General features: G+C 63.6%; 43 protein-coding genes. 17 read left to right on the top strand and 26 right to left on the bottom strand.

The features are described 5' to 3' along the window. Nucleotides 1-125 precede the first annotated feature (125 nt). On the bottom strand, nt 126-1,523 hold the full coding sequence (locus ACO550_RS35150) for a hypothetical protein (protein ID WP_315597725.1): 1,398 nt from the start codon (nt 1,521-1,523) through the stop codon (nt 126-128). Between the two features lie 294 nt (nt 1,524-1,817). On the opposite strand from ACO550_RS35150, the gene ACO550_RS35145 reads away from it, so the two are divergent. The 4 genes from ACO550_RS35145 (at nt 1,818) to ACO550_RS35130 (ending at nt 6,232) form a co-directional block, all read left to right on the top strand. Further along, nucleotides 1,818-3,080, top strand: a complete 1,263-nt coding sequence (locus tag ACO550_RS35145) for a WcaI family glycosyltransferase (RefSeq protein ID WP_315597726.1) — start codon at nt 1,818-1,820, stop codon at nt 3,078-3,080. Nucleotides 3,081-3,221: 141 nt separating this feature from the next. Then, nucleotides 3,222-3,845, top strand: a complete 624-nt coding sequence (locus ACO550_RS35140) for a WcaF family extracellular polysaccharide biosynthesis acetyltransferase (protein WP_315597727.1) — start codon at nt 3,222-3,224, stop codon at nt 3,843-3,845. 36 nt (nt 3,846-3,881) lie between these two features. Then, nucleotides 3,882-5,027: a glycosyltransferase gene (locus ACO550_RS35135; protein WP_315597728.1), complete on the top strand. Its 1,146-nt coding sequence runs from the start codon at nt 3,882-3,884 to the stop codon at nt 5,025-5,027. Beyond that, nucleotides 5,024-6,232, top strand: coding sequence for a glycosyltransferase (locus ACO550_RS35130; protein ID WP_315597729.1), 1,209 nt, complete (start codon nt 5,024-5,026; stop codon nt 6,230-6,232). The genes ACO550_RS35135 and ACO550_RS35130 overlap by 4 nt, the downstream gene beginning before the upstream one ends. A 60-nt stretch (nt 6,233-6,292) precedes the next feature. Here the strand turns inward: ACO550_RS35130 and ACO550_RS35125 are convergent, their stop codons facing one another. Then, nucleotides 6,293-7,054 carry a ChbG/HpnK family deacetylase gene (locus ACO550_RS35125; RefSeq protein ID WP_315597730.1) on the bottom strand — a complete coding sequence of 254 codons (762 nt, stop codon included), beginning with the start codon at nt 7,052-7,054 and terminating at the stop codon, nt 6,293-6,295. A 237-nt stretch (nt 7,055-7,291) separates the two neighbouring features. Here ACO550_RS35125 and ACO550_RS35120 point away from each other — a divergent pair, with 237 nt between their 5' ends. From ACO550_RS35120 to ACO550_RS35110, 3 genes are read left to right on the top strand one after another with little or no spacing between them, the layout of a single operon-like run. After that, on the top strand, nt 7,292-8,455 hold the full coding sequence (locus tag ACO550_RS35120; protein ID WP_485995112.1) for a polysaccharide biosynthesis/export family protein: 1,164 nt from the start codon (nt 7,292-7,294) through the stop codon (nt 8,453-8,455). A gap of 33 nt (nt 8,456-8,488) precedes the next feature. Beyond that, nucleotides 8,489-8,950, top strand: a complete 462-nt coding sequence (locus ACO550_RS35115) for an arsenate reductase/protein-tyrosine-phosphatase family protein (RefSeq protein ID WP_315597731.1) — start codon at nt 8,489-8,491, stop codon at nt 8,948-8,950. Then, the gene (locus ACO550_RS35110) at nt 8,950-11,196 is read left to right on the top strand and encodes a polysaccharide biosynthesis tyrosine autokinase (RefSeq protein WP_315597750.1); all 2,247 of its coding nucleotides are present in this window, start codon (nt 8,950-8,952) and stop codon (nt 11,194-11,196) included. The genes ACO550_RS35115 and ACO550_RS35110 overlap by 1 nt, the downstream gene beginning before the upstream one ends. Nucleotides 11,197-11,339: 143 nt before the next feature. On the opposite strand, the gene ACO550_RS35105 is transcribed toward ACO550_RS35110, so the two are convergent. The 4 genes from ACO550_RS35105 to ACO550_RS35090 are packed head-to-tail and all read right to left on the bottom strand — an operon-like array spanning nt 11,340 to nt 16,006. Further along, complete coding sequence (locus tag ACO550_RS35105; RefSeq protein ID WP_315597732.1) at nt 11,340-12,956, bottom strand: hypothetical protein; 1,617 nt, start codon at nt 12,954-12,956, stop codon at nt 11,340-11,342. A 52-nt stretch (nt 12,957-13,008) separates the two neighbouring features. After that, entirely contained in the window at nt 13,009-13,437 is a 429-nt protein-coding gene (locus ACO550_RS35100) for a hypothetical protein (RefSeq protein WP_315597733.1), read from the bottom strand. Then, nucleotides 13,437-15,380: an RICIN domain-containing protein gene (locus ACO550_RS35095; RefSeq protein ID WP_315597734.1), complete on the bottom strand. Its 1,944-nt coding sequence runs from the start codon at nt 15,378-15,380 to the stop codon at nt 13,437-13,439. Before ACO550_RS35095 ends, ACO550_RS35100 begins: the two co-directional genes overlap by 1 nt. A gap of 35 nt (nt 15,381-15,415) precedes the next feature. Continuing rightward, the gene (locus ACO550_RS35090; RefSeq protein WP_315597735.1) at nt 15,416-16,006 is read right to left on the bottom strand and encodes an SCO family protein; all 591 of its coding nucleotides are present in this window, start codon (nt 16,004-16,006) and stop codon (nt 15,416-15,418) included. A gap of 256 nt (nt 16,007-16,262) precedes the next feature. On the opposite strand from ACO550_RS35090, the gene ACO550_RS35085 reads away from it, so the two are divergent. Next, nucleotides 16,263-17,171, top strand: coding sequence for a glycosyltransferase family 2 protein (locus tag ACO550_RS35085; protein WP_315597736.1), 909 nt, complete (start codon nt 16,263-16,265; stop codon nt 17,169-17,171). A 21-nt stretch (nt 17,172-17,192) separates the two neighbouring features. Here the strand turns inward: ACO550_RS35085 and ACO550_RS35080 are convergent, their stop codons facing one another. The 3 genes from ACO550_RS35080 to ACO550_RS35070 form a co-directional block, all read right to left on the bottom strand. Beyond that, nucleotides 17,193-19,028, bottom strand: coding sequence for a serine aminopeptidase domain-containing protein (locus ACO550_RS35080; protein WP_315597737.1), 1,836 nt, complete (start codon nt 19,026-19,028; stop codon nt 17,193-17,195). Between the two features lie 183 nt (nt 19,029-19,211). Further along, nucleotides 19,212-21,581 (bottom strand): polysaccharide biosynthesis tyrosine autokinase, encoded by a 2,370-nt coding sequence (locus ACO550_RS35075; protein WP_315597751.1) that lies wholly within the window; start codon nt 21,579-21,581, stop codon nt 19,212-19,214. Between the two features lie 84 nt (nt 21,582-21,665). Continuing rightward, nucleotides 21,666-23,141, bottom strand: coding sequence for a mannose-1-phosphate guanylyltransferase/mannose-6-phosphate isomerase (locus ACO550_RS35070; RefSeq protein ID WP_315597752.1), 1,476 nt, complete (start codon nt 23,139-23,141; stop codon nt 21,666-21,668). Between the two features lie 398 nt (nt 23,142-23,539). On the opposite strand from ACO550_RS35070, the gene ACO550_RS35065 reads away from it, so the two are divergent. After that, entirely contained in the window at nt 23,540-24,580 is a 1,041-nt protein-coding gene (locus ACO550_RS35065) for a DUF1839 family protein (RefSeq protein WP_315597738.1), read from the top strand. Between the two features lie 48 nt (nt 24,581-24,628). Here ACO550_RS35065 and ACO550_RS35060 read toward each other — a convergent pair whose 3' ends face one another. The 11 genes from ACO550_RS35060 to ACO550_RS35010 all read right to left on the bottom strand — a co-directional run bounded on the left by ACO550_RS35060 (nt 24,629) and on the right by ACO550_RS35010 (nt 36,446). Continuing rightward, the gene (locus ACO550_RS35060; RefSeq protein ID WP_315597739.1) at nt 24,629-25,357 is read right to left on the bottom strand and encodes a helix-turn-helix domain-containing protein; all 729 of its coding nucleotides are present in this window, start codon (nt 25,355-25,357) and stop codon (nt 24,629-24,631) included. Nucleotides 25,358-25,746: 389 nt separating this feature from the next. After that, nucleotides 25,747-28,335, bottom strand: coding sequence for a glycoside hydrolase family 2 protein (locus tag ACO550_RS35055; protein WP_315597740.1), 2,589 nt, complete (start codon nt 28,333-28,335; stop codon nt 25,747-25,749). Continuing rightward, nucleotides 28,332-29,318, bottom strand: coding sequence for a DUF1839 family protein (locus tag ACO550_RS35050; RefSeq protein ID WP_315597741.1), 987 nt, complete (start codon nt 29,316-29,318; stop codon nt 28,332-28,334). Before ACO550_RS35050 ends, ACO550_RS35055 begins: the two co-directional genes overlap by 4 nt. Then, complete coding sequence (locus ACO550_RS35045; protein WP_315597742.1) at nt 29,319-30,299, bottom strand: amino acid--[acyl-carrier-protein] ligase; 981 nt, start codon at nt 30,297-30,299, stop codon at nt 29,319-29,321. Nucleotides 30,300-30,309: 10 nt separating this feature from the next. Next, complete coding sequence (locus ACO550_RS35040; protein WP_485995111.1) at nt 30,310-31,506, bottom strand: acyl-CoA dehydrogenase family protein; 1,197 nt, start codon at nt 31,504-31,506, stop codon at nt 30,310-30,312. Beyond that, nucleotides 31,503-31,754 (bottom strand): acyl carrier protein, encoded by a 252-nt coding sequence (locus ACO550_RS35035; RefSeq protein ID WP_315597743.1) that lies wholly within the window; start codon nt 31,752-31,754, stop codon nt 31,503-31,505. The genes ACO550_RS35040 and ACO550_RS35035 overlap by 4 nt, the downstream gene beginning before the upstream one ends. A 118-nt stretch (nt 31,755-31,872) precedes the next feature. Then, nucleotides 31,873-33,276: an undecaprenyl-phosphate glucose phosphotransferase gene (locus ACO550_RS35030; RefSeq protein WP_315597754.1), complete on the bottom strand. Its 1,404-nt coding sequence runs from the start codon at nt 33,274-33,276 to the stop codon at nt 31,873-31,875. A gap of 104 nt (nt 33,277-33,380) precedes the next feature. Further along, a complete protein-coding gene (locus ACO550_RS35025) occupies nt 33,381-34,040 on the bottom strand; it encodes a phosphatase PAP2 family protein (protein WP_315597744.1) in 660 nt (219 codons plus the stop codon). A 395-nt stretch (nt 34,041-34,435) separates the two neighbouring features. Further along, nucleotides 34,436-34,696 carry a hypothetical protein gene (locus tag ACO550_RS35020; protein ID WP_315597745.1) on the bottom strand — a complete coding sequence of 87 codons (261 nt, stop codon included), beginning with the start codon at nt 34,694-34,696 and terminating at the stop codon, nt 34,436-34,438. Nucleotides 34,697-34,792: 96 nt separating this feature from the next. After that, entirely contained in the window at nt 34,793-35,335 is a 543-nt protein-coding gene (locus tag ACO550_RS35015; protein WP_315597746.1) for a DNA-binding response regulator, read from the bottom strand. Between the two features lie 265 nt (nt 35,336-35,600). Beyond that, nucleotides 35,601-36,446 (bottom strand): LuxR C-terminal-related transcriptional regulator, encoded by an 846-nt coding sequence (locus tag ACO550_RS35010; protein WP_315597747.1) that lies wholly within the window; start codon nt 36,444-36,446, stop codon nt 35,601-35,603. Between the two features lie 501 nt (nt 36,447-36,947). On the opposite strand from ACO550_RS35010, the gene ACO550_RS35005 reads away from it, so the two are divergent. The 3 genes from ACO550_RS35005 (at nt 36,948) to ACO550_RS34995 (ending at nt 42,396) form a co-directional block, all read left to right on the top strand. Continuing rightward, complete coding sequence (locus ACO550_RS35005; RefSeq protein WP_315597748.1) at nt 36,948-38,747, top strand: methyl-accepting chemotaxis protein; 1,800 nt, start codon at nt 36,948-36,950, stop codon at nt 38,745-38,747. 357 nt (nt 38,748-39,104) lie between these two features. Continuing rightward, nucleotides 39,105-39,803: a hydrolase gene (locus tag ACO550_RS35000; RefSeq protein WP_485995110.1), complete on the top strand. Its 699-nt coding sequence runs from the start codon at nt 39,105-39,107 to the stop codon at nt 39,801-39,803. 994 nt (nt 39,804-40,797) lie between these two features. After that, nucleotides 40,798-42,396: a phage integrase family protein gene (locus ACO550_RS34995; protein ID WP_315598378.1), complete on the top strand. Its 1,599-nt coding sequence runs from the start codon at nt 40,798-40,800 to the stop codon at nt 42,394-42,396. Between the two features lie 13 nt (nt 42,397-42,409). Here ACO550_RS34995 and ACO550_RS34990 read toward each other — a convergent pair whose 3' ends face one another. After that, complete coding sequence (locus ACO550_RS34990) at nt 42,410-43,438, bottom strand: ParB/RepB/Spo0J family partition protein (protein ID WP_485995109.1); 1,029 nt, start codon at nt 43,436-43,438, stop codon at nt 42,410-42,412. 4 nt (nt 43,439-43,442) lie between these two features. Then, entirely contained in the window at nt 43,443-44,099 is a 657-nt protein-coding gene (locus tag ACO550_RS34985; protein ID WP_315598376.1) for an AAA family ATPase, read from the bottom strand. 412 nt (nt 44,100-44,511) lie between these two features. On the opposite strand from ACO550_RS34985, the gene ACO550_RS34980 reads away from it, so the two are divergent. Continuing rightward, nucleotides 44,512-44,715, top strand: a complete 204-nt coding sequence (locus ACO550_RS34980) for a cold-shock protein (protein ID WP_042880443.1) — start codon at nt 44,512-44,514, stop codon at nt 44,713-44,715. Nucleotides 44,716-44,827: 112 nt separating this feature from the next. On the opposite strand, the gene ACO550_RS34975 is transcribed toward ACO550_RS34980, so the two are convergent. Then, nucleotides 44,828-45,922 carry a replication protein RepA gene (locus ACO550_RS34975; RefSeq protein WP_315598375.1) on the bottom strand — a complete coding sequence of 365 codons (1,095 nt, stop codon included), beginning with the start codon at nt 45,920-45,922 and terminating at the stop codon, nt 44,828-44,830. A 1,618-nt stretch (nt 45,923-47,540) separates the two neighbouring features. Next, nucleotides 47,541-47,744: a cold-shock protein gene (locus ACO550_RS34970; protein WP_315598374.1), complete on the bottom strand. Its 204-nt coding sequence runs from the start codon at nt 47,742-47,744 to the stop codon at nt 47,541-47,543. A gap of 318 nt (nt 47,745-48,062) precedes the next feature. Between ACO550_RS34970 and ACO550_RS34965 the strand changes: the two genes are divergently transcribed. The 3 genes from ACO550_RS34965 to ACO550_RS34955 all read left to right on the top strand — a co-directional run bounded on the left by ACO550_RS34965 (nt 48,063) and on the right by ACO550_RS34955 (nt 52,035). Further along, complete coding sequence (locus ACO550_RS34965) at nt 48,063-49,436, top strand: solute carrier family 23 protein (protein WP_315598373.1); 1,374 nt, start codon at nt 48,063-48,065, stop codon at nt 49,434-49,436. 623 nt (nt 49,437-50,059) lie between these two features. Next, complete coding sequence (locus ACO550_RS34960) at nt 50,060-50,533, top strand: hypothetical protein (RefSeq protein ID WP_315598372.1); 474 nt, start codon at nt 50,060-50,062, stop codon at nt 50,531-50,533. Nucleotides 50,534-50,661: 128 nt separating this feature from the next. After that, nucleotides 50,662-52,035, top strand: a complete 1,374-nt coding sequence (locus tag ACO550_RS34955; protein WP_315598379.1) for a sigma-54 dependent transcriptional regulator — start codon at nt 50,662-50,664, stop codon at nt 52,033-52,035. Nucleotides 52,036-52,223: 188 nt separating this feature from the next. Here the strand turns inward: ACO550_RS34955 and ACO550_RS34950 are convergent, their stop codons facing one another. Together ACO550_RS34950 and ACO550_RS34945 are read right to left on the bottom strand one after the other, a co-directional pair. Next, on the bottom strand, nt 52,224-52,550 hold the full coding sequence (locus ACO550_RS34950) for a hypothetical protein (RefSeq protein WP_315598371.1): 327 nt from the start codon (nt 52,548-52,550) through the stop codon (nt 52,224-52,226). An 822-nt stretch (nt 52,551-53,372) separates the two neighbouring features. Further along, nucleotides 53,373-53,567 carry a hypothetical protein gene (locus ACO550_RS34945; protein WP_315598370.1) on the bottom strand — a complete coding sequence of 65 codons (195 nt, stop codon included), beginning with the start codon at nt 53,565-53,567 and terminating at the stop codon, nt 53,373-53,375. Between the two features lie 176 nt (nt 53,568-53,743). Here ACO550_RS34945 and ACO550_RS34940 point away from each other — a divergent pair, with 176 nt between their 5' ends. Further along, complete coding sequence (locus ACO550_RS34940) at nt 53,744-54,739, top strand: YhjD/YihY/BrkB family envelope integrity protein (RefSeq protein WP_315598369.1); 996 nt, start codon at nt 53,744-53,746, stop codon at nt 54,737-54,739. Nucleotides 54,740-54,789: the final 50 nt, after the last annotated feature.

The following is a 54,789-nucleotide window of genomic DNA, read 5'->3' as shown; positions in this document are numbered from 1 at the left end:
CAACCTTAGTACCTGTCTGAAAAAACTTGACCACCACACTCCCCTCTCCCGCATGCGGGAGAGGGGCCGGGGGTGAGGGCCGGCGGCTCAAGCTGAGACAGGTCGCAGTTTGAACCTCAACGCCTTCAATGCGCAGCGCCTGCCAGCTTTCCCTTACGTACCAGTCCAATCGCACGTGCCGGCATCATCCAGAGCGCCGTGATGGCGTTGGCCGCGATCAGCGCGATGACGATGTTGGGAAAGCTCACCGCGCCGGCAACATACAGCACGACACACAACACAGCGGCCGCCGCGAATTCCAGCGCGCCGATGTTGCCCAGGCTCGCGAATGCCTGGCCGCCCATCAAAACCGGCGTGCTTGCCGCCGAGGTGACCATCACGGCGAAATAGACTGCGCACAATGTCGCCAGTTGATTGGAGATCGGATATTCACCGGCCGTCCATAGCGAGACCGCCGCACCGCCAAACAGCGCCGCGCCAGCAATGGCCAGCAGGCCATAGCTCACATAGCACGTGGCAAGCCTGCGATAGGTGCGCGATACCCACGGCCAGTCTCCTGCCAGCATATTGCGATGGATGATGGGCCAGAGGGGCTGGTTGATCATGAATACGAAACTGTGCAGCAGCATGTTGGCGCGAAACAGCAGCGCCAGCAGCGCCGCATCGCGCGGCATGCCCATTTCGTAGCACAGCAGTACCGTGCCCTGCTGCAGGAATGCCACGGCCAGTTGCGCCTGTACCAGCGCGCGGGTATTGCGAACCAGTTCGAGTGCGAACGCCTTGCCGGGGAATGCGCGAGGCCGTCCCACGCGCGCCACCACGCCAGCCATATTGAAAACGCGCAGCAGGATAAAGCCGAGCTGGCTTGCCACGAACAGCAGCGTCACGTCTACATGCTGCTGGCCGGGCGCGCGGAAAAAGAAGGCTACCGCCACGATGAACACCACGTTCAACGCGCTGCCACCCGCCGTGATCAGGTTGTTGACATGCTGCCGGTGCTGTCCCTGGTTGACGGCCTCACCCACCGAAAGCACGGTCAGCAGCGCGTAGCAGACCAGCGCCGCCGTGAACAAACTGTAGTGGCTCGCCGAGAACAGGTTGATCCCACTGTGTTCCAGTACCGGCCGCAGCACCAGCACCAGCACGATCAGCGACAGGAAAATTGCCGAAAGGCCACCCAGCGACACCGCCAGCACGCCCGGCAGCAGTCCTTCCTTGCGGTCGTCGGCGGCAATCGATGTAATCGTTGGCCAGACGCCGATCGCCACGAGCGACAACCATGCCGAGATACCGAAGTACACCATCATCGCGCTGAAATCGTCAGCGGTGAGAACCTTGGCAAACAGCGGAATGCTGACCACCTGGAGCGCCGTGCTGCTGACCTTGGACACCATCGAGCTGGCCACGGCCAGCCGCAAGGCGCGGGTTGCCTGGCTTGCACGTTCCGTAGTGGCGTCTTGCTGCACCGAGGCCATTGCCGCATCCGATTCGCTGCCAAGCAGCTCGCCTTTCAGGGTTGTCACACAAACCTCCAGATTGCCAGCCATGGGTTAGATCGCGCCGGGTGCCGGTCACGGCACGTGCGGCTGGGCGGACGGACCGACCGTCGCATTGGAGCGTAGACGCTTGTCGCAGTCGCCTCTGTTCGCTCGCACACAGGTTGGCACCCGCCGGCGGCAGCGTGCGGACTCGAACATTCCTGACCCTGCGCGCTCCGTAGACTGCGTTCGTGAATGGCCCCCCTTGATGGTGGCTGGCCGATTCATGCCGCTCGAACCGCCCTTGCCGCATGGCATCACCAGGATGGAAAAAGAACGATGAAGATCCTGCTCTATTGCCTGAACTATTCTCCGGAGCTCACAGGTATCGGCAAGTACACCGGCGAACAGGCCGAATGGCTTGCCGCGCGCGGGCATGAGGTACGCGTGATCACGGCACCCCCGTACTATCCGGCCTGGAAGGTCGATGCGGCCTACGCCGGTCTGCGCTACCGGCGCGAGATGCGCAATGGCGTCGATGTCATGCGTGCACCACTGTGGGTCCCCCAGCGCCCGTCGGGGCTGAAGCGGGTCCTGCACCTCGCGTCGTTCGCCATCACCAGCATCGGATGGCTGGTGCGCCAGGTAACGTGGCGTCCCGACGTGCTGTTCATCGTCGAGCCACCGTTGTTCTGCAGTCCCGCGGCGCTGATCTTCTCACGGCTCACAGGCTGCAAGGCGTGGCTGCATATCCACGACTACGAGATCGATGCCGCATTCGAGCTGGGGCTGCTCAAGGGCAAATTCCTGCGTCGGATGGCGAGTGCCTTCGAGCGCTTCGTGCTCAAGCGCTACGATCACGTGTCATCGATTTCGAATGCGATGGTGACGCTGGCGCGGCGCAAGGGTGCCGACGATGCGCACCTGACCATGCTGCCCAACTGGGTGGACCTCGATGCGCTGGCACAACGCAGTGGCGTCGACTTCCGCAAGCAACTCGGCATTCCCAAGGATGCCATCGTAGCCCTGTATTCGGGCACGATCGGCGCCAAGCAGGGCATCGAGATCCTGCCTGAAGCCGCGGAACACCTGCGCGAGCGCGATGATCTCCATTTCATCTTTTGCGGAGCGGGGTCGGGAGTGGCGGACCTGCGCAAGCGTTGCGAAGGGCTCGCACGCATTCACTTTCTGCCGCTGCAACCGGTCGCCGATTTTCCGTCGCTGCTGGCCTGTGCCGACATTCACCTGATGCCTCAGCGTGCCGACGCCGCCGACCTGGTACTCCCGTCCAAGCTGGCGGCCATGCTGGTCAGTGCGAAGCCCGTGGTAGCCACCGCGGCACCGGCTACCGAACTTGGCAAGCTCGTAGTCCAGTGCGGCATCGTGGTCGAACCGGGCGACAGCGCGGCACTTGCCGAGGCCATCGAGGCACTGGCAGACGATCCGCCACGCTGCCGCGCACTGGGTGCCGCAGGCCGGCTCTGGGCCGCGACGCACCTCGATCGCGACGCAGTGCTGGCGGGGTTCGAAGCCACGCTGCAGCGGGTGCATGCCCCGCAAGGCACCGCCGAGGCGGCCACCGGCGATTACGTAGGGGAATAGCCGCAGCCCAGCTGGTGCCGGCCTGCAGCTTTGTGGGCTGGCGTACGGTGGATGCGGCGGTGCAGCGTCACGATACCTGCATCGCAGCCGGCGCGGCCGGATTGAGTCCGGGCCAGCAAGCCCGGCGGGAGGAGGCGCAACATGTTCCAGGATCTGTCGACCTTCAGGATGCCCCCCGGCTTTCGCGGCCGCTCGGCGCTTGCCGTGCAGCTGTGGTGGTGCGTCCAGAGCCTGTTCTTCCATCGGTCGCCCCAGTTCGCCAACGGCTTCCGACGCTGGCTGCTGCGATGCTTCGGCGCGCAGGTGGGCCGCAACGTCGTGATTCGTCCGAGCGTCAGGGTCACCTACCCCTGGAAGGTAAAGATTGGCGACTACGCATGGATCGGCGACGGGGCCGAGCTGTATAGCCTGGCCGAAATAGAGATCGGCAATCACGCGGTGGTATCCCAATTCACTTACCTGTGCGCCGGCGACCACGATTACCAAAGCAGCGACTTTGCCATTCGCGGTCGTCCGATTCGGATTGCCGACGAAGCCTGGGTGGCCAGCCACACATTTGTCGCGCCGGGCGTCAGCATCGGCCATGGTGCCGTCATTGGCGCCCGCAGCGCGGTATTCCGCGACATGCCTGCCGGCATGATCTGCATGGGCAGTCCGTGCCGGCCATTGCGGCCGCGCCTGGATTCCGCGCCGCAAGGCCAGGCCATGCCACACCACGCTTCAGCCCGAGCACCGCACGACGTGGACATCGTCCACGCCGACTAGACGGCAGCCGGGATCCACGCAGCCCAGGGACTGACGATGATCGACATCTACCACAACATGCTTTGGCCGAAGTACAAGGGTGCGGTATTCAGCGAGGCATTCACGCACGCGCGCGGCACCGGCCATGACGTTCGCTTCTTCCATATTTCCGCCACCGGCTACGGCCGCTCGGCCTATAGCAGTGTGGACACCAGCTATCACCGGTATCCGTACCAGATCCTGTTCGATGAACCGTACGAGACGATACCGCGCTGGAAAGTCGCGCTGCGGCTGATGCGCGAAGTCTGGCGTTCGGAAAGCCGCCTGATCCTGATGCCCGGCTACCACCGCGTGGAGTTCTGGGCCATGCTCGCCGCATGCATGCTGCGTGGCAAGCGGCGCGGCGTATTCTGCGATTCCACCATGCGTGACCAGGCCGACCACCCGGTCAAGCGCAGGATGAAACGCTTCTTCTTCCGCCAGTGCGATGGCATCTTCGTCTACGGCCAGCGCTCGGCCGAGTACGTGATCGCCATGGGCGCCGATCCCGCCAAGATCGTCTACCGGTGCCAGGCGGCGGCGCTGCCCCATACCTATAGTCCCGAGGACGCCGCGGCACAGCGCCTCGCCAACGCGGCGCCCGCCGATGCCCCGCGCTTCCTGTTCGTCGGCCTGGTATGTCGCGCCAAGGGCATCGAGGACCTGCTTCATGCATTTGTCGAGGTGCGTCGGCAACAGCCCGCCGCCACGCTGGTGCTGGCCGGGCCGCTCGTCGAGGCCGAGCAGTTGCCGCAACTGGCGGAATCACTCGGCATTGCCGATGCCGTGCAATTCCTGGGGTCGATGGATATCAGCCAGCTTGCGCAGCAGTATTCACAAGCCACCTGCCTGGTGTTGCCAAGCCACACCGAAGCCTGGGGCCTGGTGGTCAACGAAGCGCTCAGCTATGGCTGCCCCGTAGTGGCCAGCGACTGCTGTGGCTGCATTCCCGAACTGATCCAGGAAGGCGTCACCGGCCATACCTTCGCCACACGCGACACCAATGACCTCGCGCGTGCACTGATGCAGGCCACCCGCAGCTTTGCCGATGTGCAGGCCACCATGCAGCAGTGCCTGAACGTGGCAGGCCAGTACACGCCCGCGTGTGCCGGCCGCTCCATCATGGAAGGCTGCATGAAGATTCTGGAGGACGCCCGAGCATGACGATGCCCAACACCCTTGGCCCGATTGCCAAGCAACCTGCCGATCCTGGCACACCGCCGGCTTGCGCGCCGCATCATGAGACCGCCGGCATGCCGGCGGCGCTGGCCCGGCCGGTGCTGTTCCTCGGCCCGCTTCCGCCGCCGCACAACGGCTTCTCGGCGTCGAACCAGCGCATGGTGGATCGCATCCGCGAACGTGTGCCCGTTGAGGTGCTGGATGTCTCCAAGCGTGCGACGGGAAAGCTATCGGGACTCAAGGCACTGGGTAATCGCGCCCGGCAACTCTGGCGCATGAGCCGCTTGCTGGCTGGCGACCGGCCCCGGCGGCCCCATACGCTGTACCTCGGACTGTCGGGCGGATTCGGCCAGTTGCTCGACGCCCCTTTCGTGGCCCTGGCAAACCTGTCGGGCATGGACATCTACTTTCATCACCACAGCTTCGCCTATATCAATCGGCCCAGCTGGTACACGCGCCTGATCATGCGCTGCGCGCCGCGCGGCAGGCATCTGGTGCTGTGCGACCTGATGCGCACCGAGCTGGCCAGGATCTACCGGCTGGCACCTGGCAATGTGCAGGTACTTTCCAACCTGAGCCTGATCGATCTGCCCGGTACCGCCACGCCGCCGGCCCCACAGACGGCCGCACCGTCGGAATCGATCAATATCGGCTTCCTGTCGAACATCACGGCGGCCAAGGGCATCTTTACGTTCTTCGAGGTTGTGCGGCTGGCCCAGGAGATCGGCATTCCCGTGTGCGCACGCATCGCCGGGCCGGTAGCACCCGACATCCGCGCGAGGTTCGACGCCGAACTGGCGCGCACCGCTTGCGTGCGCTATCTCGGCCCGGTCCATGGCACCGCCAAGGAGGATTTCTTCCGCAATATCGACGTACTGATGTTCCCCACCACGTACCACAACGAGGCGGCGCCCCTGATCCTGCTGGAGGCACACAGCCACGGGGTGCCCGTGATTGCGCACGATCGTGGCTGCATTGGCTCGATGATCGACGAATGCAATGGGGTACTGGTGCCGCGCGATGCCGACTTTGCCGAAGCCGCGATCGCCTATTTGCGCAACATGATGCTCACCGGCGAGCAAACCGAAGGACGCCGTACCGCGCTGCTGGCGCACTTCCACGCCGAACGCACGCGCGCAGAAGCCGTGCTCGACAGCACGGTTGCGGCCATCAGCCGCGGCGCGGCCTGAAAGCAGCGCGCGGCATCGTCACCCGATGCCGCGCGCATGTTTGCATGCCTTGGATGCGGATCAGATGTCGTGATAGCGCAGCAGCGCAATGCCAGCCTGCTTGAGGACGTTGCCAAGCGGCTCCGGCTCCATCAACGGCGCGCCCTCCTCCTTGCGCCACGATTCGCTGTACCCCGGATGCACCGACATCTCCGTTACGCCTTCGGGCAGGATCGCGGGCAATTGGAGCGCCCAGCCTGGCTGCCGTGTGTCGGCACCCACATAGAAGTCCGGACTGCGAAGCCCGCCGAAGTGGCGCAGCAGCAGCACATTCATCGCGCCACGCACGTGATTCTTCATGAAGTAGCAATTCTGTGGACGCCTGACGCGCGAGATGCCGGCGCGCAGCATTTCCTCGCGCAGCACGCGCATGATGGCCGGGTACTTGTGCATATGGCCATGGCCATCGACATGCGACACGCTCACGCCGTGGTCGCGCAATTCGTCGAGCTGGAGCCGGAACTCGCGGCGCAGATCGGCCGGGTCGATCAGCCCGGCCATGGCGCGCGCGCGCTGGATCTTGGGCGGGAACAACGAGCCGTCCTTGCGGCACAGCGTGGCCGACGTACCTTGCGGGCGCCACCCTTCCACGATGTTGAAATGCAGGCCGAAGGAAAAGCGCCCATGGTTGTCCCGCGCGTAGCGGCACGCCTGCGCCGTAGCCGGGCGCCCGGCCAGGATCGTGGCACTGGTGAGCAGACCGGCGTCGAAGCAGGCAACCGTGGCCCGGAAGGTATCTTCGTCGTAGCCGAAGTCGTCTGCGTTGATGATCACACCCCTCATGTGTATCCCCTTTGGTGCGGCGCATGCGCCAGGCGCGGGCCAGTCTTGTGGTCCGTGTTGCGAACGATATGCGGCACCGCAACCTGCCTTCGGTGCGATATGCAACGTTGCGCCGTAGTGCTCCGGCATCAATGTGCGAGAGCGCACCGATAGTGCACTTTGCAGACTCCTACGATGCATCTAATCGCGACGGACAGCGATGCCGCGTCTCGTTTCAACGACTGGGGAGAGGATGCCGTGAAGACAAGCCAAGACCACGCCGCCTGCGGGCCCGATTCCGGATCACGCCGTTCGCTGGGCGCCCTGCTGGCCTCGGCGTGCGCCGCGCTGCTGCTGGGCGCATGCGCGGCATCACCGGGCATGCAGTTCAGCGCCACCGCGCCGGTCAGCGCCGTGAGCCCCGATGCAATGCCCGATGTCACGCCGATCACGCTGGAACTGGTGCGCGAGCAACAGGCCAAGTCCAAGCCGGCCAATGCCGGTGTGGAAGAGCTGTTCGCCACGCCCACGCCATACCGCATCGGCGCCGGCGACATCATCTCGGTGGTGGTCTGGGACCACCCCGAACTTGTGTTTCCCACGCAGACCTACAGCATTGGCGCCGCGTTCGAGATCCCCACATCGAGCGGTGGCTCCAACATGCCCGGCTACGTGGTCAGCCCCGCCGGCGACATCCAGTTCCCGTATGCGGGCGTGATGAAAGTGGCTGGCAAGACGGCCAACGAGGTGCGCGACGAAATGGCCCGCATCCTGTCGCGCGTGGTGCGCGACCCGCAGATGACCGTGCGTGTGCTGGGCTTCCGCAGCCAGCGTGTGTACGTGGACGGCGAAGTCAAGACACCCGGCATGCTGGCCATCGACGATGCGGCAATGACGCTGGTCGAGGCACTGAACCGCGCCGGCGGCGTGCTCAACCTGACCGGCGACAACAGCCGCGTCCGCGTCACGCGCGGCGAACGCAGCTGGTACGTCAATATTCCGGCATTGCTGGCCAAGGGCACCGATCCGTCGCGCATCCTGTTGCGCTCCGGTGACATCGTGCGCGTGGAACAACGCGAAGACAGCAAGATCTTCGTGACCGGAGAAGTGGTCAAGCCCTCGTCGCTGCTGATGCGCAACGGCCGCATGACACTGAACGAGGCGCTTGGCGATGCCGGTGGCGTGAATCCCGCATCGGCTAACGCCGAGCAGATCTTCGTGATCCGCAAGACCAGTGAGGGCAAGCCCAAGGTGTATCACCTGGACGGCACCTCGCCGGTGGCACTGGCCATTGCCGAGAGTTTCGAGCTCGAACCCAAGGACGTGGTCTACGTGGATGCGCGCGACCTGGTGCGCTGGAGCCGCGTGATGACGCTGCTGATCCAGCCGGTCGTGGGCACCGCCAGCATCGCCAGGCCATAAGGCCATGGCGCCATTGAACCAGACGGGGTGGAAATGATCCGGTCGATCCTGGTGGTGTGCATCGGCAACCGGTGCAGGAGCCCGATGGCAGCGGCACTTCTCAGTCGCGAGCTGCCGCAATGCAGCGTGTTGTCGGCGGGCCTCGCGCCGCCCGTGGGCGCCACCGCCGATCCACGCGCGGTACGTTTGCTGGCATCCGAGGGCGACGACCTGAGCGCGCACCGTGCGCGCGCCGTGGACGACGCGCTCGTCGCCGGTGCCGACCTCGTGCTGGTCATGGATGAAGAACAGCGCGACGCGCTGGAAGACATGTTTCCAAAGGCACGCGGCAAGACGTACCGCCTGTGCGAAGAGCAGCAGACCGACGTGCCCGACCCGTTTGGCGGATCGCAAAGCATGTTTGTCATCGTACTTGGTTTGATCAAGATGGGTGTTGAATCCTGGTCGGCACAAATTCATGCGGCAGCGCCGGCCCACCGCCATGGAGGGGCATGATGAGCAACGTAAGGAATTTTCGGGACAACGTGCCTGATACATGGGAAGAGAGCGAAAAGAGCATGGACATGACGTCATATGTCGATGTGCTGGTTCGCTACCGCTGGACTTTCCTGATCGTCGCCGCCACGATTCTCGGTGTGGGCCTGCTGTACGCCTACCTGGCCAGGCCGGTCTACCGGGCCGACATCCTGGTGCAGGTGGAGGACACCAACGGGGGCACCACCGCCAGCAAGCTTGCGGCGAATATCTCGCCGGTATTCGACGTGAAGCCGGCGGCGACCGCGGAAATCGAGCTGCTGCGCTCGCGCATGGTGGTCGGCAAGGCCGTCGATACACTGCATCTGGACATCGAGGCCACGCCGCGCTACTTCCCGCTGGTCGGCGCATCGATTGCCAGCTACAACAAGGAACTCTCCACTCCCGGGCTGTTCGGGCTTGGCGGCTTTGCCTGGGGTAGCGAGTCGATCGTGGTCGAACGGCTCGACGTACCCGCGCAGATGGAAGACCGCCGCATGGTGGTAACCGCGCTCGGCGATGGCAAGTACAGCCTCGCGTTCGCCAGCAGCGACAAGACCGCCGAAGGCCAGGTTGGCCATCCGCTGACCGTGGCCACGGCCAGCGGCACGGTGTCGCTCGAGATCAGCCGACTCGACGGCCGACCCGGCGCGCGGTTCTATGTACGCCGGCTGCCACGCGGTGCCGCCATCGCCAACCTGCAGGACCAGTTGCTGATCGGAGAACGCGGCAAGCAGAGCGGCGTGATCGGCGTGGCGCTGGAGGGCACCTCTCCGGCCAATACCTCGGCCATCCTCAACGAGATCGGCAGCGAGTACGTGGAGCAGAACCTGCGCCGCAAGGCGGCCGAGGCCGAGAAATCGGTGAACTTCCTCGAAAGCCAGTTGCCGCAACTCAAGCAGCAGATGGAAGCTTCCGAGTCGCGCTATAACGCGATGCGTAACCAGCGCGGCACGATCGACCTCAGCGAGGAATCGAAGCTGATCCTGTCGCAGTCGGTTCAGATCCAGACCAAGATGCAGGAACTGCGCCAGAAGCGCCAGGAACTGATCGCGCGCTTCACTGCGAACCATCCCACGATCGAGATCCTGGACAACCAGATCGCCGGCCTGAACGCGCAACTCAACGGCGTCACGGGCAAGATCCAGAAGCTGCCGGACGTGGAACAGAACGTGGTGCGCCTGATGCGCGACGTAAAGGTCAACACCGAGCTCTATCAGTCGCTGCTCAATGATGTGCAGCAGCTCCGTCTGGTCAAGGCCAGCAAGGTTGGCACGGCACGCCTGATCGACAATGCCGACGTGCCGATCAAGCCGGTGCGTCCGAACCGCGGGCTGATTGCTGGTACGTCGACAGCCCTGGCCATCATCATGGGGCTGCTGGTGGTAGCGGTGCGCCGCATGCTCGACGGCGGGGTCGCGGATGCCGAAGAGATCGAGACGCAGTGCGGCATGACCGTCTACGCCACGATTCCGATGAGCACGCAGCAGGCTCGCCTGACACGTGCCAAGGCCGACGGCAAGGACGTACTCGCCCTGAGCGAACCGGACGACCCGGCCATCGAGAGCCTGCGCGGCTTCCGCACCGCGCTGCAGTTCGCGTTGCTCTCGTCCCCGCGTAACCACGTGGTGGTCTTTACCGGCCCCGCGCCCGAAGCCGGCAAGTCGTTCCTGAGCGCCAATTTCGCAGTGGTAGCGGCCGCTGCCGGGCGCAAGGTTCTGCTGATCGATGGCGATCTGCGCCGGGGTGCGCTGAACGAGCACTTCAATGTCACGCGCAAACCCGGCCTGACCGAAGCACTGACCGGCAGCCGGCTTGACGACGTGATTCAGCGCAATGTAGCGCCTGGCATGGACTTCATTTCCACCGGAGCGGAACCTCCGCTCGCGGCGGACCTGCTGCAAAGCCCGGGCATGGATGAGCTGCTCGCCGAAGTGCGCTCGCGTTACGACCTGGTGCTGATCGATACGCCACCGGTACTGGCGGCGTCCGATGCCGGCATCCTGGCGCCCAAGGCTGGCGCGGTGTTCATGGTGGCGCGTGCCGACAAGACCACGGCAGCGGAACTCACCGCCGCGCGCCGCCTGGTCGAGCAGGCCGGTGGCGAGGTCAAGGGCGTGTTGTTCAACGGCCTTGCGGTGGAAGGACGCTGGTATCGCTCGCACTACCAGTTCGGCAAGTACCGCTACCTGAACCGCTACGGCAGCGAACAGGCCAAGCGCGCCTGATCTGCCTGTACGACAAAAGGAAGGCCGCTTCTCCGGAAGCGGCCTTTTTCTTTCTGTATCTGCTATGTGGAGCTGAGTAGAGCCGAGTGGAGGAAAGATGGAGGTCCCGCGGAAGGAGCCGGAACAGGAATGGAACGAACCGCCTAGCCGATGTATTCGATCAGCGCCACCGCATCGGCACCGGGCGGCTGGTCCGCTCCGGATCCGGGCGCCAGGCTGATGGTGCAGCGTTGCCGTGTATTGCAGCGGAACAGCATGCGCTCATCGGCCTTCTGGCTTGGCTTGAGCAAGGGGGACGAAGGATCGCCTGACACAATCGCGTAGCTGCCGCCGCCGGCCACATCGAGAATCACGCGCGTAACGATGGCATTGAGGGGCAGGATCACGGTCTGCGCACCGTCGGCACGTGCCGGAAGCCGGCCAAACGCATTCCTCAGCGAGACCATCTTGGTCCTGACCGTGGCCGACGCGGCCACATGCCAGCCAATCTCGGCATCGGCATAGACACCGGCGGCGCTGTTGCCACGGCACCCTTCCAGCGTCACCACGCGGCGGCGGCCGAGCTGGTTGCCGGACTCGGAGAACATCAGCGCCTCGTCCGGATAGGTGTAGTTCACGAAATCGCAGTTGCGGTAGACCGCACGCCCCTGCGCCGTGGGTCCCTGCCCCGACGCATAGTGGTGACGGCCCATGATCTGGCAGTTATCGAACACCACCTGGGCGCCAGCCGTGTTTCCTGGCGAGAACACGGCCGAAACGGTACCGGCAGCGAACGACTGATAGCCTTGCGAGCCGAAGTCGCAGTCCTTGAATCCAATATTGCCCTGCTCCCATTCGCACAGCATCACGCCGGCGTTGCGCGTCTTCTGCTCCACGCGCAGCCCTTCGGCCTTGAACGAGCACACGCCCATCGCATGGTTGTTGCCGCGCAGGTTGAACAGGTTGGTCGGCACCGAGGGGTCATAGCCGCTTACGTCGCAGTCGGTCAGCTTGATATTGCCGCCGCGATGCATGTCGATCCAGTTGCTTGAACACCAGTACTTGCAGTGGTCGAACCAGTAGTTCAGGAATTGGTCCGAGGTGCGCTTGTCGCCGACGTACAGGAATGACTTCCAGGTACCGGCCCAGGCGCAGCGCCAGAACTTCCATTCGCTGTTGCAATTGTCGCCGGTCAGGTTCACGCCGTAGCGCCATTTGCCGGTGAACAGGCAATCGTCGAACGCATAGTCCTGTGCGCCACCGGAACTCACGCTGTCGATCAGGTCGTTGTTCGGGGCGTTACCGTGGAACTGCAGATTGCGCAGCCGCACCACCAGCGCCACGTCCTGGTTCTTGAACAGTGCGCCGTCGCCACGTGGCTCATAGAGGATGACAACGGTTCCGGACGGGCCGTCGCCTTCGATCGCCAGTCCCTGGGTGCGTCCCGGGAACAGCGCCGAGTCGAACAGCGCGCCGGGCCGCGTAAGACGATAGGTGCCTGGCGGCACGACGATGCGTGGACCACCGATCAGGTTGGGGTTCTCACCGAATTCGGCCTTGCGCACCTGACGAGCCACGGCGCGCAGCGCACTGGCAAACGCCCCATCCGACGGCGCGCGCCCGGTCGGGTCCAGGCCATCGAAATCGGCAACTGATACAGCACGCTCGCGAGCGCCTGTCGAGCCACCCGATGTCGGCTCGCGCGCGCCCGCCGCGGTGGCCACGCCCGCACCGGTCAACACGCCGAGCCGGGCCAGGAAACTGCGTCGGAAGTTGGGCATTCGCGGGCTCCGGTCCCATTCTGCGCGATGCTCGTGCTCGCGCGCCATGTCGCTATTGCGTCAGCAGGTAAGACCAGAGTGCGGTGCACTCTGGATCGGACAACTGGTATTGAGGCATTGCCTTGGCCAGCACCACGCCAGTGTTATCGACGCTGTTGCCCAGCACGCGGCAGAAGCTGTCGCGGTCGTAGGCCGAGGCCGGACCGCCTCTGCGCGATGCCATGGTCAGCAGCGTGTCGGCGGTCAGGCGTGGTCCCAACGGCTCGGCGCCTTTGGGGGCCACGTGGCAATTGATACAACGTACCGCCGAGGCGGGCAGCGCGCGGGTTTCGCCGCGCAGGTGCACGGGTGCCTCGGTCGTAGCCTGGCCGAGGAACAGGGCGCGGCCCCGGGCGACCACGTCCTGCGTGGTCGCCTGGGCCTGCGCCGGTGCGGCAAGACTGGCGGCCGGCAGGGCCGCCAGGACGATGGGCGCCCGCATCAACGGACGCGCACCACGGCCGCCGTGCTGGGCACGCCTGCGGCATTCATCGCGAACAGCATGTAGTAGCCCGGCACCGCCACACCCGGATCGGACGGGATCTGCAGCTTGTATTCGCCCGCCGTACCCAGCGTGAACGTCAGCGGCACGCGACGCTGCTCATTGTTGACCGAATGGGTCACCGACGACATGCGTACCAGCGCGAACGTCTTCATGTTGGCCGTGGCATTGACCGAGATGGTGGTGCCAAGATAGGCATCGGCCGGCGCCGAGGTAATCGACGGACGCGTAGCAGCCGTGCCGTCTGCATTGAGCAGGTACGGCGGCGTCAGGATCTCCACATTGGAATGGTTGGTCGCGCAGGCGCCGCACAGGCCGCCGCCACCACTCATCACGCGACCATCAGGCAGCAGCAGCGCCACGCTGTGATAGGTGCGCGGCGTCACCATGGGGGCCAGCGACGCGAACTTCTCGGTGGTCGGATCCCAGAGTTCCGCGGTCAGCACGGCGCCGTCGTCGCTGAACGTCACCGGCCAGGCCTGTCCGCCAATCACCACTACCTGGCCATTGGGCAGCACCACGCTGTTGTGGAATGCACGTGCATATGCCATCGATGCCACCTTGCGCACGGTGGCCGTGCCGGTGCGGATATCGATCACGTGCGCGTTGCTGGTTGCGGCAGCATTTTCGTAATCGGGTGCGCCACCGAGCGTAAGGATCCTGCCGATGTCATACATCACGGCATTGCCGTTCATCGAATCGCCATCCGCCGCGCGCAAACCGGCCGAAGTCACGCTACCGTTGCCGGCGGTGTCCACCCAGTTCATCTGCTTGCTCGGGCCGGCATGGAACACGCGACCGTTGGCCACGGAGAACAGCCACGTATGGTTGTCTGACCGATAGATGCCTGCCGTATCGCCGGTCAGGAAATAGTCATCCCATACCGCGCTGTTGAGCTTCCAGCCCGTGGCCGAATGCCAGGTCTCGCCGTCCTTGTCGCCGATGTCCCCGCTCCACGATCCACCTACGGTGAATACCCCGCCGTCGCTGAGCGTCACGGCTCCCTGATAGCCACGTCCCTTCACCATGGCCGCAGCCGAGGTCCATGCATTGGTGGAAGGCGTGTAGATACTGGTCTTGGTGGTGCTGCTGCCGCCGTTGACCAGGATGCGCCCGTCTGGCAGGTTGGCAGTACCCGGGCAGAACATGTCGTGGCCGGTATTGGTCACGAGCTTTTCGGTGGAAGCACCAGTCGTGGGATTGAACAACGCCGTGTAGGTCCTGCCACCATCGCCGCCGAAGTTATTGCGTTCGTACGAGGACCATACCAGCACGCGACCATCCGGCAGGTTGGCAGCCGCCACCGGAATCACCGTCAAGGCCTTGGGTGCGGCCCACTTCGACGGCAATACCGTGACCTGCGCCACCGTGATGTTCCACGTCTGTGCCGCGCTGCCATTGCAGGTGTTCTGCACCACCGCGCGTCCTTCCACGGAAGCGGTCGGCGCCAGGCATAACCCGCTGTGTCCCGCCACGATTGCATAGCCGCCATTCTGCGCGCGCAGCGCAAAACGCTGGTTCGAGGTGCCGCTGCATTGCCATTGCAGTGCCGGTGCGCCCACGGCAGTGCTGGCGTACTGGATATCGAGGCACTTGCCGCTGTGTGCGGCAGCCATCTGGTACTGGTTACCGAACAGCGTCAGGTCCCACTTCTGGTTCAGGTCGCCGTGGCAGGTCCAGATAATGGCCGGTGCATCGTTGTCGACCACGGCCCCGCTAATGTCGAGGCAGAAGTTGGTACCGCTCAGTTTGACCTCGGTCCGGGTCTGCGCCTGCGCGGACGCCGGCACAGCCCATAGCCAGATCATCAGCAGGCACGTGGCTGCGCACCTGACCCAGGTTCTCAGCGAGTTCGCCGAACCCAATCCCAACGAAATATTCATGATGCATCCCCTGCAGCAGATTTTTCTGGTTGTGGTTACAGGCTTCCAGCCTTCGCCAGGTATGCCATGGCATCCAGCACCTCTTCGGGTTGCGGTAACGCCTGGCTGCGCCAGCACAGCTGTGCTGACGCGTTAAAAAAGTAGACTTGTGTGGCATGGCGGTCGAGATCTTCCGATGGTGGACGGCCAGCCAGTGTGGACCTGAGCGCCATGACATCGCCGGTAGGAATCACGCCACGCCAGGCTTTGCCTGCACCCATGCGTTGCAGCCACGCCTGCATTGCCTGCGGCGAATCGCCGAGCGGATCGATGCTCAGCGACAGCAATTGCATCGGATAGTGGCCACCCTTGCGCGCCATGCCTTCCTGCACTGCGCCGAACATTGCACCCTGCAGCGGGCAGACCGAACTGCAGCCAGTGAACATCGTCTGCAGCGCGGTCACCTTGCCTTTCAACATTGCGTTGAGCCGGTACCGCTGGCCGGACGGATCCACTACCCACGCGTCAGGCGCCGGGACCAATGGGTCTACCCGCCCTGCACTGACATGCGCCAGCACACCGCGAGAGGCAAATGCGAGCGCGCTGGCGGAAAGAGTGCGCAGGCACGCGCGACGGGTCCAGGTCATTGCTACGCTCCCGGGCATCGAAAGGTGGTGAGGAAGAGCGCTTGGCACCGGTGCCAGGCTATCCACGCCATCTTGCGAGCGCGCGCGTGCGGAATCCGTGCGAAAGCGCACGCAGCAAAAGCCGCATGACAGCGCGTTGCCAGGCGTAGTGAATGCTGTGCTGCACAGCGTGGGCAAACACACGGAGCCGGTCGCGTGTATTCCTTACACTCGGACTCAACGCAACCGGTCCGTCATAACAAAGAGGGGAGGCCGTGTGATTCCACAACACCTGCAAGGTGCGCCCAAGGCGTGCCGCATTGCCGTAGTCATTGCCACCAAAGGTCGCCCGCAAGCGCTTACGCGCGTGCTGCGTCTGCTGGAATCACAGACACTCCAGCCAACGATTGTGGTGGTGTCAGCCAACACGCGACTCGATGTGGAGCCAATGGTCGAATCGACCCTGCCCATCGAGTACGTGTTCGGCCCGGCCGGATTGCCTGCCCAACGCAATCGCGGAATGGAACGCGTGATGCCGACATCGGACATCGTAGTCTTCTTCGACGACGATTTCGTGCCGGCGCCGGAATGGCTCGCACGCTGCGCCGATGCATTCGCGGCGCGGCCACTTGCGGTGGGAATCACCGGCGGCCTGGTGCAGGACGGCGTCATCGGCGATGCCATCGACTGGGATGAGGCCGCCGAGCTGCTCGCGGACGACGCCGCCCACCCCAAGTCCACCGGACTGGTGCCAGTGGAAAAGCTCTATGGCTGCAACATGGCCTACCGTGTCAGCGCAATTGGTGACCTGCGCTTCGACGAACGACTGGTGCTGTACGGCTGGCTCGAGGACATGGACTTCTCACGCGCCATGGCCCGCCGGGGCCCGATGTTCAATGTGCAGGGCGCGCGCGGCGTACACCTGGGCTTGCGCTCGGGTGGACGTACCTCGGGCAAGCGCTTTGGCTTTTCGCAGATCGTCAATGCGTGGTACCTGTACGGCAAGGGCGCGCTGTCCGCGCGCGAGGCCTGCAGCAATACCGCCAAGGCATTTCTGGCGAACGGCGCGAAATCGTTCTTCCCGGAGCCGCATATCGACCGCCGCGGCCGACTGGCCGGCAACCTGCTTGGCATGCGCGAGTTGCTGGCCGGGCGCTGTCAGCCTGAGCGCGGCGCGGAGCTCTGAGGCAATCGCTCCGGAGCCGCTTCAGCTTGTGCGTTCACGGCGCGGCTTGCTCCGCGCCGGCTTGCCATCGGACGCGTCGCCGGCGGCCACCCCATGAGCAGGCCTGCGCGCCGGCCGCACGGGTGACAATGCCGGTGTCGCGCGCGGTGCCACCGCCGTAAATGATGTCGCTGCCCCGGACATCCGCCCGAGATGGGTGAACAACTGGTCCGCAAAGGTTGCCCGGCTGGCGGTCAGGAACAGGGAGTGATCAAGCAGCGGCACGGTGCGCAGTTCGATGTTACGTAGCCCCTCGATGGCTTCCAGCCGCTTGCCAAGGCCCAGTCGCGCCTCGTGCAGTCCGACGTCGCTCGCGCCGTACAGGAACATGGTCCGCACACCGCGCCGGTCCAGTTCACGGACAGCACCGCTCGCAAAGTCCGGCACCGTCTGCCGCGTGTCATCGGTTATCCCTGGTGCTCCGGCAACCTCGGCACGCTCGCGCAGGCGCTGCCGCACCCTGCGAACCATTGCCGTCAACAGGCGGCGCGCGCCAAGCTCTCCGCGCAGCAAGCGCCGCCAGTTCTCCCACTTGCAGGCGGCGGCCAGATAGACACGTGCCGAACGCAGATGATCGGTCGCCGCGGCATCGTCGGTCGCGTCCCAGCGAAACTTCACCAGGTTGACCAGCATCAGTCCAGTTACCTCGGCATTCTCCAACGCGGCGTGCAGGCTCAGGAACGCACCGGAGCAGATGCCAGCCAGCACGATGTATCGGAAGCCGCGCATCTTGATCCAGTCCACGGCGCTACTCACGTCACGCTGTGGCGTCCTGGCATAGATCGACTGCAGGTTCATGGTGCGCGCTGCACCAGGACTGTCGCCGATCGCCGATACGTCGAGGCGCAACGAGGCAATGCCCCGCCGCGCCAGCCGCCGCGATACATCAACGAAGAGCCGCCCGTCTCCGACGTGATGGTTGCCGCCGGTGTTCGGAAAGATCACCGCCGTATTCGTACGCCGTTCGCGCACACCGCAGGCTGCCGGCATGCACAAGACGCCGAACAGCCGCGCACCGTCGATCCATACCGGTTGCTCGACGATGCCATGCATGCCTTTGCCGGCCAGCAGGTCGCCGGCAGGCTCGGGCGCGACGGCCGCCTGCGCCGAATTTCGTGCCGATTTCCGTGACTGGCCAGCGGCACCCGCTTTCACCCAGTCGATTACGCGCAGCCAGGCGCGTGCGGGTACGTCGGCAAACTCGGCCGAACGCATCATCTCCGGATATTCGGCAAACGCATCCACATCGACTTCGGCACCGGCCTCGCCGGTCTTGCGCGCCAGTTCCGCTACGGGCGAAGCCGGATCGGGCCACGCGTCGAGCAACAGTACGCGTGGCGCGGGCACGGGCGTATCGAGCCGCATGGCCTGGATAGCCACGACGGTTGCCGCCGGCATGCGAAAGCTGAGCACATCCTGGTCACCGGCAGGTGGCGCCGGCACGTCGAGTTCGGGAATCGCGCTATTGCGCCAGCCCGCGTGCAGCGCGCGCATTTCCCTGAGATACAGGCGGCCCTCGACCACGGGCGCAAGCATGACCACACCGCTGACATACGGCACGCGCGCGGCAGCCAGTGCCGCCAGCGAAGCTCCGAGTCGCAGGCCGCACAGCACCACGTGGTCGACGTGCGCTTCGGTGCGCAATAGGTGGCAAGCGGCCTCGATGTCTGCCTGGGCAATACCAAGCGGGTTCGGTCCGCCGTTGGAAAGGTCCGGATCGGCCGAATCGCCGGTGCCCCGAAAGTCGAAACGCAGCACCGGCACGCCTGCGGCGGCAAGGTCATCGGCCAGATGCCGCCACGCGCGGTGGGACCACATCGCCTCATGCCCCTGCGGCGCGCAAAGTACTACACCCGTGTTTTCCAGATTCCCCGTGGCAGCGTGCAGCCAACCTGCACAGCCTTCAAACGTGACCCGCCTCATTTGTACTCCTGATGCTGGGAGGCACTATCCGGTGTCCACGTGCATCGCACGCGGATAGACCGTCACCGTGGGCAGTCATCAGCCCGTTTTCTCTCCCACGCCGGCCGTATGGCCGATCTGTTTGACCTCGGGTGCCGCGGCCTGCGGCATACCGAGGTACGGATTCATCGACGTGAAATCGGCACGATTGCTGCGCTTTGCCGTCACGCCATTGAGCACACCGCCAAGCAGGCGGGCGTCGGCCCGTGCCAGGCGTTTCAGGGTCTCCTCGGCCTGCGACGGCAGCGTGCTCTCCGCACGCAACACCAGCAGCGTGGATCCCACCACATTGGCCACCAGCGTGGCATCGGCTACCGCCAGCACCGGCGAGGTATCCACCAGCACCAGGTCGAAGCGTTCGCCACAGGCTTTCAGGCATTCGGCAAACACCGGATGCATCAGCAGCTCAGACGGATTGGCGGGCGGCACGCCGGCCGGCAGTACCGAGAGCCGGTTGACCACGGTCAGCCTCACGGCTTCCGGCAGCGAGGTGCGTCCCGCCAGCACTTCGGCCAGGCCCGGGCCTGCCGGCTGGTCGAACCAGTTCGCCACGCGGCCACGCCGCAGGTCCGCGTCGATCAGCAGCACGCGCTGGCCGGCCTCGGCAAACAGCACCGCCAGGTTGACCGATGCAAACGTCTTGCCCGCGCCAGCCGTGGGGCTGGTCACCGCAATCACATTGTCGTGCCCAGGCGTACCCTCGCTTGCGCGACGCAGCGCAAGATGCATCGCCGCGCGCACACTGCGCAAGCCTTCCACCGCCATCGAGTTCGGCGCATTGCGCGCGAGCAGGAACTGGTCATGCAAACCCAGGCGCAACAACCGCTCGGCACCATCGTCCTCGAGCAGCGACACATCGGCCAGGTCTCGCCCGGGCTGCGGGCGCTCCAGACGGGCCAACGCATGAGCCACCGCTTCCGACTCGGCGGCATGCGCGCGCGATGAGAGCAGGCGTTCCAGTTCCACCTGCTCGCGGCTGTACGCCACATCGCCAAGCATGGTGAGTCCGAGGTTGGCCTCCGCATCGTTGGAGGTTGCCACGCTGGGCCGCACGCGCTGGCGCACCGACACGAGCCCCATGGCCAGGCATACGCCAAGCAGGGCGCCCACGCCGGTCAGCGGGCCGGCCCCCATGCCGACCGGAGCCACGGGCATCAGCGCGGCATCCACCACGCGCAACCGCCGCGTGTATTCGAGCTGCGCCATCGTCACGCCGTCAACCTTGTTGCGCAGCGTCATGTACATGTCTTCCGCAACCTTGACGTCGCGGGTCAGCGCAACCGATTCACGCTCGGACACCGAGAGCGTCTGCAGGCGCGAATCCATGTCGCGACGCTCACGCATCATCTGCTGGATCTGGTTGTCTACCGTGCGGACTTCGTTCGACTCTTCGGTGAAGCGTTGCAACAGCTTGGTACGCTCGAGCTTGAGCTGCGCAATCTGGCGCTGGTAGTCGATACTGCCGTTCAGGTAGGTCTGCGCATCCTGGCTTGGCTGCATCGAGCCTGCGCGCGACCGATACTTGGTCAGCGCCGCCTCCGCGCGTTCGAGCTCGGCCTTTGCACGCGGCAGTTCGCCATTCAGGTAGGCCAGCGTGGAAGCCACTTCATCCTGGCGTTGCTCGGCCAGGCCGCGAATATAGGCATCGGTGATGCCGTTGATCAGCGGCGCCACCACCGTGCGGTCGGTGTTGTCCCACGTCACGCGCACGGTGCGCGAATCGGCGCCATCGCTGTCGATACGCAACTGGCTGGCAACCGTGTCGATCGTCTGCGCGGTCTCCATACGGGTTACGTGGAAGCGCGTGCCGGGATTGGCATCGATCCGCGCAACCTGGAAGGTCACGCCCTTGGCTTCCACACGCTCGCCAACATTGCCCTCGAGCAACGGTGTATCGCCGGACCACAGCCGGTAGGTCTGCGATGGCAGTACTTCCAGCATCAGCGGCACGTTGATCAGCCGGTTCGGTACGTTCAGCGTGCGGACTTCCATCTGCTCGCCGCCCCATGCATAACCAAGCCACGGCGACGACGGCTTGCCGGGCTCGGCCATATGCGCCGCCAGGCTGCCCAGCAGCGGCGCGCGCACCGGTTCGACGACGATATCCAGCCCGAGGCGCTGTACCACGGGTCCTACCACCGCGCGGCTGCGCAGCATGCCGGCATCGAAGGCCGGTGCGCGCTGGGCATTGCCATTGCTATTGCGGTCGATTACCCCATCCGGCTGTAACTGCACCAGCGTATGGGCCTGGTAGATATTGGGCCGGGAGAAAGCCATCGCGCCCGCGATCGCGGCACCGACCAGACCCGCGGCCACGATCAGGCCCGCGTGGTCCACCCATGCGCGCACGTCGCCATGACCCTTGCGTGTTGTCGCTTCCGGCGCCGGCATGGTGCCGGCAGATGACATAGTGCTCACGTAACTCTCCCCGTAGCCACCACAGATGCATCGCCCCGCGATCCGGAAGATCCGGACCAAATGGGCGATGCCACCCTATTTGCGTCCGTAGTTATCCTCGAACCTCACGATGTCGTCCTCGCCCAGGTACGTGCCGGACTGCACCTCGATGATCTCCAGCGGCGTCTTGCCTGGATTCTCGAGCCGATGCAGCGTACCGAGCGGGATGTACGTCGACTGGTTTTCCGACAGGATGCTGACCGTGTCGCCGCAGGTCACGCGCGCCGTGCCACGTACCACCACCCAGTGTTCCGCGCGGTGGTAGTGCATCTGCAGCGACAGGCTCGCGCCAGGTTCCACCACGATCCGCTTGACCTGGAAGCGCTCGCCATGATCGATCGAGTCGTAGCAACCCCAGGGCCGCTGCACCTTGCGATGATTGACGATCTCCGCGCCGTGCTCGGTGCGCAGACGTTGCACCACGTTCTTCACATCCTGCACATGTGCCTTGTCGACGACCAGCACGGCGTCGGCGGTTTCCACCACCACCACGTCCTGCACGCCAACGCACGCGATCAGGCGGCCCTCCGAATGTGCCAGGCATGAGGTGGCGCCGTCGAACAGCACCCGGCCGCGTCCCGCATTGCCGGCGGCATCCTTCGGGGCAATGTCCCAGATCGCCAGCCATGAGCCCACATCGGACCATCCCGCATCGAGCGGCACCAGCATGCCGCGCATGCCCGGCAATGCGTCGAGCTTCTCCATGACTGCGTAGTCGATCGAGTCTGACGGGCAGGCATCGAATGCCTCGCGCCCGATCCGCAGCGCATCGCCCTGTCCGGCACCTTCGCCCGCGTCATAGGCCGCACGGCATTGCCGGTACATGTCGGGCTGAAGCTCCGCCACGGCATTGAGCCAGACCGAAGCCCGCACCACGAAAACACCGCAGTTCCACCAGTACTCGCCCGAATCAACGTAGTGTTGCGCCAGTTCCAGATGGGGCTTCTCAACGAACTTCTCGATCACCAGGCCTCCCGGCTCCTCCTGCACGGTCGCGCGGATATAGCCGAAGCCCGTTTCAGGTGAGGTGGGGCGTGCGCCGAGCGTGACAATGGCGCCGGCCTCGGCATGCACCACGGCCAGGGCCATCGCCTTGCGGAACGCGTCGGCATCCAGCACGCTATGGTCGGCAGGCGTGACTACCAGCACGGCATCCGTTGCTTGCCCGGACACCGCATGCATCGCGGCAATCGTCAGTGCGGGCGCGGTGTTGCGGCCGCAAGGTTCCGAAACGATGCGTGCGCGGCGGCCCTTGCGCTTGAGCATGTCCGCCACCATGAAGCGGTGTTCTTCGCCGCAGACCACGATAGGCACCGCGTCCTCGTCCGCTGTGCGGCCCGCGCCGGTCGCCACGCCCTGCAGGCGCGCCGCCGTGGCTTCAAGCAACGTGTCGCCAGCCACCAGGTTGAGCAACTGCTTGGGGTATTGCTCGCGCGACAGCGGCCAGAGACGCGTTCCTGCGCCGCCAGCCAGGATGACCGGCTGGATTGCCAGCCGCGCCGCGGTTGCCATCACCGGTTCGTCGACGAGCGCCTGTACCGTGACGGCCGCAGGGATATTCTCCCGATTCCCAACTCTCATCTCTCCTCCTGCCCGCTTGTCGCGCGAACGCCCGCGCCACGGCCCGGTCCCGGTTCCCTGCCGGCGTCGCGCGCGGTACGCAGAATCGGGTACGCGCGACAACGCCCGGCGGGTGGGCGACGTGAAGCCAGTGTAGGAATCCGCATGGCCCTGAATCTGTTCGATTCCGCACACGCTCCCGACCACATGCCAACGGCCACTGACCCACCCGGTTTGTTGGGCAGCGTACCGAGCCGACTAGCCGGAAGCGCTTCAATACGGCTGGTCGCGCGCGACCTCGCACCAGCGCGCAGGACATGGTCAATGTCCCAACCCAGCGGAGAGTCAATATGGAGCGTGAAGTCGCAAGCCTGCCCGACGTGTCGCAAGACACCCCAGCCGTTGCCCCCGAGGCAGCGTCTCCCGCTCGTCCCGGCGATCTGCACGGCGCGGATGCGATCTGGCAGGAATCCAACTGCTATATGGATCTGTGGATCGAGCTGCTGTACGGCTGGGGACTCGACCCGCGCGCCGCATTGGCCTTTACGGTGGCGCAGGATTTCGAAGGCGACCATTTCACCTTCTTCAAGTATCCGCAGGCCGACATCGAACAGCTCTACGGCACGGTCGTGCAGGAGATGGCCGTCTATGACACGCTCGAAGCACACATCGCCGAGCAGGTCGGACGCGGTCATGCCGTGCTGGCCGAAGTCGACAGCTACTACCTTCCGGACACGCGTGCCACGGCCTATCGCCGCGCGCATGTGAAAACCACGGTGGCGATCGACAGGATCGACACGGTCGCCCAAACGCTGGGCTATTACCATGGGCTCGGCTACCACGCCGCCCAGTCCGACGACTACTGCGGACTGCTGCGGCTGGACCCGGCGCTGCGCGACAACCAGGACATCCTGTTTCCCTACGTGGAATACGCGAAGCGCGTGCGACCGGCGCTGCAAGGACGAGCCCTGTCGAATGCCGTGGCCGCGCAGATGCGCCGGCATCTCGGACGCCGGCCGGATCACAATCCGGTCACGCGCTGGCGCGAGGCGTTCGATGGCCAGGTCGATACTATCCTGGCACGCGGCGACAGTTATTTTCATCACTACGGATTCAATCTTCCGCGCCAGCTTGGCGCCAACTTTGAAATGCTGGGACACTGCCTGCAATGGCTTGGCACGCATGGCTACCGCGTTCCCGCATCGATACTGGCGGCAACCACCTCGATTGCCAGCGAATGCAAGGTGCTGCAGTTCCGGCTGGCACGTGCCATGGCGCGGGGGCGGCCCGACGCCTGCACCGAAAGCCTCGATACGCTGGAAGCGGCCTACGCACATGTTGTCGAAGGCTTGCAGCAGTCGTTCGGCCGCACCGATCCCGCTGGCGGCTGAACTGGCGGCTAAGGTGCGGGCCGGCGTTGCAACGCCGGCCCCGTACCGTCAGGCAAGACTGCAAGCCAGCGCCGGCAGCAGGCGATCGTACTCACGCTTGACCAGCTTGTAGCATTCGCATGAATGCTGTTCGAGCCCGCAGCGATCCAGCACGGTGATATGACCGCGGCTGTGATGGATCAAGCCAAGGTCCTCCAGCTTGCCGGCAGCCTCGGTCACGCCCTCGCGGCGCACGCCAAGCATATTGGCGATGACCTGCTGGGTGATCACGAGCTCGTTGGTGCTCAGGCGGTCGATGGCCAGCAGCAGCCAGCGGCACAATTGCTTGTTCAGCGAGTGATGACGATTGCAGGCCGCCGTCTGGGCAATCTGCGTCAGAACTGCCTGCACGTACAGCAGCGTCACGCGCTGCAACGCCGGAAGCTGACCCAGCTCGCCACGCAGCACACGCGCCGGAATGCGGTAGGCAAAGCCAGGGCTGCGCACTTCGACGCGGCTCGGCATCGTGTCGCCACCGGTGACCACCGGAATGCCGACCAGCCCTTCGTTCCCGACCGCCGCAAACTCCACGGTGGCGCCATCTTCGAGCAGCGAAAGCAGTGATACGACGGAGGTCGTAGGGAAGTACACGTGAACGATGCGCTGGCCCGAGTCGGTCAGCAGTTCCCCTGCACGCAGGCGGACAAGTTCGAAGTGCCGCGACAGCGCGTCCCATTCGTGACGTGGCAGTGCGTTGAGCAGATGATTGACATGCAGGTCCGAGCGATGCGCGATCATTTCTTCCTCCGTATGACCCAGGAGCGACATCGTTACGCACCCGCAAGACAATACTTGCGAGATGTGACCCGACTTCGCCGCTCCACCCTTTTTTACAGCTAGTTTGCTGGCGAATGCCTGGCAGCCGTGAGCTGCCACCCGTGAAATCTTCCGGAGCGTTTTCACTCCGCCTTGCGCTTTCGTTGTTGACTGTATTAAGTGCCATGACGCACAGAACTGACACTAGGCAGACGGATAGGTCAGGGAGTCATGCTTCGGTAGGTTGGATGTAGGAAAACGGGGGAGGAGTACTGATCCTGCAACCGGTGCGCATACCGGCCAGGCGGAGGAGGGATATGTGTCCTGCCGCGCCAGACTTGGCCTGGCGGGCAGGGTGGAGAAGGATGAGATCAGCCGTCGTAGCTAACCGGTTGAGGCGCGTTCAGGGCCGATACCTCGCCCGAAGGGATGGCACCCGTGGCGGCGTTGCCGCAGGCATCGTGCATCAGTCGGATACGGCGCGACTGCCCCGGCCCCAGGTGAAACCATTCCGCCTCGGGCAGGTACGCGTGGTCGTCGATATGAACCCAGCGCGCAAAGCGCTGCGCGCTCACGGTGAGCCACCATGTCCCGTCCTCGCACGCCACGCTGGCGCGCAGTCCAGGGTCGCGCAAGGCATCGGCACGGCGGTCGTGCAGATAGACCGACTGGCTCAGTGGCGCGCCGCTCATGTCGCCACTCATGTAGCCACTCATGTAGCCATTTACCTCGTTGGTTTCGGCATCGTGCAGCGTTGCCATCACCACGTCATGCGCGGGCGGGCCAAACCGGTAGGCGTAGGTGAAGTCGAAGAAGTGATCGAGTAGTTCCGCCGCCGCGAGCCTGCGCGACGCACGCGGCGCCAGCGTCAGTGTTTGCACGGCCTCGGCGGCCACGGCCTCGCCATCGCGCAGGCAGCGCAGCGTGAGCCGCACCGTACGCTGTGTGGCAGTTTCATTGATCAGGTGCACATGCAGGCCGTTCAACCCCTCATCCGTCAGGATGACCTGCACCGGTTGCCATACCTGCCGCAACGCATGCCACGCCGATTTTGGTCGTGCGCGCGCGTCGACGATGCCCCAGCCCGGGCCCGGCAACAGATCCTGTAGCTGCCAGACCAGGCCACCCTGGCAGGTCGAGCCGCTGCGGCGCCATTCGCCGAACACATCGGTCATGATCTCGGCCACCACGGCGCGCGACAGTGTCAGGTAGCGCGCCGGCCGTTCATAGCGCAGCCGTGGCGGGTCCACATCGTAGAGCTCGCGCAGGTAGAAGTCGCGAATGTCCTCGAAATCCCATGCGGCACCGGCATCGCGCGGCACGCGCGCCTTCCAGCGCGGATCATGCAGCGGCTGCGACAGGCCTGCTTCCACCAGCGTGCGCGCACAGGGCACATTGGCGAACGCCAGGCACTCGGACGTAAAGCGGACATTGGCCAGCCGCGCATCGGAGAGCGGCCGCTGGTAGGCGCCCACGCCGTAGTAGTGCGACACACCGGTATCGGCCTGGAACGGCCATGCGCCTTCACTGGGCGAATTGCGCACGTACACCACATCGGGACGATGTTCGGCCACCAGCGCCGGAATCAGCGTATCGAACAGCGGCTGGCGCCACGCGCCGCGCGGCGCGCCCATCATCGCGGCCTGCTGCTCCACCTCGCTACCGCCGCACAGCACGGCCAGGCTGGCATGGGCGCGTGTCGAGGTCAGCCATTGCGTGACTTCATGCCGCGCGTCATCCATCAACCCGGCATTGCCATCGCTGCCGTAGTCGAAGTTGGCAAACATGAAGTCCTGCCAGACCATCAGCCCCAATGCATCGCACTGCCGATAGAACGCTTCGCCCGGATAGCACGTGACGCCGCTGACGCGCACCATGTTTGCGCCGGCATCGCGCGCCAGTTGCAGCCAGCGCGCCACCGCTTCGTCCGAATCGGCCAGTCCCGGCAGGTCGTGGCTCGATACACAGGCGCCACGGCAGAAAACGCGTTCGCCATTGACGCGCAAACCGAATGCTCCCGGCTCGCCATCCCGATCTTCGGTAATCGTGCGAAAGCCAACCTTGCCGCAGGCCAGCACTTGGCCGCCCACGCTGGCATCGACGTGATACAGCGCCGGCGTACCGTGCGTATGCGGCCACCACCATTGCGCATCGCGGATGCGCAAGGTACCGGTCAGCGTATGTGCATCGGTGCGCCGCAGCTCGCCATGCCATACCGCGTGGTCGGGTCCGATCGCGGAGAACGCGCCGTGCGCGGGTGCCGGCCCGGGGAAATGCAACTGCAATGCAATCACACCGGTCGTTTGGTCGAGCTGGCTCGACAGTTCGGCTCGCACGCCATGCGTGAGATCCGCGCCGGCAGGATCGAGCAATTCGATATCGCGCCACGGACCCACCGCATGCACGGGCGGGCACCATCCCGGCATATGGCCGAGCAACGTGGTGCGCACCGTGCGCAGCGAAGGTGGCTGGATCATGCGCGGCTTCCAGCGCACCGGCCCGCGTTGCGTGCGCAGCCACGGATGCATCGCGCGAAAGCAGATGTGCAGCACATTGTCCGCGCCGGCCAGTTCCACTTCCACCTGATGCGCCGCAAACATGTGCCGCGTGGTCAGCACATTCACGCCATTGAGCCAGACCTCGGCAATCGTGGCCAGGCCATTGAAGCGCATCACCCGTCGCCCGCTGCCCGAGAAGTGCAGCCGGTACCAGTAGTCGTGCTGGTGCAGCGGCGGCGGTAGCGTTTCGTCCCAGCGTCCGGCCGCACGCAGCGCGCCGGCCACCGTGCCTGGCACGGTCGCGGGCAACCAGTGTCCGGTTTCGGACAGCTCGCCCGGATGCGCGGCCGCATTGGCAAACGTCTCCAGGAAGGTCCAGTCGCCTTCGAGCCGCGACGGGCCCACGGCAATGCCAGGCCGCAGGATGGGCAACAGTACCGGGTCCGGATCGCGTGCGGTCATGTGACGGTCTCCCCGAAATGAGCCGCCAGTGCAGGCACCGTGCCCTGGTAAGCCATCTCCAGTTGCTCCAGGCAATCCTGGCAGCTATCGGACTTATGGCTGATCACGGCGCGCATCAGGCGGAACTGCATCACCATCGCCTCGGACGCCATGGTGTAGCACGCTTCGGCCACCGAATCGGGCAGTACCTGTCCGTTCATGACCAGCCAGCGCACGTAGCGGCCGAGCAGTTCGAAGTTGGCGCCAAGCTGGCGCAGCACGCTGGCGGCATAGATCTGGAAATTGGGCTCGCCACGTGCCATCAGTTGTTCCAGGTGCGCCGGAAACGCGGCACGGAACGCCCGGATCGGATTCTCGCGCGGACGCCGCGCCAGATGCTCGCGCAGCAGGTCCAGCGACGTGCGCATCAAGCCGTCGGCGGACTGCGCCGAAAACCGGCGTCGCACCACCTCGGCCTGCGGAAACGTAGCCACTCCCCACATGGTTTCATGGGCCGGCGTGCGGAAGATCGCCAGGTAGTCGTCGCCGCTGGCGGTGTGATAGCCGTCGTGGTGGTAGTAGCCCACCGCAGTGGCCTCGGGCACCAGCACATCGATCGCAATGCAGGCGCGTGCATGCTGCCGACGATAGACGCCGGCCGGCTGGGGCAGCTGATAGTTGTCGACCTCGAGCAGCACCGCATTGCCGCGATTGGTTTGCGCGGCGACATGCGCCTCCAGCCGGCCATAGGTCGACAGCTCGTCTTTGACAATGCCATACAGGCGCTCCAGATCGGCCGACGGTATGTTCGACGACGTGAACTGGTCTCCTTCGAAATCGAGCGCTACGGTGAAAGGCAATGCGGCGATAGGTTCGAATTCCCATCCATGAAGCAATTCGACCCACAGGTCGATATGGCGGTTGGCATGCGACCACACGGGATTGCCACCGTGCAGCGCATGCGCGCCGCCGCGCGTGCGAACTGCCTTGCCGTCACCGAACATTTACACGCCTCCCAGCGTCTCGCGCACCGGCTGTGGCCACTTTGCCGGGTCCAGCCCATGGTGCTTGAGCAGCGCCAGCACCAGCCGTTCGATACCGAATCCCACGCATCCCGTATGCGCGACGCCGCCATCGGCCAGGCCGATTCGCCACAGCGCACCGAAGTGGTCCATGTGATAGTTGAAACTCATGCACGCCGTGGGCGGCGCGCCGTCGTTGACCGGCACCAGCAGCTCGAACTTCAGCTTCTGCTCGCGCTGGCTGTCGGCCACGATCTTGCCGCCGCGTCCGAAGAACGGATCGTTGGCCACCTCGACCTCCACCGGCAGTTGCAAGGCGCTGGCCAGGGCCTGGCCGCGTTCCATCCACAGCTGGCGGAAGGCTACGATGCGCGCGGGCGTTCCCAGGCATACGTATTCGCGCTGGCGGAACAACTGCATCCGCGTGGGCTCCAGCGATGGCTCGTGCCGGTAGCAGTACGACAGCACGTCAACCACCTTGCCGCCTTCGGGCAACGGGCCACGCCTGGCCACCACCGGGTAGATCGGGTAGCAGGCGGCCGGCGTCAGCACCACGCCCGTAGGCTGCTGCTGGTCGGTCCAGTCTTCCTTGTCCTCGAGCCGCGCCAGCAGCCGGCGGTGCCCGCGATCGTCGCCGCAGAAGCTATGGATCGTGCCGGCCAGTTGCGGAAAGCTTTTCAGGTACTCGCTGGTCTCGAAATCGTGTTGTCCCATCGCGGGCGGAAAGCGCAGGACTTCGGCCTGCTGGTCCGCACCGATCCGGGTGATCGCCAGATTGAGACCATCTGCAATGCCTTCGAACACGGCACTACGGCCATACAGCCCCTTGACGCCGGTTTCTATCAGCAGGCCGGCGGCCAGCAACTGCTCCAGATACGACGGCTCCGGCAAACCCCTGGCGTCGGCATCTGCTGCTCCGCCGCCGTCACCCCGCACGCTTTCCTTCAAGGCATAGGTATTCATGGGGCTTCCTTCACGAACGGTCGGCCAGCAACAGGTTGGCCGTGTTGGTCTGGATGCGATCGTTATTGATCATCAGCGGCGCCGACCACAGGTCGCGCAGATGACGCCCGAGGCTGAACGGCGTGCCGTGCTTGTAGCCGGCCATTCCGCACACCAGCAACGCTTGTTGAACCACTTCAAGCGCCATGGTCGACATGGCGGTCTTGAGTCCGTTCATCTCGGCGGCCAGTGCAAATGCGGCCGATACGGACGCACCCGCGTGGCGGCTGCGCTGGTGCGCGAGCGCCAGGTCCAGGCGTCCCTCCATCATCTGCAACATGCTGACCGCCTCGGCCACGCGCGTTGCCGACGGGGGCAGCGAGCCCGGGCGCGCGCGCGCCTGGCCCTGGAAGAAGGTCTTGGCACGCGCCACCGCATCGCCGGCAATGCCGAGCCACAGCGCGCTCCAGAGAATGTGCGAGACCGGCGTCATGGTGGCGTCGGCAATCTCGCCGAACGGCACCGGCAACACCTGGTCCACCTGTCCGGTAGCCTCCAGGCGGAAGCCATTGCTGCAGGTGCCGCGCATGCCGAGCGTGTCCCACGTGTTCAGGCTCTGCAGCGTGTAATCGGGCTGCAGCGCGCAGACCAGCACCTGGTCCGACGGCGCAGCATCGGCGTGCCGGCGCGCGGTGATCAGGATGCCGTCCGCATGCGCGCCATATGAAATCGTGGGTGCCATCTTGAGCAGATGGAAGCGGTCGCCTTCCACATTGACCGCGCAGCCGCTGCTACGCAGCGCCCCGCCGATGGCTTCCTCCGACGTGGCGGATGCCAGCAGCAGCTGGTCGCTGGCCACGCGCGCCAGCAACTGCTGATGCCATGGGCTGCCGCTGCCATGTTCGAGCAGGCAGGCCACCTGGATCTGGTGCATCGCGTAGATCATGCCCGTCGAGGCACACACCTCCCCGAGCACCTTGCAGATCGCGGCCACGCTGGCCAGCGATGCACCGCTGCCGCCCAGTGCGGTCGGCACCATCGCACCCAGCAACCCCTGTTCTCGCGCAACCTCGAAAGCCTCATGCGGAAAGCGCGCCTGCTGGTCGACGGCATCGGTAAAACGCTGCGCGACGACGGCCACCTCACGCGCCGCGGCAATCAGTGCCTCAACCGGAAGCGCGCCTGTCTCGGAATTGACATGCGCGAGTGCGATGCTGGCGGGACTCACGCTGCCTCCTGCTGCGCACGAATGGTCTCGACCGCTGCCGCCAGCGAATCGACACTGCGAAAGAGCTGACGCGTCAGCATCTGGTCGGGAATCTCGATATCGAAGGCATTCTCGAGCGCCAGCATCACGTGCACCGTGGCCAGCGAGGACAAGCCAGCCGCGTAAAGATCGGCGTTGTCAGCCAGCGAAGCAAGAGGCACATCGAGACGCGCGACTTCGCCGAGGATGTTGCGGATGGTTGCTTTCATTCGTGCTCTCCGATTCCGTTCCGTTGACGCTCCATTCCATTGGCTTTGCGCAGCCGGCTCGGTGCGATGTCGCACCAAGCCGTCGGTTGCTATGTGGAGCAGGACTCAAAAGCAGGATTCAGTACGCAGCCGCGCCGGTCCACCCATGAAACGCGGTGCGCACGATGATCCGAAGGTCGAGCTGGAACGACCAGTGCTGGATGTAGTAGATGTCGAACTCGATGCGCTTGCGCATCTTGTCGATGGTGTCGGTCTGGCCGCGGAAGCCATTGATCTGCGCCCAACCCGTGATGCCGGGCTTGACGCGGTGCCGCAACATGTAGCGATCGATCAGTTCCTTGTACATCTCGTTGTGTTCCATCGCGTGCGGGCGAGGTCCCACCACCGACATTTCACCACGCAACACGTTGAAGAACTGGGGCAGCTCGTCAAGGCTGGTGCGGCGCAGGAATGCCCCGATACGCGTCACGCGCGGATCATCGCGCGTGGCCTGTGTGACGCCCGCCTCCTGGTGCAGCCGCATGGAGCGGAACTTGTACACATGGAACGGCCGACCGTCGATACCGAGGCGCTGTTGCCGGAACAGCACCGGTCCGTGCGACGACAGCTTGACCAGGGCGGCAATGGTCAGCAGTACCGGACTCAAGCCCACGATCACGGCCAGTGCGAATGCACGGTCGAAGCTGCCCTTGACGATGCCCGTGATACCTGACACCGGCGGGCTGTTCAGATCGATCACGGGCAAGCCCATGAAGTCGCTGAACCGATGGCCCAGCAGCTCGACCGAAGCCACGTCCGGTACCCAGCGGATATCGATCAGCTCATTGCGGAACTGGCGCACGACGTCCGACAGGTCGCGGCATGCGGCCATCGGCAACGTAAGCCAGATCTCGCGTACACCCTGGCGGCGCACCAGCGTGCTGACCTCGTCCATGGTACGCAGCGTCTCCACGCCCGCCGGGATACTGTCGCTGGATTCGTCATAGACACCCACCACGCGGTAGCCTGCCGCGCGGATCTGCTCCACCCGCCGGAACATCTCGCGCCCCAGCGGTCCGTAGCCCAATATCACCACGCGCTTGGCGTTGATGCCCTGCTCTCGCACATTGGCAAGCATGCGGAACATGATGGCGCGCGACAGCATGAGCACCAGCATGGTGCCGATGAACCACCCCATCGACCAGAGCCGGGAGATCGAGGCGATCTGGTGAAGCAGGAACGCCCCAAGCAGGCCGGTCAGGAACACCGCCGTCCACGCCGCGCAGGTGCGCAGCGCCAGCACTGCCTGGCTACGGCCGCGCCATGACTCGTAGATGCCGAACGCGGGAAACACCACCAGTGCACCGATCGCGCACAACATGGTCAGGAAGCCATGCACCGGTGCCGCCTCTCGTATGCCACCGGGAAAATAGAACTCGCCGACGGCAATGCCGGCCACGGCGATCAGCAATGCATCGCAGAGTCTGTAGAGATAGTGAAGCGCCGAATTTCGCTCGGCGGCAACGTTCCAGTTCGATGCCATGACCACCCCATACCCTTGCGGGAAGCTGATTGAGGTCATGGTTGCGTACGGCGCCGCAGCACGTCTGTTGGCGGCCGCACACAGCTCCAGGCGCGATGGACGCGCTATCCCGGCGTGCGCAGGCGAGTCGACGCGGTGCGGTCCGGGCCGGCATGAAGCACCGCCCACTCGCCCCGATGATAGGGACGATCGCGCCCGGAAAGGAACCTGGCAAGATCCTGCACCATCACGTGGGTGGCGCCCGTGAGCCCATCGACTGGAAGCGCCAGCAACACGAGCAGTGCGCAGCAGGTGAGCAGCATGGCGCGCGGGCTGCGGGGCACGCCGCGCCGCACGATGACCGGCAGGCTTACCAGCAGGCCCAGCGCCAGGCCGCTGACCACTTCCGACGTTGAATGCGCCTGCAGCGCAAGGCGCGATACGCCAACCGCCAGCGCCAGCAGCACGCCGAACAGCGCGGCCAGCAGGCTCAGACCGGGCCGGTTGGCGGGCATCGCGACATAGAACATCAACGGCAGGATGGACGCCGCCATCATGGAATGGCCGGAGAAACCCGTGAAGTCGAGCGCCGCGCTGCCGATGCCCCACCCCAGGAACGCGAGCTTGGACACCAGCACGACGAGCGCCGTGACCGTGAACGCCAGCAGCCAGTGGCGCGCCACGTCGGTAGCACCGCGCCAGCGCATCCACGCGTACAGGAAGACGGCGCACGGCAACAGGAACGCGGATTCACCAAAGAAAGAAATCAGTTGCCAACGACTCATCGTGCGTTTGCCCACTCGGGGTTTTCCTGAACTTGCGGCAGCGTAGCACCGCGCGACGCGCTTATCCATTGCGCCGTTTTGCCGGACTCTATCCCGAAGCATGAGGCCAATAGCACCCGCCGGCACGCGCCTGCACTTCGCGCTTGTACCGGATATGCGCGCCAATGCTCGGTTCGCGGCCTTTGTACGCGCGCCGGCACAGGGATGAGATGCCCGGCTGACATGCGTCTTCTGGTTGATAGAGTCCGGTAGCGCGATTCGATATGTTCAATGTAATGGCCGCGCACCACGTGAGCGGCCATTTCAAAGCCCGCATGGTCCCCCGGTCGGCGGGCTTCTTTTTTGGGCCGGCCGCCTGCTCGGGGAACCACTACCGCATAGCTACCTGGAGTTGGTCACGGGACCGGCGTGCGCGTCAGCGCGACAAACAGTGCGCGCGCGGTATCGAGATGGCGGCATGCTTCCTGTTCGCCAATCTCGCGCGCGGCAATGATGGCGGCATCTTCGGTGGCGAAGCGACGACCATGCAGTTCGCCCCGATACAACAACGGCCCGCCTATGATGGCGAGCCGTATTTCATAGCAACATGCCCACTTGTTCCGGCCCTCGCGCACGGCAAACCCGTGCACGACCAGAATATCGAGACTGCGTTCCATACGACCCCCTGCTCATTCGCGACGGCCGGCCTCGGCAAGGCGCCGGCTTCTGATCGCGAGCAAGTCCAGCATAGTCGTATCAACGCATGCGCGCCCTCATCCGATGGCAGTAGACCCATCGGGATAGGCCCGTGGCGCAGAAGCAAAACGCGGCGCGGTGGAGGTATCCGCATGGTGTGGATGCAACTGTCGCAGCAGCGACAGTGCACTGCGCGGGAAACACTGGCCACCGGCCCACACCAGCGTGGCAGCGGCGCAGACCAGTTCCACCGGTGCGGGCACGGCCAGGCAACCGCTGGCGCCAAGCAGCGCGGCATGCGCCATCAGCGTGCCATCGAGCGCGTCGGACAGGACCAGCCAGCGGCGCGGCGCGAGCCGTGCGCGAACACGGTCGAGCAATGCGCGCGGATCGCCCGAGACCCCGCTGCAGTCCACCACGGCCATGGCAACCGAGTGCTCGGGCACCGGCTCCGTTTCGTCGGGATTATCGATGGTGGACATGCGCACGGTTTCCGGCTGGTCGCCGAGCAGCCATTCCGGTCCATGCCAGCGTACTGGCGAGGGAATGTCCTGCCCTTCCATGCGACGCGCAAGGATACGGCACATCATTTCGTTGCTGGCGATCAGATAGGTCGTCATCGAAAAGCCATCCGCGCTTTGAACGCGTGTGTCCGCTGGGTGTGGTGCACCGGCGGTTCGCCCTGGGTGGGGGCATCGGATTCGGGTGGAAATGATGGCGAAGAGGGATTCCTTCTGGAAATGCGCCTGTCCCCCTGCCGCCGGACCTGACTTACAAGCTAGCAACCACGGCCGGCTGCCGCCTCATGCTTTTGGATGAGGGCGGACCGGCGGATGGTGGAGGCGGGGCGGCCTCCCCGCCATCGGCAAGGTGCGTCTGGATCGGTCAGGCAGCCTCACATGCCTCCCGCGCGTGCAGCGACGACATCGGGATATGCGCGGGCTTGGCTGGCGTGGGACCAGGCCAGTTCAGCGTGGCGCCACGTTGCAGCGCCACGTAGACCGCTTCCCCCTTGTTGCGCACGTGCAGGCGCTGGTAGAGCGTGCAGGCGTGGGTCTTGGCGGTGGCCACCGAGATATTGAGCAGGCGGCTGACCGTCTTGATCGGATACCCGCGCGCCAGCAGTGCAAGAACTTCGTACTGGCGTTCGGTGATATTCAGCAGGTGGGAGCCAGCGGCAGGCGTTTCAATGGTGGCGACCTTCTCTTGCACAACCGGGTGTGGCAGGTCCACGGGCACGCTGTGCAGCGGCACCACGATGGGCGCGGCCGCATGCCGCGCTTCGGGCGTGGCTGGCATATGCACTTCGGCATGGCCCGTATCGCCCATGTGGCGAACCGCAGGCAGCTGCGACGGAAAGCATTCGCCACCGGCCAGTACCAGGCGGATCGCGGCTTCCAGCGCATCGGCGGAACAGGTCTTGGCCAGCAGGCCGCGTACCGCTTCGGGCAGCCCGCTGTCAGGCAGCGGCGCGGGTACGTGGTCCGCCAGCACCAGCACGCGCATCGGCTGCAGGCGTGCACAGAGCGAGGCCAGCGAACGCCAGCCGTGATCCGTGTCGGCCGGCAGGCCGAAGATCAGCAGATCGGCGTGGTGCGTCCACGGGTCGGGGTCTTGCAGGCTGGCGGGATCGAGATCGACCAGATCGCCCGGTACGTGCGCCTGGGCAAGCAGGTGGCGCAGTCCGAGACGCAGCAAAGGATGTGGCTCGAGCAACAGGATGGTGGCCATGGCCGCTCACTTCTTATTGGCGCGTCACATGAGCTTGTGCTGGCTGTCATGTGCGCGCTGTTGGACGTGCTCCGCTTATGGCGCGGCTGCACTTCCATACGGTCTTGCATCACCTCCTGAGCGTGGCAGCGTCCCGTCATGGCTCGCTGCTTCGGCCCTCCCTCGGAGGATGTCAGACCGCCCCGTTTGCGTATGTAACGCGTTAGATGCTTCTGAATACAGATAAAAATTAAATCTAATTCTGGTTTTCAGCATAGGAAGGTCGCCGTGTGAATGCAAGTTAATGCTGCAGCGCAGCGGGTTTTCCCTCAGTTGTATGGCAAGGGATGTCTCGACATATGGCAAGTGGCCCGCAAAGCGCGAACGGTCGTTCGGTTCGCTGGAAAGTGCATCTGGAGTCGCTATGTTGCGGCGCACTAAAGACGGAGCCATCGCGCGCCGTAAATGCGTTCGCAGTCCTCCTGCCCATATCCGGGCCAACCTCAGAGAAGAGTTCATCACATGCTTTCCTCGCTTCGCGCGCGAATCGTGGCCCTATCAGTGGTCATCGTGATCGTGGCGCTTGCAGCCAACGCCATCGTCAACCAACTGGTTGCCCGTACTTATAACAACGAGGCAATCGACAACAACCTGGCCGCCGTGCAGACCGGCCATGTGGATGCCATTGCCGAATGGGTGTCCAGCCATACCCGGATGATCGAGTCGCTGCAGGACGCCGCGCTGCAGGATGATCCGATCCCGGCCCTCAGGCTCGTCGCCAATGCCGGCGGCTTTATCAAGACATACGTCGGCTATGCGGACAAGAGCCATCGGTTCTCCGACGCCACGGGCCTGAAGCCCGACTACGACCCCACCGCGCGTCCCTGGTACAAGCAGGCCGTGGCGGCGGGCAAGCCGATTGTCACGCCACCGTATATCGCGGCAAGCAGCGGCAAGCTGGTGGTCACGTTCGCGGTGCCGGTCGTTCGCGATGGCGGCATCAAGGGCGTGATCGGCGGTGACGTGGCGATGGACGCCGTGGTTGCCAACGTGCGCTCGATCCATCCCACACCGGCCAGCTTTGGCATCCTGGTGGCGCGCAGCGGCCAGATCGTTGCGCATCTCGACGACAAGCTGACCCTCAAGCCGGTGTCGGACCTGGTGCCGGCACTCGATGGCGACAAGCTTGCCGCGCTGGTAACGGCAACGGCGCCAACCGAGGTGAGCGTCGGTCGCGCGGACAAGCTGCTGCGCGGCCGCGAGATTCCGGGTACGGACTGGATTGCCGTGATTGCGCTGGACAAGGCCGAGGCCACCGCCGGCATGCGCTCGGTGCTGATTGCATCGATGATTTCACTGGTCATCGTGGCCTGCGCGGCTGCGGTCATCGTGGCCGGTGTCACCGCGGTCTCGTTCCGTCGCCTGTCGAACGTTCGCGACGCGATGGTGGCGATTGGCTCCGGCGACGGCGACCTGACGCGCCGTCTGGCTGCGCAGGGCTCCGACGAAGTGGCGCAGATCGCGCGCGCGTTCAACGCGTTCGCCGACAAGCTGGTACATGTCATGCGCCAGATCCGTGAGGCGAGCGAATCGGTGCACGTAGCAGCCAACGAGATCGCGGAAGGCAACGCCGACCTGTCGCGCCGCACCGAATCGGCGGCAGCCAGCCTGGAACAGACTGCGGCGTCGATGGAAGAGATCACCGCCACGGTGGGGCAATCCGAAGCCTCGGCTCGTCATGCCGATGAAACCGCCGGTCAGGCGCAGCAGGTGGCTACCAGCGGCGGCGACGCCATTGCCGGCGCCATCGACACCATGAGCCGTATCGAAAGCGCCGCGGTAAAGGTCTCGGACATCATCGGCGTGATCGAAGGCATCGCGTTCCAGACCAATATCCTGGCCCTCAATGCTGCAGTGGAAGCGGCGCGAGCGGGCGAACAGGGCCGCGGCTTCGCCGTGGTGGCCGGTGAAGTGCGCGCGTTGGCGCAACGCAGCTCGCAGGCCGCCAAGGAGATCAAGACGCTGATCGAATCGACCGTCGACAGCGTGAACGCGGGCTCGGGCCAGGTGCGCCAGAGCGGCGAGACCATGCGCGAGATCGTGGGCAACGTAGGCCGCGTGACGCAGATCATCTCCGAGATCACCAATGCCGCGCGCGAGCAGACACGCGGTATCCAGGAGGTGAATGTGGCCGTAGGCCAGCTCGATCAGATGGTGCAGCAGAATGCGGCGCTGGTAGAGGAGTCGACCGCCGCAGCAGCCGCGCTGCAAGGCCAGGCGGCAACGCTGGCGGACGTAGTCAGGACGTTCCACCTGGAGTAACGGCGTCCCTGCGTTTCAAGCTCCCCTCTCCCGCGCTGCGCGGTGTTGGGGGAGAGGGCATCGCGGTTCAAATTGCGACCTGTCTCGGCTTGAGCCGCTGGCCCTCTCCCCCAGCCCCTCTCCCGCCATGCGGGAGAGGGGAGACTACCAAGGCCGTTCTGGCCTTTGGGTAAATTCAATTAATTTGAATAACTATGACAGCGATAGCCTGTTTTCCTCGGGCCGGCGCTAGCTATAGTTCTGCACATGGACAGCGCAACAACGCAGCGAAGCAAACAAAGCGACGCAAACAAGCGAGACCAGCGCTGTCTGCAGTACCTCAAACTTATTGAATTATTTTTTATACCGGAGAACATCATGTCGAACGCCAAGCTGCAAGTCCTGACCCCGCGCAACAGCCAACTGATCATCATCGACCACCAGCCGCAGATGGCCTTCGGCGTGCAGTCGATGGACCGCCAGACCATGAAGAACAACGTGGTGGGCCTGGCCAAGGCAGCCAAGATCTTCGACGTGCCGACCACCATCACCACGGTGGAAAGCGATTCGTTCTCCGGCTACACCTACCCCGAGATCCTTGACGTCTTCCCCGGCAAGCAAACGCTCGAACGTACCTCGATGAACTCGTGGGACGACCAGAAGGTGCGCGACGCGCTGGCCGCCAATGGCCGCAAGAAGATTGTCGTGGCCGGCCTGTGGACCGAGGTCTGCAACACCACGTTCGCGCTGAGCGCAATGCTCGAGGGCGACTACGAGATCTATATGGTGGCCGATGCCTCGGGTGGCACGACCAAGGAAGCGCACGACTACGCCATGCAACGCATGATCCAGGCTGGCGTGGTGCCGGTGACCTGGCAGCAGGTGCTGCTCGAATGGCAGCGCGACTGGAAGAACAAGGAAACGTACGACGCGGTGACGGGTCTGGCCAAGGAACACTCGGGCGCCTACGGCATGGGCATCGACTACGCCTACACGATGGTCCACAAGGCAGCCCAGCGTACCGCAACCCTGCATGAGTCGATCGCCCCGGTGCATGCTCCGGTGATCGAGCACTAAGCCATCACGAGGATGCAGACAGCGACGGCTTTCTTGTCGTGTCTGCATCCCGCGCCCCATTGCCAATTCCATCTTTGATTTATTCAGTGGACGAGTAATCCCTACGGGTCTGACGCTTCGAAAAGTCTTTGGACGAATGATTCAAAAATCAGTCCAGCGACGTCTTCAAGTGGATTCCGCATTGAGTTGGTATACGTGCGCCTCGATGCGTATACGTCGTATACGTAGGGCCTTTTCGCGATTTGGTGGACTTCTGCGAAGCGCATCGAAGGTGCTCCCGAGCGAGTCACTTCGACCGAAAGCGTACTCACTGCTGCGTATGTTTTTCCTTTTAAATCAATGCCGCTGAATGAGCTCTTGCACGGACCACAATTGAGCAAAGCTGACGATAAACCGGGCCACCCATCCCATGTCGGCAGGTGCGTTTCGCTGAGGTGACACGCAGCAGGTGAAGGTAGCCAAACGCACAGAACGCTACCGGCCACCATCAAGCGCGGGTTCTGTCACGCCCGGCCGGATTCGCACCCATGAATGACGGTCAGTACTAACGCCGCTTCAACATTCGTTGGCTGGATTGTCACCGTTGAACCAGCATTGCTACAGTGCTCCACCTCGCCCCATGGCTGCGGCCAGCGACGGTGGCTGTGCGACAGGCCTCTACGTCGCCAGCCCTCCCCGGGGCGTCATGCGTGACGTGTTTTCTGCTGACCGTAGCCAACCCGCTGGATGCGCCCGCAAGCTGCAAGGTCGCGGACCTCCTCGATCCAAGGCCCTGAGCGCCCCCCAAGGCTCCCAAGGGCTGCATGCATGCCTTGTAGGCCTTTTTTCCCCAGGTTGCGTCCCAGACACCCACTTTCCCGTAAAATAATTTACATTGCACTTTAATGTGCAGAATCGGCCGGCTCGGCACGTCGGCCGGTTAAAATGGTTGCAAATCAGTCACTTACGTCAATCTTGGGCATGACCGAAAAGACGCTTACTCAACGGTGGGGCCATGGCTGAGGCTATGGAAACCCTGGCAGTTACCAAGCTCACACGCACCGAATTCGCGGTGGTGCGCGCCTATGCGCAGGGCATGCGGCCAGTGGATATTGCCAACCGCTACCTGCTCGATGCGGACGACGATGACGACTTGACCGAGCATCAGGCGGTACAGCGCATTCTTGCGCTGCGTGACCGCCTTGTGCAGTTCGCGCTACAGCACGACCGTCCCGATATCGCCGAGATGTTCGAGGCGCTGCGCGGGCGGTCAGACGCCGGCATGAGTCGCCGGGTCGAGGCCCTGTCCTCGATCGAGCAATTGGGCCAGGGGCGGCCGCTACCGACGCATCAGGTTTCACTATGGTTCGGGCCAAGCCTGGCCAGGCGGCTGGTGGCCGCGGAACTCCATACCATTGCGGACCTGGTGGGGCTGGCGAACCGACGTGGCAGCAGTTGGTGGCGCCATGTGCCTCGCATTGGACGACATTCGGCTGAGACGATTGTGCGCTGGCTGGGTAACCAGCAGGCGATGTTTGACGTGAAGTTGCAGGAGTTTGTCAGGGCACCTTCGGAAATCGTCAGTCGCGGTTCGCTTCTGGCAACAAGGCTTGGCAACGACATGCCCCACCCGGTTCCCCTCGAACTGATGCTGGCCCCGGTTGGGCCGGATCCTTTCCAGGCTGCACTGGCCGAAGACCTACGGTCGGTACGTGAATGGGTGGCGGCACGCCAGGAGATGCCGAACACCTGGAAGAGCTACCGCCGCGAAGCCGAGCGAATCCTGCTTTGGAGCGCACACCAGAATCGATCGCCAAGATCCCTGACAACGGAAGACTTGGAAACGTATCGCTCGTTTTTGCTCAATCCACAGCCTGCGACGTTCTGGTGTGGACCTGCAAGTCAACGCGACAAAGCCCATTGGCGGCCTTTCGAAGGCCCTCTGCGAACCAGCTCCTGCGATGCAGCGCTACGGGTAGTTCGCACTTTGCTGCGCGGGCTACGTGCCGAAGCTCCCTGGAAACGAGCGCATGCGTTGCCACAGTCCGCTGTAGGTAGCATCGATGCCCCTGCCCCGGCCGCTGCCCCTTCCATCACCGAGCCAGCTGAAGCAGGACCGGATCTGGGCGGAAGCATCGTTCAGTTTCTCGGGTGGTTGGGGGGTGAAGGGTCGTCGCCCGGTCAGCGCGCGGCGCATGCGGCCGCACTGTTGATTGCGCGCCACGGCATGCGCATCGTGGAACTACCGGCCTTTCGGATTGGGGATCTGGTGCTCAGCGAAGGCCCACCGCGACTGACGTGCCACGGCAAGAGCGAAGCACGTCGCGGCGAGATCGAACTGGCTTCTGATGTCTGGACAGCGCTGCTGGCCCATTGGGATGACCGGGGACTGGTCTGGCAGGATCTGGCATCGGGATGGACTCCGGATGCGGCGTTGCTGGCCCCGATCCGGTTTCCTTCAACCGGACGGGGCCGCGCCAAGCAGGCGCAGCGTGCGGCAGGCTATTCCGCGAGTGGCCTCGATCAGTTGCTACGCGCTAGCTGGAAGCGCTTTGCCGCCGCACACGACAATGTGCCTTCAACATTTACACCGCGCCAGCTGCGCCTGAGCTGATCAAAGCAACATTTCAAAGCAACGTTTTGTCGAGACCGAACCGTGCCTTGAGGACCTCAAGAAGATCTTCTCGAGCGTTGCGGTCTGTCAGTTGCACGTCGAGCATGACGCGCCCCGAATCCCACTCCTTGATCGTGCCGAGAAGCTGCCCGGCTTCGGTCCGGATCTTGTACTGCCGACTGATTTCCTTGACCTTGCGGGACTTGCCCTCCTGCGCGTGCTTTCGAATGGATTCGACCTCGCGGCTCGACAAGCCATCGTTCATGATGCGCGTGGCCAGATCCCGCGTGCGGTCTTCTCCAGCTACCTTGCAGTACAGCGTCAGCTCATAGCCGGCTGCAATGCCGATCGCGCTCGGACGCTCGCGCATCACCGCAATGACCGAATCCGGCAGCTTCAACAGCGCCAGCGTCTTGTTGACCGTACCGGCGGACATACCGGTCAGTTCGCAGATTTCTTCTTCCTTCTGAACCTTGCCCTCATCGAGCAACTGACGCCAGGCAATCGCATTGTCGAGCGCCGACTGATCGGACCTCTGCTCGTTCAGCAGTAATGACAGCCGGTAGAAATCGAGTTCGCTCATGTCGTCCTCGATGAAGCATACCATCTCGAGCTTGCCTGCGGACGCCAGCGCGCGTTTGCGATAGTGACCGTCGATCAGGATGTAGTGACCCGGTCGTGTCGGGTCGGGGGCGGCAAGGCCCGGTGTCTTCTGCCCGTGCGTGGCAATCGACGCAGCACGCTCCTGGACTACTGCCGGATCGTAAATGCGGCGCGCATTGAAGGGATTGTCGTGGAGTTGGGCGATCTGAACCCGGATCAATTGCCGGCCTTCGACCGCAGCCGATGCCGGACTTTCAGCGCTGAAAGTGGCGTCCGGTTGCCCCGCTTTCGGCGATTGGGGCGACTGAAGCAGTCCGTTTGGACGCTCCGTCAACGCCGCCTCTGCACGGGCAAAGCGGTCGATCGCATCGCTGCGGTTCTTTTCGGCGGCCATGCCGGCCAGCATGCCCGCTTTCAGGCTTTTCAATTTCGTTGCCATTCTATTACTCAATCAGGGACAGTATCTCGTCCACCATCATGTCGACTTCCTGGATCGCTTCCCGCGCCCCCGGGACGCCGTGCACCGTGCAACCCATTGCCAGGCATTCGCGAAATGCCGAGCGCGAACCCACCATCGAGTTCAATAGTGGAACGTCGGCGTCATCGCCCAGGATCTCGATAGCCTGGCGCGCAATCGATACACGACGCTGGACCATATTGGCCATGACACGTATCTGTAGCGACTCGTTCTGAACTTGAGCGTGCTGAGCCAGGGTCTTCGCGGCCACGGCCGCCCACAGGTCAGGCGGTGAAGGAACCACGGGAATAATCGCGAGATCCGAGATCAGCAGCGCGCTGGAGGGCGCCGCCGAATGCACTGCAGGCGGACAGTCGACCAGAATGTAGTCGTAGTCGTGAATAAACTTGCGGACCTCGCGATGCATGGCACCGCCGGAGGGCGCCAAGCCAAAAACGGCAGCAGGAAACGGGCGCTCGTCACTAGCCTGGGCAGCCCAGCGCGTTGCCGTCCCTTGTTCGTCCATATCGACCAGCAGCGAGCGTGCGCCCCTGAGGCCCAATGTGCCTGCCAGATGCATGCTGACGGTAGTTTTTCCGCAGCCGCCCTTCTGATTGAAAACGGTGATGATCTTTGCAGCCATTACGGCCTCACTTTCAGCGCTGAAAGCGCAGATGATGGTATCCAGTCAAGGCGCAACTTTAGCCAAATCGACTTTACGCTACAACCCGTTTTTCAAAAATTAAATTATTGGAAAGGCTTGGCCCGTATTTGCCTTAAGACAGCATGTGCTGGAAGCGAGAAACAAAGAAAATCCGACTACATCAATAGTGCGGGATTCTTCTTCTTGAAAAGCGATAAGGAATCCGCCTAAAGTAAAGGCAGTGCGCATTACGCCGCACATGACACCGCAACACAATGTGGTTATGATGCCCTCTACAGTCGAGTCAAGTCGTGTCAACCTCGTCGGCTTCCGTTCGGTATCTGCGAGACCTCAACGTGCTTGAACGGTTGTTTGCGTTGTGTAAACGAACTTGCTTCGAAAGGAAATTCTTATGGCAACCGGTACGGTCAAGTGGTTCAACGAGACAAAGGGTTTCGGCTTCATCACCCCGGATGACGGCGGTGCAGACCTGTTTGCTCACTTCTCCGAAATCCAGGGAGCAGGCTTCAAGACCCTGAAGGACGGTCAGCGTGTGACGTTTGAAGTGAAGCAGGGGCCGAAGGGCCTGCAGGCATCCGCTATCAAGCCAGCCTGACGTGAACCACTATCTCCGGAAAGTCTGCATCTGACTTGACGGTAGAGCGAAAAGGGCAAGCATCATGCTTGCCCTTTTTGTTTGTACCGCGTCCAGAGCCCTGCCGTTGCGTTCAGCCGAGTTTGCGGACGCTGGTTCGCGATGGCTGCAGAACGAGTGCCTTCGACGAATCGGCATCGACCTTGGCGCCTGGGTACACCACCAGCACATCCTTGAGCGCCTTGCGAAACAACGCCCGGAACTTGCGTTCGCTTTCGGTTTCGGTCCCAAACTGCATTTGCAACGCTTCCCACGGAATTTCCGTACGGCGCTGAATGGTAAAGAACCGATACGTCAGCCACGAGTACACATCGAGCGCAAATGGCGACTGCTTCAGCGCCTTCAGTGCGCGCATGTCCACCGGTACTGGCCGGTTCACGAGTTCGTTGAAGAACGGCTCAGACAGCACCACGAAGCTCTCGAACATCGATCCCTGGCCCGGTTGCATGGGATCCCACCATGTCGACAGCTGATCTGCCAGCAAATAGCCTACACGGTCGATCGACAGTGGCTCGTGTCCGGGCGGCTGGTTTGGAACAGGAATCGACTTGTTCTGCACAATGGCGATAGTGGCCGAGAACAGGCGGATCATCTGCTGGCGCACCAGCGTCATGGTGCCGCGCTTGCCGCCCGTAGCCATCGGAATGCCAAGGTTGTACATGAACTCGGACAACGAATTGCCAAGCGAGATACGACGGTCCTCCACGGTCCCGGTAAACTCGCCGCGCTTCTTCTTGGCCATGATTTCCTTGCCAATCCAGGCAAGCATCAGGCGCGGATAGGAGCCGTACGGATATCCAAGCGATACAGTTTCGGAAACGAGCTTCTGGCGCCCATTTGACGCACGTTCAGACCGTTGCTGCGTGAAGTAGCCCGGTTGAATCATCAACGAGATATTGCCGCTGGTACGGGTCCATACCGGAGGTGCGCCCTTGGGCGCCCGATACGGCAGTGTCACCTGCACGCTGGCACGGCTCAGGAAACCAACTTCTCCGCTTTGCCAGGCGTCTTCGCGCTCCATAGCCTGGGCTTCGTCGAAGAGACGCTGGAATTTCTCGGACGGAACGAGCACGTTCTCGTTCCCGGGAACGATGATGCGGGATGGCTCACGGTCCTCTTCCAGGACAGAGCGTTCCCCCTCGGAGGCCATAGCGCGTTTGATCGACATATTGGTGGGCTTCGGATTACCCGCCTTTGTACGCGATCGCGTATACCTTGTCACGCAGAAACGGGTACGTATACGTGTTTCTTTGCTGATTCGCTGATGAGGTTCAGGTAGCTATCGCCGCTGGCTGTCGGCCGTTTGTGTTCCATTGCCGGGTATCCGGCGATTGGCGAGATGGCGGACACACGGTGGGCAACCCACCAGGGTTGTCCACGGTTGGCTGCTCATCCACTACAAGTAAACGATACCGATACGGGTTAACTACTCGTAAACCGTATACGGAGCGCCAGCAGCATTGATTTCAAAGTACTTTTAGGCGGTCAGCGAACCCGATTCTGCGGGCTTCCGAACCCGTTTCTGCGACAGCCCGAACCTGATTCTGCGGCAAAGCGAACCCAATTCAGCGAACTTCGCGAACCGGAATCTGCGGGGATAACCCACTGATCCCACAGGCTTTTCCACAGCACGGAAGCACAAAAGCGTACCCGTTTCTGCGCCCGCCGACGAATCCACCTGCAGCTTCGCGCTAAAACCGCTAGCACTGGCGCATTTCCACGGCTTATCCACGCAGAATCGGGTACGCCTGAGTCCCATCCGAGCCCGTTTCGGCACACGGAGCGTACCTACTTCTGCGTAGCCCGGGCGCTAAAGCGTACCTACTTCTGCGTGAGTCGGGTAAGCAGCAAGGAAAGCGAGCTGTCGAACCCATTTCTGCGGCGTACCCAATTCTGCGAACCCGCCCCGGAAATGCGATGCAGCATGAAAGCGTACCCAATTCTGCGGGCCCTGCGGCGGCTGGCTTGGCGGCTCGCCGTACCCGTTTCTGCGCCCAATACCTGCGCCCGCGCGTGCAACATGCCGCGCAGCCATCGGTATACCCGACGTATACGTAAGAGCCGGCGCCCACTTGCTACCCAGGCAATCACCCTCGGGCCAGTCACAAGGCGTACCTGTTTCTGCGATCGCTGTGCACCGGCCAGCGCCTGGTCCGTAGGCACGTATACGACGCGGTCGCAGCATGTATACGCGTTGCGTACCCGTTTCTGCGACGTCAGGCAGCGAAATTGCGTACTCATTTCTGCGAGCACGTCGCTGCGGCGCAGACGTATACGTTACTTCTCGCCAAACGAACCTGATTCTGCGGGGATAACCTGTATGCCAAAGTTTTAGGCGGGATAAGTTGCCGACTTATCCACCGGATTCGCGCCAGGAACAATGTGTCAGCGGCGTTCGACGCAGCCAGGCGTACCCATTTCTGCGTTGCACAACGTTACGATTTTTTTGGGCAATCCTGGCAGGATGAACCGACGGCGTACCCGTTTCTGCGGGCAGATTTTCCGAGGAGCGGCGGGAGCGTACCCATTTCTGCGAGAACTCTACCGGGCAGGTTTTGGGTGCCGTGTAGATTTGGGGGCACTCTTGGAGGGAGAAGGGGAAGATGCAGGGGATGCGGGAAACGGGTCGTTACGCACGTGCGATTGGAGGTGCCCACGATCCGGTTGGGTGGGACCACGACTCCCGATGCATCGGGTACAGCGTACGGACGAAAAAAAACCCGCCAGAAAAGGCGGGTTCTTTGTAGCGTCGAAGCGTGCCTTGCGGCGTACTCCGGTGCCAGGTCTTACAGCGGCGTGATGTTCGCAGCTTGCAGACCCTTCGGGCCGTTCTTAACTTCGAACGACACGCGCTGGTTCTCTTGCAGCGACTTGAAACCTTCGCTACGAACTTCCGAGAAGTGCGCGAACAGGTCATCACCGCCTGCGTCCGGCTTGATGAAGCCGAAGCCCTTGGCGTCGTTGAACCACTTAACGATTCCGGTTTGCATGGTATTGCTTTCCAAATAAAAAAATAAAGAAACCGATGGTGCACACACCACCGTACAGCCAACTCAAGGAAAGGACACCATGGACAACCGAAGTACCAAGACGGTGGCTAACGAATGAACTGTTGCCTCGTCGCTTGAATCTGGACGAGATTTATACGGGGGATTTCCTGCTACGTCAAGGCAGGGAATTCCCCCGACCGCTCTGGCAACCACAGCGCCCCTTGTGGGATCATCGCGCCTTTTGCGAATTGTCGAGTCAACACCGCAGCATCCAGGCCAGGCGATGCATGGTGCACTCGGTAAATCAGGAGACCATGCATGTCCACATCAGACCAGGCGCCACGTTCAGGAAACCAGCCTGCGCCGGGCCCGTCGGCGCCGCCGGCATCACAGAGCCTGCTGGAACGAATTTTCCGCCTGCGCGAGCACGATACCAATGTGCGCACGGAAATCCTGGCAGGTGTGACCACGTTCCTGACGATGGCCTACATCATCTTCGTGAACCCCAGCATCCTTGGCGATGCCGGCGTGCCCAAGGACGCGGTATTCGTTGCGACGTGCCTCGCCGCCGCCATCGGCACGCTGATCATGGGTTTTTACGCCAACTACCCGATTGCCATGGCACCGGGCATGGGGCTGAACGCCTATTTTGCCTATACCGTCGTGAAGGGCATGGGCTTCCCCTGGCAGGCAGCGCTGGGCGCTGTGTTCATATCAGGCTGCCTGTTCCTGATCGTGACGCTGTTCCGTGTGCGTGAGGCGATCGTCAAGGGCATTCCGCAGGCCATCCGTGGCGCCATCACCGCGGGCATAGGCTTGTTCCTGGCAATCATCGCGCTGCACAGCGCGGGCATCATCGCTGGCAATCCCGCCACGCTGGTGACCATTGGCGATCTGCACCAGCCGCCCGCCGTGCTGGCCATCATTGGCTTCTTCACCATCGTGGCGCTGGACCGCCTGAAAGTGAAAGGCGCCATCCTGATCGGGATCCTGCTGACTACGGTGCTGAGTTTCTTCTTCGCAGGCAACCAGTTCCATGGCGTGGTTTCCGCACCTCCATCGATCTCGCCCACACTGTTCAAGCTCGATGTTTCCGCCGCGTTGTCGATCGGCATCGTCAACGTCGTACTGGTGTTCTTCCTGGTCGAACTCTTCGATGCAACCGGCACCCTGATGGGTGTGGCCAATCGCGCCGGCCTGCTCAAGGCCGGCAAGATGGACCGCCTTAACAAGGCGCTGATGGCGGACAGCACGGCCATCATGGCCGGGTCGCTGCTCGGCACCTCATCCACGACCGCCTACATCGAGAGTGCGTCAGGCGTGCAGGCGGGTGGCCGTACCGGGCTGACAGCGGTAACCGTGGCAGTGCTGTTCCTTGCGTGCCTGTTTATCTCGCCATTGGCAGGTACCGTGCCGGCATACGCCACGGCGCCGGCGCTGCTCTATGTCTCTTGCCTGATGTTGCGTGAACTGGTGGAGATCGACTGGAGCGATGTCACCGAAGTGGTGCCCGCGGTGCTGACCGCACTGGCCATGCCGTTCACGTATTCGGTAGCCAATGGTGTGGCCTTCGGGTTCATTTCGTACGCGGTGCTGAAGCTGCTGACGGGCCGTGCCAGACAGGTGCCGCTGATGGCCTGGATCATCGCCGTGGTCTTTCTGTTCAAGTTCTATTACCTGCCTGGACATTGAGCAGCAGTGAGAGTGAGCACTGGCGAAGCAGCTTCATGAAACAACCGGGGGATGGCGTCATGGCCATCCCCTTTTCCATGGTGCGTGCGACAGATGATGTTCAAAATGAAAACGTTGCCAGGCTAGTACCCAGGATCACCAAGCGTACCTGTTTCTGCGTACCGGGCCACTGCCATCATGGCGCGACAGCGTACCCGTTTCTGCGGCGAGAGTAAGGGCTAATTTACCTAGCGAGCAATGCCAAAAGCCCCTTCCAGGTCTCATACAAAAGTATGAGACTTGGCTGAAAGCGAACATTCCGGGCTGGACAAAAGGGGTGAAATGCACTGAACTAGAGGCGTGGCAAAAACTTGAGGGCGCGCAAGAGCGCCCTTTCTTGACTCCGGGGCACGGGGCGCCTGGTCTTTTATTGACACGCGTGTCCTACCTGCGGCGAGACCTGCCGGCAGCATCAGAAGGAGGTCAGCCGAAATGAGACCGTTCTCATAAGAGCGGCTTCGCCACCACGGACAAAGAGTGCGCACGCATATGCGCACCGGACAAAGACAGCTCAAATCAGAACAGAGAAAGTGGTAACCGCGAACGTGTAGTGCCGGGGGATGTTGTTCAACGGGGAACAGATCATGACCGCAGGAGAAATCCGGCGTCCCGCCATCGGGCCTATCAGCGAATCCGCCAGCCAGTCGATGCATGGCGTCTGGGCAGCCCTGGGAGAGGCCTCAGCCGATATCGCGCAACCTGAACGGGACGACGAGGGACACGAGCACCACGCCATTACCGCTGTTGCCGCAGCGCTTGCCGAAGACCGTGACATGTCGCCGCGCACCCGCGCAGCAGTCGAAGCCCTGTTGCGGCATCATCGACTGCTGGCCGAAGATCTCGCGCGCCAGCGCCAGTTGCTGCAGGAATGGATCCTGAGCCAGCTTACCTACAAGTCGCTCTACTACCAGTATTCCGGGCAGAAGCCGGAAGCACCTAACGTCGAGCTGATGCGTGAAAAAGACATGGTACGCAGACGCATCCGCGAGCAGCTTCACGTGGGGTGCGAGGAAGTCGGCGTGCTCGACGAACAATCGCGCAGTTTGTCCAGACCGTGATCCACCAGACGTTGCGCGCGGGTCAGGCCGCGCAGCCAGCGGAACCAGACCGGGCCACGTTGCCCGTGGTCGCCCGTGCGGCGGCAGGAACCGCTACCAACAAGAAGCCCAACGTCAGGGAGAACGTCATGGACCGATTGTGCAAGGCGCCGGCACGCTCCGCACAGATCGTGCTCGTGTCGCGTTATGAAGATTTTGGTTTCAGTGCGAACCAGTTCGGTTCGGGATGGGAGATCCGGCGCGTACAACAGGTGAGGGACCTGGAACGCGCGGTGCGCGGCAGCGCGCCGATGGCCGGCATTCTCGATCTGCAGGCGCCCTACAGCGATGCTGAACTGACCCAGCTCGAGCAAGGCCTGCAGCATCTGCACGTGATGTGGGTCGCCATCACCTCCACGGCAATGCTCGAGGATGAGCGCGTGCGGCGCCTGATCCGCGATTACTGCGTGGACTATGTGCGCACGCCGTTCTCGTTCGACGAATTGCTCTACACGCTCAAGCATGCCCACGGCATGGCCTGCCTGCATGGTGCGCGCATGCCCGAGCAGGCCACGCGCGGCCCGATGATCGGCGAATGCCAGGCCATGCGCATGATGTTCCGTTCGCTGGCAAAGGTAGCGCACAACGATGCGCCGGTGTTCATTTCCGGCGAATCCGGCACCGGCAAGGAGCTGGCGGCCCAGGCCATTCACGAAGCATCGAGCCGTCGCAAGGGGCCATTCGTGGCCATCAACTGCGGCGCGATTCCTTCGCACCTGGTGCAGTCGGAACTGTTTGGCTATGAGAAAGGCGCGTTCACAGGCGCCAACCAGCGCAAGATTGGCTGGATCGAGCAGGCGCAGGGGGGAACGTTGTTCCTCGATGAAATTGGCGACCTTCCGCTGGAAAGCCAGGTCGCGCTGCTGCGCTTTCTCCAGCAGGGCACGATAACGCGCCTGGGCGGGCATCAATCGATCCCGCTGGATTTGCGCATTATCTCGGCCACGCACGTGGATCTCATTGCCGCGCAGGGCGACGGCCGGTTCCGTCCCGACCTGTTTCACCGCCTGTGCGTGCTCACGCTGACCATTCCGCCGTTGCGCGAGCGTGGCGAGGATATCCTGCTGCTGGCCAATGCGGTGCTGGCCGAGCATGGGCACGAGGCGCACCGTCGCATTCGCGGATTCTCGTCATGTGCCACGCAGGGCATGATGCAGTACGCGTGGCCTGGCAACGTGCGCGAACTGATCAACCGGGTGCGGCGGGCAATCGTGATGACCGACAACCGCAAGATCACGGCCGAGGACCTGCAACTGCATGGTGGCGTAGAAGTCCCGCGCAAGACGCTCGATGCCATCCGCGAGGAAGCCGAGCGAGAGGCGATCCGTACGGTAATGGCCAGCCACGGCTTCCATGTGGTGCCGGCCGCTCGCGAGCTCAATGTGTCGCGCGTGACGCTGTATCGGCTCATGCACAAGCACAATATCCGCGTGGATCTGCAACCGGGAGCGCCGGGCGACTAGCGATCGAACCGACGATCGGTCAACCTGCAGGAATCCGCCATGGGCATGCCTGCCCATGGCGCCAAGGGGGATCCGGCGACGTCCGCTCGCCGGATCCCCTTTGTCCTCCCGCCCGGACAGCGGCGGCAGGCTAGCGCGGCTTGGCCCGCGCGTAAGTGGCCAGTCTGGCCGTTTTCCCCATTCCAGCTTCAGGTCATGCTGACCTTGCCACGGCGTCCACGCGGTGGTGCGCTGTCGTCCTGCATCTGGCGGCCGGGAGCCACGTCGTGCGGATCGGCGGCATTGTCTCGCGCCTGGCGACCGGCTGGCTGCGCTGCATTCTGGTCTGGCTGGAACTTCACATCTCCCCACGCCCAGCCGAATGCGCGAACGTAGATGTCATTGCTTACAGCGGCATGGCTGTTGGGGTTGGTATCGTCCGGCCGGTCGAAATAGGCATAGTTGCCCGCCAGTGCCGGCGCAGCCGCGGTCGAGAGCAAGGCCAGCGCAATGGTGGCGAAAACTCTGGCGTGCATGGGTGGCTCCCTCCCTTGCTGGAAAAAGGTGCCCGCCGGGGGACGGAGCACGTAAACCGGTTTAGGCCCAGCCGGCCGAAAAAGCAACGGTCGCGTTCGCAAACCTTGACGTTTCGACCGACGGGCGGGCAACCCTCAACCGTTCAGCAGCCGGGATGACCATTGCGCTGCCGGCTGGCAGACGCGGCCACACTTCGATTGGCGGCGGCGCAGAACGACGTCACGGGACGTGCAGTCGGTCGCGGAGACGGAAGCAGGGGCGGCGAAAGCAGGTCCCTCACCGAGGGGGCGGGGCCCGCGAGCCGATAGGCGCGGCGGCGCGCCGTCATTCGCGCTGGTGGATGACGCATGGCAGTGTCTTCTCCTGCGTTCTGTTCGTCTTGTTGTTGGACTCGTACTTCTCCCGTTGCCAGTAGAGCGACAAGTGTGCCAATCGCATGTAAACACTTGTTTTACAAAGGATGTAGTACGCCAATCCATCATGTATCGAGGCAAATCCCGCGACCCGGCGGACAATCGGTTACGCGACTGTTACGGCAAGCGGACGCAAGACCGCGTGGTCTGGTCCGACGTGACACAACAAAAGCGTGCATGTGGCGCGGCAAGCGATATGCGGCGAAGGTGCGAGTGGGAGCCGGACAACATGACAAGCGTGAAACAAACACAGTTGTCTGGTTTAACGTCGCATCCGGATCAAACTGGCATCCATGCGACGCATGCGTGGCCGCCGCAACTGGCATCCAGCACCCGCGTGCATCTGGTTGCAGCGCTGAAACCGCCGCAGCACGCAGAAACGGGTACGGTTTGGGCCAGTAGTGGTAGTTAGCGCGGTGTGGCCTGGGCGCCCGAAGCGCCCGTTCCGCTCGGTGTCGTCGTGTTGCTGCCCGAGATCGGCTTGGGGCCGGGGCCCGGCTGCTGAGTACGTTCGCAGCCCGCAAGCGCGAACAGGCTGGCTATCAGGCAGAGCGTCAGGCAGGTGGAGCGTGCGGCGTGGAGAATCACGGAATGCCTCCTCATGTGTGCCTCGCTTAACTGTAGCAGGCGCACGTGTGAGTCGCCGACCGGCCGAACTATGATGAACTCATCGCATCAGACGCCGCCCGACAGACAATCCGGTGCCATGGCAGCGAAGCTCTAACGGTGGTAAAAGCGCCACTCTGGTTCGACGCCAGCCCCATTCGAGGATGAACGGCATGCCACCTGACCACGCGCCTGGAAATTCCGACCAGTTGCCGCCGCGCCCCCAGCGTGGCCGGTGGCTGCCCGATCGCCACACGGCCGCGCGCACGGTGCGCGTGGTGTCGGCTGCCGTCATGTCGTGGTTCGAGCATCGCGCGGCCAGCAAAGGTGCCGCGCTGTCGTTCTACATGCTGTTTTCTCTGGCGCCCATCCTGGTGCTGGTCATCTCGATTGCCGGCCTGTTTTTTGGAGCCGAAGCGGCGCGCGGTGAAATCTTCGCCCAGCTCGACGGATTGGTGGGCTCGCAGGGCGCCGCGGCCATCCAGGAGATCCTGGCCGCCACGCATCGTGCCGGCGGCAGCGGTGTAGCAGCGTTGATCGCCACCGGCATCCTGTTTGTTGGCGCCACGAGCGCGTTTGCCGAACTCAAGGGCAGCCTTGACGATATCTGGCAGGCGCCGCCCCCGGCCGGGGCCGGCTGGCAGAAGCTGCTGCGTGCGCGCCTGCTGTCGTTCAGCATCGTGCTGGTGCTCGCGTTCATGCTGCTGGTGTCGCTGATCGTCAACGCCGGATTGGCCGTAGTGAACCGCTTTTGGGGGCAGCTGTGGGTGGCGTCGTGGTTTGCGCCGGTGGCCGATGCCATATCCACGGCGTTCTCGTTTGCCGTGGTCACCCTGCTTTTCGCGGTGATCTTCAAGATGCTGCCCAATGCGCGCATTGCCTGGCGCGACGTGTCCATGGGCGCAATCATCACCGCGCTGCTGTTTTCGGTGGGCAAGCGCCTGATTGGCATCTACCTAGGCAATAGTGCCGTGGCATCGTCTTATGGTGCCGCGGGCTCGGTCGTCGCGTTGATGTTGTGGGTGTACTATTCGGCGCAGATCTTTTTCTTTGGCGCCGAACTGACCCGTCAGTACGCGCTGCAATTCGGCAGCCTGCGCGGGCACGATCCAGCCAAGGAAAACCTTGCCACGCAATCCGGTGCACCGGCCGGGACCGCGAACCGGTAAAATAGCGCCCCATTCGATCCCGGGGCGTTTCCCCGGGTTGCTACCCGGCC

The sequence above is a fragment of the Cupriavidus sp. genome, from assembly GCF_057315035.1.
The sequence above is the reverse complement of the archived record's forward strand: the minus strand, read 5'-3'. Positions and strand labels throughout refer to the sequence as shown.

Coding starts and splice junctions, on each gene's coding strand:
- ACO550_RS34975 (WP_315598375.1), bottom strand. CDS start 45,922: ATGTCGATCAAACGCGCTATGGCCTCCGAGGGGGAACGCTCTGTCCTG.
- ACO550_RS35105 (WP_315597732.1), bottom strand. CDS start 12,956: ATGCCCAACTTCCGACGCAGTTTCCTGGCCCGGCTCGGCGTGTTGACC.
- ACO550_RS34940 (WP_315598369.1), top strand. CDS start 53,744: ATGCCACCTGACCACGCGCCTGGAAATTCCGACCAGTTGCCGCCGCGC.
- ACO550_RS35060 (WP_315597739.1), bottom strand. CDS start 25,357: ATGATCGCGCATCGCTCGGACCTGCATGTCAATCATCTGCTCAACGCA.
- ACO550_RS34990 (WP_485995109.1), bottom strand. CDS start 43,438: ATGGCAACGAAATTGAAAAGCCTGAAAGCGGGCATGCTGGCCGGCATG.
- ACO550_RS34945 (WP_315598370.1), bottom strand. CDS start 53,567: ATGAGGAGGCATTCCGTGATTCTCCACGCCGCACGCTCCACCTGCCTG.
- ACO550_RS34965 (WP_315598373.1), top strand. CDS start 48,063: ATGTCCACATCAGACCAGGCGCCACGTTCAGGAAACCAGCCTGCGCCG.
- ACO550_RS35115 (WP_315597731.1), top strand. CDS start 8,489: ATGATCCGGTCGATCCTGGTGGTGTGCATCGGCAACCGGTGCAGGAGC.
- ACO550_RS35005 (WP_315597748.1), top strand. CDS start 36,948: ATGCTTTCCTCGCTTCGCGCGCGAATCGTGGCCCTATCAGTGGTCATC.
- ACO550_RS35020 (WP_315597745.1), bottom strand. CDS start 34,696: ATGGAACGCAGTCTCGATATTCTGGTCGTGCACGGGTTTGCCGTGCGC.
- ACO550_RS35135 (WP_315597728.1), top strand. CDS start 3,882: ATGATCGACATCTACCACAACATGCTTTGGCCGAAGTACAAGGGTGCG.
- ACO550_RS35110 (WP_315597750.1), top strand. CDS start 8,950: ATGAGCAACGTAAGGAATTTTCGGGACAACGTGCCTGATACATGGGAA.
- ACO550_RS35140 (WP_315597727.1), top strand. CDS start 3,222: ATGTTCCAGGATCTGTCGACCTTCAGGATGCCCCCCGGCTTTCGCGGC.
- ACO550_RS35015 (WP_315597746.1), bottom strand. CDS start 35,335: ATGACGACCTATCTGATCGCCAGCAACGAAATGATGTGCCGTATCCTT.
- ACO550_RS35035 (WP_315597743.1), bottom strand. CDS start 31,754: ATGAAAGCAACCATCCGCAACATCCTCGGCGAAGTCGCGCGTCTCGAT.
- ACO550_RS35065 (WP_315597738.1), top strand. CDS start 23,540: ATGGAGCGTGAAGTCGCAAGCCTGCCCGACGTGTCGCAAGACACCCCA.
- ACO550_RS35145 (WP_315597726.1), top strand. CDS start 1,818: ATGAAGATCCTGCTCTATTGCCTGAACTATTCTCCGGAGCTCACAGGT.
- ACO550_RS34950 (WP_315598371.1), bottom strand. CDS start 52,550: ATGCACGCCAGAGTTTTCGCCACCATTGCGCTGGCCTTGCTCTCGACC.
- ACO550_RS35100 (WP_315597733.1), bottom strand. CDS start 13,437: ATGCGGGCGCCCATCGTCCTGGCGGCCCTGCCGGCCGCCAGTCTTGCC.
- ACO550_RS35090 (WP_315597735.1), bottom strand. CDS start 16,006: ATGACCTGGACCCGTCGCGCGTGCCTGCGCACTCTTTCCGCCAGCGCG.
- ACO550_RS35010 (WP_315597747.1), bottom strand. CDS start 36,446: ATGGCCACCATCCTGTTGCTCGAGCCACATCCTTTGCTGCGTCTCGGA.
- ACO550_RS35125 (WP_315597730.1), bottom strand. CDS start 7,054: ATGAGGGGTGTGATCATCAACGCAGACGACTTCGGCTACGACGAAGAT.
- ACO550_RS35130 (WP_315597729.1), top strand. CDS start 5,024: ATGACGATGCCCAACACCCTTGGCCCGATTGCCAAGCAACCTGCCGAT.
- ACO550_RS35025 (WP_315597744.1), bottom strand. CDS start 34,040: ATGAGTCGTTGGCAACTGATTTCTTTCTTTGGTGAATCCGCGTTCCTG.
- ACO550_RS34960 (WP_315598372.1), top strand. CDS start 50,060: ATGACCGCAGGAGAAATCCGGCGTCCCGCCATCGGGCCTATCAGCGAA.
- ACO550_RS35045 (WP_315597742.1), bottom strand. CDS start 30,299: ATGAATACCTATGCCTTGAAGGAAAGCGTGCGGGGTGACGGCGGCGGA.
- ACO550_RS35030 (WP_315597754.1), bottom strand. CDS start 33,276: ATGGCATCGAACTGGAACGTTGCCGCCGAGCGAAATTCGGCGCTTCAC.
- ACO550_RS34980 (WP_042880443.1), top strand. CDS start 44,512: ATGGCAACCGGTACGGTCAAGTGGTTCAACGAGACAAAGGGTTTCGGC.
- ACO550_RS35050 (WP_315597741.1), bottom strand. CDS start 29,318: ATGTTCGGTGACGGCAAGGCAGTTCGCACGCGCGGCGGCGCGCATGCG.
- ACO550_RS34985 (WP_315598376.1), bottom strand. CDS start 44,099: ATGGCTGCAAAGATCATCACCGTTTTCAATCAGAAGGGCGGCTGCGGA.
- ACO550_RS34970 (WP_315598374.1), bottom strand. CDS start 47,744: ATGCAAACCGGAATCGTTAAGTGGTTCAACGACGCCAAGGGCTTCGGC.
- ACO550_RS34995 (WP_315598378.1), top strand. CDS start 40,798: ATGGCTGAGGCTATGGAAACCCTGGCAGTTACCAAGCTCACACGCACC.
- ACO550_RS35095 (WP_315597734.1), bottom strand. CDS start 15,380: ATGAATATTTCGTTGGGATTGGGTTCGGCGAACTCGCTGAGAACCTGG.
- ACO550_RS35000 (WP_485995110.1), top strand. CDS start 39,105: ATGTCGAACGCCAAGCTGCAAGTCCTGACCCCGCGCAACAGCCAACTG.
- ACO550_RS34955 (WP_315598379.1), top strand. CDS start 50,662: ATGGACCGATTGTGCAAGGCGCCGGCACGCTCCGCACAGATCGTGCTC.
- ACO550_RS35075 (WP_315597751.1), bottom strand. CDS start 21,581: ATGTCATCTGCCGGCACCATGCCGGCGCCGGAAGCGACAACACGCAAG.
- ACO550_RS35055 (WP_315597740.1), bottom strand. CDS start 28,335: ATGACCGCACGCGATCCGGACCCGGTACTGTTGCCCATCCTGCGGCCT.
- ACO550_RS35070 (WP_315597752.1), bottom strand. CDS start 23,141: ATGGCAACCGCGGCGCGGCTGGCAATCCAGCCGGTCATCCTGGCTGGC.
- ACO550_RS35080 (WP_315597737.1), bottom strand. CDS start 19,028: ATGTGGTCCCACCGCGCGTGGCGGCATCTGGCCGATGACCTTGCCGCC.